The organism is Streptomyces sp. NPDC104761, from assembly GCF_055583445.1.
This window is the reverse complement of sequence record NZ_JBVJNZ010000001.1, coordinates 119,738-174,584: the sequence shown is the minus strand read 5'-3', so window position 1 is coordinate 174,584 and position 54,847 is coordinate 119,738. Positions and strand designations below refer to the sequence as shown.

Annotated in this window: 56 protein-coding genes, 1 pseudogene and 1 riboswitch (2 of these 58 cut by a window edge); of the genes and pseudogenes, 28 read left to right on the top strand and 29 right to left on the bottom strand. The window is 72.7% G+C overall.

Going from position 1 to position 54,847, the window contains the following annotated elements; genetic code table 11:
- On the top strand, window positions 1-925 hold the 3' portion of the coding sequence (locus tag ACZ63F_RS00835; RefSeq protein ID WP_469707442.1) for a cytochrome c oxidase assembly protein. 26 nt of this gene lie to the left of the window's left edge; 925 of the gene's 951 nt are visible here — the last part of the coding sequence; the start codon falls outside the window, past its left edge; its stop codon occupies window positions 923-925.
- Window positions 926-969: 44 nt separating this feature from the next.
- Window positions 970-1,149, top strand: a complete 180-nt coding sequence (locus ACZ63F_RS00830; RefSeq protein ID WP_469707441.1) for a hypothetical protein — start codon at window positions 970-972, stop codon at window positions 1,147-1,149.
- A 128-nt stretch (window positions 1,150-1,277) separates the two neighbouring features.
- Here the strand turns inward: ACZ63F_RS00830 and ACZ63F_RS00825 are convergent, their stop codons facing one another.
- From ACZ63F_RS00825 to ACZ63F_RS00810, 4 genes are read right to left on the bottom strand one after another with little or no spacing between them, the layout of a single operon-like run.
- The gene (locus tag ACZ63F_RS00825) at window positions 1,278-2,459 is read right to left on the bottom strand and encodes a sensor histidine kinase (RefSeq protein ID WP_469707439.1); all 1,182 of its coding nucleotides are present in this window, start codon (window positions 2,457-2,459) and stop codon (window positions 1,278-1,280) included.
- Window positions 2,456-4,168: a sodium/solute symporter gene (locus ACZ63F_RS00820; protein WP_469707437.1), complete on the bottom strand. Its 1,713-nt coding sequence runs from the start codon at window positions 4,166-4,168 to the stop codon at window positions 2,456-2,458. Before ACZ63F_RS00820 ends, ACZ63F_RS00825 begins: the two co-directional genes overlap by 4 nt.
- A 42-nt stretch (window positions 4,169-4,210) precedes the next feature.
- Entirely contained in the window at window positions 4,211-4,579 is a 369-nt protein-coding gene (locus tag ACZ63F_RS00815) for a hypothetical protein (RefSeq protein ID WP_352365481.1), read from the bottom strand.
- 2 nt (window positions 4,580-4,581) lie between these two features.
- The gene (locus tag ACZ63F_RS00810) at window positions 4,582-5,331 is read right to left on the bottom strand and encodes a LytR/AlgR family response regulator transcription factor (RefSeq protein ID WP_469707434.1); all 750 of its coding nucleotides are present in this window, start codon (window positions 5,329-5,331) and stop codon (window positions 4,582-4,584) included.
- 110 nt (window positions 5,332-5,441) lie between these two features.
- Between ACZ63F_RS00810 and ACZ63F_RS00805 the strand changes: the two genes are divergently transcribed.
- The 3 genes from ACZ63F_RS00805 to rocD all read left to right on the top strand — a co-directional run bounded on the left by ACZ63F_RS00805 (window position 5,442) and on the right by rocD (window position 8,122).
- Window positions 5,442-5,927: an Lrp/AsnC family transcriptional regulator gene (locus ACZ63F_RS00805; RefSeq protein ID WP_469707433.1), complete on the top strand. Its 486-nt coding sequence runs from the start codon at window positions 5,442-5,444 to the stop codon at window positions 5,925-5,927.
- A gap of 145 nt (window positions 5,928-6,072) precedes the next feature.
- Window positions 6,073-6,882 carry a dimethylargininase gene (ddaH, locus tag ACZ63F_RS00800; RefSeq protein ID WP_352365485.1) on the top strand — a complete coding sequence of 270 codons (810 nt, stop codon included), beginning with the start codon at window positions 6,073-6,075 and terminating at the stop codon, window positions 6,880-6,882.
- 19 nt (window positions 6,883-6,901) lie between these two features.
- Entirely contained in the window at window positions 6,902-8,122 is a 1,221-nt protein-coding gene (rocD, locus tag ACZ63F_RS00795; protein WP_469707431.1) for an ornithine--oxo-acid transaminase, read from the top strand.
- A gap of 55 nt (window positions 8,123-8,177) precedes the next feature.
- Here the strand turns inward: rocD and ACZ63F_RS00790 are convergent, their stop codons facing one another.
- The 6 genes from ACZ63F_RS00790 to ACZ63F_RS00765 all read right to left on the bottom strand — a co-directional run bounded on the left by ACZ63F_RS00790 (window position 8,178) and on the right by ACZ63F_RS00765 (window position 11,528).
- A complete protein-coding gene (locus ACZ63F_RS00790) occupies window positions 8,178-8,789 on the bottom strand; it encodes a DUF305 domain-containing protein (RefSeq protein ID WP_469707430.1) in 612 nt (203 codons plus the stop codon).
- Between the two features lie 82 nt (window positions 8,790-8,871).
- Window positions 8,872-9,279, bottom strand: coding sequence for a DUF6153 family protein (locus ACZ63F_RS00785; protein ID WP_469707428.1), 408 nt, complete (start codon window positions 9,277-9,279; stop codon window positions 8,872-8,874).
- A 108-nt stretch (window positions 9,280-9,387) separates the two neighbouring features.
- Window positions 9,388-9,576 carry a hypothetical protein gene (locus ACZ63F_RS00780; protein WP_469707426.1) on the bottom strand — a complete coding sequence of 63 codons (189 nt, stop codon included), beginning with the start codon at window positions 9,574-9,576 and terminating at the stop codon, window positions 9,388-9,390.
- 109 nt (window positions 9,577-9,685) lie between these two features.
- Entirely contained in the window at window positions 9,686-10,426 is a 741-nt protein-coding gene (locus ACZ63F_RS00775) for a 2OG-Fe(II) oxygenase (RefSeq protein ID WP_469707423.1), read from the bottom strand.
- A complete protein-coding gene (locus tag ACZ63F_RS00770) occupies window positions 10,423-11,040 on the bottom strand; it encodes a methylated-DNA--[protein]-cysteine S-methyltransferase (protein WP_469707421.1) in 618 nt (205 codons plus the stop codon). Before ACZ63F_RS00770 ends, ACZ63F_RS00775 begins: the two co-directional genes overlap by 4 nt.
- A complete protein-coding gene (locus ACZ63F_RS00765) occupies window positions 11,037-11,528 on the bottom strand; it encodes an RNA polymerase sigma factor (protein WP_469707420.1) in 492 nt (163 codons plus the stop codon). Before ACZ63F_RS00765 ends, ACZ63F_RS00770 begins: the two co-directional genes overlap by 4 nt.
- Before the next feature lie 278 nt (window positions 11,529-11,806).
- Here ACZ63F_RS00765 and ACZ63F_RS00760 point away from each other — a divergent pair, with 278 nt between their 5' ends.
- The gene (locus ACZ63F_RS00760; protein ID WP_469707418.1) at window positions 11,807-13,027 is read left to right on the top strand and encodes a metallophosphoesterase; all 1,221 of its coding nucleotides are present in this window, start codon (window positions 11,807-11,809) and stop codon (window positions 13,025-13,027) included.
- Window positions 13,028-13,112: 85 nt separating this feature from the next.
- On the opposite strand, the gene ACZ63F_RS00755 is transcribed toward ACZ63F_RS00760, so the two are convergent.
- Window positions 13,113-13,802, bottom strand: coding sequence for a response regulator (locus ACZ63F_RS00755; protein ID WP_469707417.1), 690 nt, complete (start codon window positions 13,800-13,802; stop codon window positions 13,113-13,115).
- Window positions 13,799-15,493, bottom strand: coding sequence for an ATP-binding protein (locus ACZ63F_RS00750; protein WP_469707415.1), 1,695 nt, complete (start codon window positions 15,491-15,493; stop codon window positions 13,799-13,801). Before ACZ63F_RS00750 ends, ACZ63F_RS00755 begins: the two co-directional genes overlap by 4 nt.
- Before the next feature lie 258 nt (window positions 15,494-15,751).
- Between ACZ63F_RS00750 and ACZ63F_RS00745 the strand changes: the two genes are divergently transcribed.
- The 3 genes from ACZ63F_RS00745 to ACZ63F_RS00735 all read left to right on the top strand — a co-directional run bounded on the left by ACZ63F_RS00745 (window position 15,752) and on the right by ACZ63F_RS00735 (window position 18,656).
- On the top strand, window positions 15,752-16,612 hold the full coding sequence (locus tag ACZ63F_RS00745) for an ABC transporter ATP-binding protein (RefSeq protein WP_469707413.1): 861 nt from the start codon (window positions 15,752-15,754) through the stop codon (window positions 16,610-16,612).
- Entirely contained in the window at window positions 16,609-17,490 is an 882-nt protein-coding gene (locus ACZ63F_RS00740) for an ABC transporter permease (RefSeq protein WP_469707412.1), read from the top strand. Before ACZ63F_RS00745 ends, ACZ63F_RS00740 begins: the two co-directional genes overlap by 4 nt.
- Window positions 17,491-17,561: 71 nt before the next feature.
- Entirely contained in the window at window positions 17,562-18,656 is a 1,095-nt protein-coding gene (locus ACZ63F_RS00735) for an ABC transporter substrate-binding protein (protein WP_469707411.1), read from the top strand.
- Window positions 18,657-18,712: 56 nt separating this feature from the next.
- Here ACZ63F_RS00735 and ACZ63F_RS00730 read toward each other — a convergent pair whose 3' ends face one another.
- Window positions 18,713-19,264 (bottom strand): sensor histidine kinase, encoded by a 552-nt coding sequence (locus tag ACZ63F_RS00730; protein ID WP_469707409.1) that lies wholly within the window; start codon window positions 19,262-19,264, stop codon window positions 18,713-18,715.
- Window positions 19,265-19,367: 103 nt separating this feature from the next.
- Between ACZ63F_RS00730 and ACZ63F_RS00725 the strand changes: the two genes are divergently transcribed.
- Entirely contained in the window at window positions 19,368-19,928 is a 561-nt protein-coding gene (locus tag ACZ63F_RS00725) for a response regulator transcription factor (RefSeq protein WP_469707408.1), read from the top strand.
- Between the two features lie 301 nt (window positions 19,929-20,229).
- A complete protein-coding gene (locus ACZ63F_RS00720; protein WP_469707407.1) occupies window positions 20,230-20,955 on the top strand; it encodes a lysophospholipid acyltransferase family protein in 726 nt (241 codons plus the stop codon).
- Window positions 20,956-21,028: 73 nt separating this feature from the next.
- Here the strand turns inward: ACZ63F_RS00720 and ACZ63F_RS00715 are convergent, their stop codons facing one another.
- The 8 genes from ACZ63F_RS00715 to ACZ63F_RS00680 form a co-directional block, all read right to left on the bottom strand.
- Window positions 21,029-22,633: an alpha/beta hydrolase gene (locus tag ACZ63F_RS00715; protein WP_469707405.1), complete on the bottom strand. Its 1,605-nt coding sequence runs from the start codon at window positions 22,631-22,633 to the stop codon at window positions 21,029-21,031.
- Window positions 22,634-22,762: 129 nt separating this feature from the next.
- Window positions 22,763-23,524 (bottom strand): urease accessory protein UreD, encoded by a 762-nt coding sequence (locus ACZ63F_RS00710; protein WP_469707404.1) that lies wholly within the window; start codon window positions 23,522-23,524, stop codon window positions 22,763-22,765.
- Window positions 23,521-24,201, bottom strand: a complete 681-nt coding sequence (gene ureG / locus ACZ63F_RS00705) for an urease accessory protein UreG (protein ID WP_469707402.1) — start codon at window positions 24,199-24,201, stop codon at window positions 23,521-23,523. The genes ACZ63F_RS00710 and ureG overlap by 4 nt, the downstream gene beginning before the upstream one ends.
- A gap of 215 nt (window positions 24,202-24,416) precedes the next feature.
- The gene (locus ACZ63F_RS00700) at window positions 24,417-25,094 is read right to left on the bottom strand and encodes an urease accessory protein UreF (RefSeq protein ID WP_469707400.1); all 678 of its coding nucleotides are present in this window, start codon (window positions 25,092-25,094) and stop codon (window positions 24,417-24,419) included.
- 15 nt (window positions 25,095-25,109) lie between these two features.
- Window positions 25,110-26,831 (bottom strand): urease subunit alpha, encoded by a 1,722-nt coding sequence (locus ACZ63F_RS00695; protein WP_469707398.1) that lies wholly within the window; start codon window positions 26,829-26,831, stop codon window positions 25,110-25,112.
- Entirely contained in the window at window positions 26,824-27,135 is a 312-nt protein-coding gene (locus tag ACZ63F_RS00690) for an urease subunit beta (protein WP_469707396.1), read from the bottom strand. Before ACZ63F_RS00690 ends, ACZ63F_RS00695 begins: the two co-directional genes overlap by 8 nt.
- An 11-nt stretch (window positions 27,136-27,146) precedes the next feature.
- Window positions 27,147-27,449, bottom strand: coding sequence for an urease subunit gamma (locus ACZ63F_RS00685; protein ID WP_037672587.1), 303 nt, complete (start codon window positions 27,447-27,449; stop codon window positions 27,147-27,149).
- Between the two features lie 431 nt (window positions 27,450-27,880).
- Complete coding sequence (locus ACZ63F_RS00680; protein WP_293996298.1) at window positions 27,881-28,168, bottom strand: type II toxin-antitoxin system Phd/YefM family antitoxin; 288 nt, start codon at window positions 28,166-28,168, stop codon at window positions 27,881-27,883.
- A gap of 140 nt (window positions 28,169-28,308) precedes the next feature.
- Between ACZ63F_RS00680 and ACZ63F_RS00675 the strand changes: the two genes are divergently transcribed.
- From ACZ63F_RS00675 to ACZ63F_RS00665, 3 genes are all read left to right on the top strand, one after another.
- Entirely contained in the window at window positions 28,309-28,944 is a 636-nt protein-coding gene (locus tag ACZ63F_RS00675) for an ATP-dependent Clp protease proteolytic subunit (RefSeq protein WP_469707393.1), read from the top strand.
- 7 nt (window positions 28,945-28,951) lie between these two features.
- Window positions 28,952-29,260, top strand: coding sequence for a hypothetical protein (locus ACZ63F_RS00670; protein ID WP_469707391.1), 309 nt, complete (start codon window positions 28,952-28,954; stop codon window positions 29,258-29,260).
- Between the two features lie 361 nt (window positions 29,261-29,621).
- A riboswitch (cyclic di-AMP (ydaO/yuaA leader) is annotated at window positions 29,622-29,806 on the top strand.
- Between the two features lie 3 nt (window positions 29,807-29,809).
- The gene (locus ACZ63F_RS00665) at window positions 29,810-30,283 is read left to right on the top strand and encodes a C40 family peptidase (RefSeq protein ID WP_351720133.1); all 474 of its coding nucleotides are present in this window, start codon (window positions 29,810-29,812) and stop codon (window positions 30,281-30,283) included.
- Between the two features lie 37 nt (window positions 30,284-30,320).
- On the opposite strand, the gene ACZ63F_RS00660 is transcribed toward ACZ63F_RS00665, so the two are convergent.
- Entirely contained in the window at window positions 30,321-30,779 is a 459-nt protein-coding gene (locus tag ACZ63F_RS00660; protein ID WP_469709267.1) for an ATP-binding protein, read from the bottom strand.
- Window positions 30,780-30,991: 212 nt separating this feature from the next.
- On the opposite strand from ACZ63F_RS00660, the gene ACZ63F_RS00655 reads away from it, so the two are divergent.
- On the top strand, window positions 30,992-31,852 hold the full coding sequence (locus tag ACZ63F_RS00655; RefSeq protein WP_352367496.1) for a helix-turn-helix domain-containing protein: 861 nt from the start codon (window positions 30,992-30,994) through the stop codon (window positions 31,850-31,852).
- Between the two features lie 9 nt (window positions 31,853-31,861).
- Window positions 31,862-32,089 carry a DUF397 domain-containing protein gene (locus ACZ63F_RS00650; protein ID WP_093505857.1) on the top strand — a complete coding sequence of 76 codons (228 nt, stop codon included), beginning with the start codon at window positions 31,862-31,864 and terminating at the stop codon, window positions 32,087-32,089.
- Window positions 32,090-32,199: 110 nt separating this feature from the next.
- Here ACZ63F_RS00650 and ACZ63F_RS00645 read toward each other — a convergent pair whose 3' ends face one another.
- Entirely contained in the window at window positions 32,200-33,327 is a 1,128-nt protein-coding gene (locus ACZ63F_RS00645) for an 8-amino-7-oxononanoate synthase (RefSeq protein WP_469707388.1), read from the bottom strand.
- 147 nt (window positions 33,328-33,474) lie between these two features.
- Between ACZ63F_RS00645 and bioB the strand changes: the two genes are divergently transcribed.
- Genes bioB through bioD form a run of 3 tightly spaced genes read left to right on the top strand, consistent with a single transcriptional unit; the run spans window position 33,475 to window position 36,693 of the window.
- Entirely contained in the window at window positions 33,475-34,695 is a 1,221-nt protein-coding gene (gene bioB, locus ACZ63F_RS00640) for a biotin synthase BioB (RefSeq protein WP_469707386.1), read from the top strand.
- Complete coding sequence (locus ACZ63F_RS00635; protein WP_469707384.1) at window positions 34,688-35,974, top strand: adenosylmethionine--8-amino-7-oxononanoate transaminase; 1,287 nt, start codon at window positions 34,688-34,690, stop codon at window positions 35,972-35,974. The genes bioB and ACZ63F_RS00635 overlap by 8 nt, the downstream gene beginning before the upstream one ends.
- 2 nt (window positions 35,975-35,976) lie before the next feature.
- Window positions 35,977-36,693 carry a dethiobiotin synthase gene (bioD, locus tag ACZ63F_RS00630; protein WP_469709265.1) on the top strand — a complete coding sequence of 239 codons (717 nt, stop codon included), beginning with the start codon at window positions 35,977-35,979 and terminating at the stop codon, window positions 36,691-36,693.
- A gap of 145 nt (window positions 36,694-36,838) precedes the next feature.
- Here the strand turns inward: bioD and ACZ63F_RS00625 are convergent, their stop codons facing one another.
- Entirely contained in the window at window positions 36,839-39,013 is a 2,175-nt protein-coding gene (locus ACZ63F_RS00625) for a helix-turn-helix transcriptional regulator (protein WP_469707382.1), read from the bottom strand.
- 116 nt (window positions 39,014-39,129) lie between these two features.
- Here ACZ63F_RS00625 and ACZ63F_RS00620 point away from each other — a divergent pair, with 116 nt between their 5' ends.
- Together ACZ63F_RS00620 and ACZ63F_RS00615 are read left to right on the top strand one after the other, a co-directional pair.
- Window positions 39,130-39,816 carry an esterase/lipase family protein gene (locus ACZ63F_RS00620; protein WP_351955706.1) on the top strand — a complete coding sequence of 229 codons (687 nt, stop codon included), beginning with the start codon at window positions 39,130-39,132 and terminating at the stop codon, window positions 39,814-39,816.
- Between the two features lie 79 nt (window positions 39,817-39,895).
- Entirely contained in the window at window positions 39,896-40,579 is a 684-nt protein-coding gene (locus ACZ63F_RS00615; protein WP_469707379.1) for a class I SAM-dependent methyltransferase, read from the top strand.
- Window positions 40,580-40,598: 19 nt separating this feature from the next.
- Here ACZ63F_RS00615 and ACZ63F_RS00610 read toward each other — a convergent pair whose 3' ends face one another.
- Both ACZ63F_RS00610 and ACZ63F_RS00605 read right to left on the bottom strand, forming a co-directional pair.
- Window positions 40,599-40,973 carry a fic family toxin-antitoxin system, toxin component gene (locus ACZ63F_RS00610; protein WP_469707377.1) on the bottom strand — a complete coding sequence of 125 codons (375 nt, stop codon included), beginning with the start codon at window positions 40,971-40,973 and terminating at the stop codon, window positions 40,599-40,601.
- A 4-nt stretch (window positions 40,974-40,977) separates the two neighbouring features.
- Window positions 40,978-41,229 carry a toxin-antitoxin system HicB family antitoxin gene (locus tag ACZ63F_RS00605; protein ID WP_351955708.1) on the bottom strand — a complete coding sequence of 84 codons (252 nt, stop codon included), beginning with the start codon at window positions 41,227-41,229 and terminating at the stop codon, window positions 40,978-40,980.
- Between the two features lie 166 nt (window positions 41,230-41,395).
- Between ACZ63F_RS00605 and ACZ63F_RS00600 the strand changes: the two genes are divergently transcribed.
- Together ACZ63F_RS00600 and ACZ63F_RS00595 are read left to right on the top strand one after the other, a co-directional pair.
- A complete protein-coding gene (locus tag ACZ63F_RS00600) occupies window positions 41,396-42,184 on the top strand; it encodes an ABC transporter ATP-binding protein (RefSeq protein ID WP_469707375.1) in 789 nt (262 codons plus the stop codon).
- Window positions 42,185-42,188: 4 nt separating this feature from the next.
- Window positions 42,189-44,756, top strand: coding sequence for an ABC transporter permease (locus ACZ63F_RS00595; RefSeq protein WP_469707373.1), 2,568 nt, complete (start codon window positions 42,189-42,191; stop codon window positions 44,754-44,756).
- A gap of 72 nt (window positions 44,757-44,828) precedes the next feature.
- Here the strand turns inward: ACZ63F_RS00595 and ACZ63F_RS00590 are convergent, their stop codons facing one another.
- Genes ACZ63F_RS00590 through ACZ63F_RS00580 form a run of 3 tightly spaced genes read right to left on the bottom strand, consistent with a single transcriptional unit; the run spans window position 44,829 to window position 48,444 of the window.
- A complete protein-coding gene (locus ACZ63F_RS00590) occupies window positions 44,829-46,406 on the bottom strand; it encodes an FAD-dependent oxidoreductase (protein ID WP_469707371.1) in 1,578 nt (525 codons plus the stop codon).
- Window positions 46,403-47,131 (bottom strand): class I SAM-dependent methyltransferase, encoded by a 729-nt coding sequence (locus tag ACZ63F_RS00585; RefSeq protein ID WP_469707369.1) that lies wholly within the window; start codon window positions 47,129-47,131, stop codon window positions 46,403-46,405. The genes ACZ63F_RS00590 and ACZ63F_RS00585 overlap by 4 nt, the downstream gene beginning before the upstream one ends.
- Window positions 47,128-48,444, bottom strand: a complete 1,317-nt coding sequence (locus tag ACZ63F_RS00580) for a lycopene cyclase family protein (RefSeq protein ID WP_469707367.1) — start codon at window positions 48,442-48,444, stop codon at window positions 47,128-47,130. The genes ACZ63F_RS00585 and ACZ63F_RS00580 overlap by 4 nt, the downstream gene beginning before the upstream one ends.
- A 345-nt stretch (window positions 48,445-48,789) precedes the next feature.
- Between ACZ63F_RS00580 and ACZ63F_RS00575 the strand changes: the two are divergent.
- The 5 genes and pseudogenes from ACZ63F_RS00575 to ACZ63F_RS00555 form a co-directional block, all read left to right on the top strand.
- Window positions 48,790-50,052, top strand: a pseudogene (locus ACZ63F_RS00575) (polyprenyl synthetase family protein); the annotation flags it as partial.
- A 587-nt stretch (window positions 50,053-50,639) separates the two neighbouring features.
- Window positions 50,640-52,400: a phytoene desaturase gene (locus ACZ63F_RS00570; protein WP_469707365.1), complete on the top strand. Its 1,761-nt coding sequence runs from the start codon at window positions 50,640-50,642 to the stop codon at window positions 52,398-52,400.
- Window positions 52,397-53,425 carry a phytoene/squalene synthase family protein gene (locus ACZ63F_RS00565; RefSeq protein ID WP_469707363.1) on the top strand — a complete coding sequence of 343 codons (1,029 nt, stop codon included), beginning with the start codon at window positions 52,397-52,399 and terminating at the stop codon, window positions 53,423-53,425. The genes ACZ63F_RS00570 and ACZ63F_RS00565 overlap by 4 nt, the downstream gene beginning before the upstream one ends.
- Entirely contained in the window at window positions 53,422-54,429 is a 1,008-nt protein-coding gene (locus ACZ63F_RS00560; protein ID WP_469707361.1) for a DUF5914 domain-containing protein, read from the top strand. Before ACZ63F_RS00565 ends, ACZ63F_RS00560 begins: the two co-directional genes overlap by 4 nt.
- A gap of 323 nt (window positions 54,430-54,752) precedes the next feature.
- Window positions 54,753-54,847 carry the 5' end (the start) of a cryptochrome/photolyase family protein gene (locus tag ACZ63F_RS00555; RefSeq protein ID WP_469707360.1) on the top strand. The gene runs 1,279 nt beyond the window's last position, so 95 of the gene's 1,374 nt are visible here — the first part of the coding sequence; its start codon is at window positions 54,753-54,755; its stop codon lies off the right edge, out of view.

Here is a 54,847-nt window from a genome sequence, read left to right as displayed (position 1 = left end):
GATGGATCTGCCGCCGTTCACGCTGGGCCGCGGGCTGGAGTGGTCGGCGGATCCCTTCTTTCTCGTCGCCTGCGTCGCGGGGCTGGCGCTGTACGGGTGGGGTGTGGTGCGGCTGCGGCGGCGCGGGGACGCGTGGTCCGTGGGGCGGACGGTGTCGTTCGTCGTCGGGGTGCTGACCGTCATGCTCGTGATGTGCACCAGGCTGAACGACTACGGGATGGTCATGTTCAGCGTGCACATGGTGCAGCACATGATCATCAGCATGCTGTCGCCGATCCTGATCCTGCTGGGCGCCCCGATGACCCTGGCGCTGCGTGCGCTGCCCGTCGCCGGGCGGGGCCGGAAGGGGCCGCGTGAGCTGCTCCTGGCCCTGCTGCACAGCCGGTACATGCGGATCATCACCCACCCCGCCTTCACGATCCCGCTGTTCATCGCGAGCCTGTACGCGCTCTACTTCACCCCGCTGTTCGACTTCCTGATGGGCTCCAAGGCCGGGCACATCGCGATGATGGTGCACTTCCTCGCCGTCGGTGTCGTCTTCTTCTGGCCGATCATCGGCGTCGACCCGGGACCGCACCGTCCGGGGTATCTCATGCGGATGCTGGAGCTGTTCGCGGGCATGCCGTTCCACGCGTTCTTCGGCATCGCGTTGATGATGGCGTCGGAGCCGATGGTGGAGACCTTCAAGAACCCGCCCGCCTCGCTCGGCATCGACGCGCTCTCCGACCAGAACGCGGCCGGCGGGATCGCCTGGGCGTTCAGCGAGGTCCCGTCCGTCCTGGTGCTGATCGCCCTGCTGTTCCAGTGGTACGGCTCCGAGCAGCGCCAGGCCCGGCGTACGGACCGGGCCGCCGACCGGGACGGCGACAAGGAGCTCGAGGCGTACAACGCGTATTTGGCCTCCTTGAACGCACGCGAGGGCTGACCGGGGCACCATGGAGGGAGTCGGACCACGAGGAGGGTGTCGCGATGCCCGGTTCTGCGAACGGCTCGAACAGTGCCACCAAGGCGATGGGGGTGCTCACCGTCGGCGGCCTGGTCGTGGTGACGGCCTACACGGTGGCCCTCGGCAGCAACGGCTGGCTCTGGTTCGGCTGGGTGGTCCTGGGCCTGCTGACCCTGGCGATGGTCGTCACCCAGAGCAACTGACACAGCGCCCCTGCCTGCAGCGCCCCGCCCCGTAAGGGGCGCTGGGGGTACCCCCGGCCGAAGGCTGGGGGAGGAACTGCGCGACCAGCCCCCACAGCGCCGCAGACGACGACGGCGCCGCGGCACGCCTAGTGCACCCCGGGCTGGTACTTGGGCAACCGCGCGGTGATCCGCATCCCCGCACCCGGCGCCGTCTCGATCACGAGCCCGTGGTCGTCGCCGTACACCTGGCGGAGCCGGTCGTCCACGTTGGACAGGCCGATCCCCCCGGAGGGACTCGTCTCGCCCGCGAGGATGCTGCGGAGCAGGACCGGGTCCATGCCGGCGCCGTCGTCCTCGATGACGACCAGGGCCTCGGCGCCCTCGTCCTGCGCGGTGATCTGGATGTGGCAGGTGCCGGTCTTGCCCTCAAGGCCGTGCTTGACGGCGTTCTCGACCAGGGGCTGGAGGCAGAGGAAGGGCAGCGTGACCGGCAGGACCTCGGGGGCGATCTGGAGGGTGACCGTGAGGCGGTCGCCGAAGCGGGCCCGGACCAGCGCCAGGTAGTGGTCGATGGCGTGCAGCTCGTCGGCGAGGGTGGTGAAGTCGCCGTGCCGGCGGAACGAGTAGCGGGTGAAGTCGGCGAACTCAAGGAGCAGCTCGCGGGCGCGCTCGGGGTCGGTGCGGACGAACGAGGCGATCACCGCGAGCGAGTTGAAGATGAAGTGCGGGGAGATCTGGGCGCGCAGGGCACGGATCTCGGCCTCGATGAGCCGGGTGCGGGAACGGTCCAGGTCGGCCAGCTCCAGCTGGACGCTCACCCAGCGGGCGACCTCGCCGGCCGCCCGGACCAGGACGGCGGACTCGCGGGGGGCGCAGGCGACCAGGGTGCCGTGCACGCGGTCGTCGACGGTGAGCGGGGTGACCACGGCCCAGCGGACCGGACAGTCGGGGGTCTCGCAGTGCAGCGGGAAGGCCTCGCCGCGGCCGGACTCCAGCGGCCCTGCGAGCCGCTCCATGATCTGGGCCCGGTGGTGGTCGCCGACGCCGTCCCAGACCAGCAGGTTCTCGTGGTCGGTGAGGCAGAGCGCGTCGGTGCCCAGCAGGGTGCGCAGTCGGCGGGCCGAGCGGCGGGCGGTCTCCTCGGTCAGGCCGGCCCGCAGCGGGGGCGCGGCGAGGGAGGCGGTGTGCAGGGTCTCGAAGGTGGCGTGCTCGACGGGAGTGCCGAGCCCGCCGAGGTTCTCCGGGCGGGCGGTGCGGCGGCCGAGCCAGAAGCCGGCCGCGAGGAGCGGGAGGACGGCCACGAGGAGGCCCGCCAGGAACCCGGTCACGCCTTGACCTCCGCGCGCAGCTCTTCCGGCAGGTGGAAGCGAGCCAGGATCGCGGCCGTGCCGGGCGGCACCCGGCCCGAGGTCGCCAGGGAGACCAGGATCATGGTGAGGAACCCGAGCGGGACCGACCAGAGCGCCGGCCAGGCCAGCAGGGCGTGCAGGTCGCCCGCGCCGGGCAGGTCGGCCATCGTCGCGGCCACCGCGCAGAACGCCGAGCCGCCGCCGGTCAGCATCCCGGCTGCCGCGCCGGGCGGGGTGAGCCGGCGCCACCAGATGCCGAGGACCAGCAGCGGGCAGAAGGAGGAGGCGGACACGGCGAAGGCGAGGCCCACGGCGTCGGCGACCGGCAGACCGCCCACCAGCACGCTGGCGGCGAGCGGTACGGCCATGGCGAGGACGGTCCCGAGTCTGAAGTGCCGTACTCCGCGGGACGGCAGGACGTCCTGGGTGAGGACCCCGGCGACCGCCATGGTGAGGCCGGAGGCGGTGGAGAGGAACGCGGCGAAGGCGCCGCCCGCGACCAGTGCGCCGAGCAGGTCGCCGCCGAGGCCGCCGATCACCCGGTCCGGCAGCAGCAGGACGGCGGCGTCCGTCTCGCCGGTGAGGGTGAGTTCGGGGGTGTAGAGGCGGCCGAGGGCACCGTAGACGGGCGGCAGCAGGTAGAAGAGGCCGATCAGGGCCAGGACGGCGACCGTGGTGCGGCGGGCGGCGACCCCGTGCGGGCTGGTGTAGAAGCGGACGACGACGTGCGGCAGGCCCATGGTGCCGAGGAAGGTGGCGAGGATCAGTCCGTACGTGGCGTACAGCGGGCGTTCCTCGCGGCTCTCGGCGAGCGAGGTGGACATGCCGCCGTTGGTGCCCCGGTCGGTGGCCGGCACGCGGGTGCCCTTGGCGAAGGTCAGACGGGTGCCGGCGGTGATGCGGTGGGTGCCCTCGGGGAGGGTGACCCGGGTGTCCCGGAGCGGGCGCCCGTCGACCGTGCCGGAGACGGTGACCTCGAGCGGGCGGTCGAGCCGGAGGGAGAGGGTGTCCTGGACGTCCACGACGCGCTGGGCGCGGAAGGTGGCCGGTTCGTCGAAGGCGTGGACGGGGGCGCCGGCGCGCTGCCAGGCGAGGACGAGGAAGAGGGCGGGGACGAGCAGGGCGGTGAGCTTCAGCCAGTACTGGAAGGCCTGTACGAAGGTGATGCTGCGCATGCCGCCGGCCGCCACCGTGGCGACGACGACCACGGCGACGATGAGTCCGCCGAGTGCGTCGGGGGCGCCGGTGAGGACCGCCAGCGTGAGTCCGGCGCCCTGGAGCTGGGGCAGCAGGTAGAGCCAGCCCACGCCGACGACGAACGCCCCGGCCAGCCGCCGTACGGTCTGCGAGGCGAGCCGGGCCTCCGCGAAGTCGGGGAGGGTGTAGGCGCCCGAGCGGCGCAGCGGGGCGGCGACGAAGAGGAGGAGGACGAGGTAGCCGGCGGTGTAGCCGACCGGGTACCAGAGCATGTCGGGGCCCTGCACGAGGACCAGTCCCGCGATGCCCAGGAAGGAGGCGGCGGAGAGGTACTCGCCGCTGATCGCGGCCGCGTTGAGGCGGGGGCCGACGGTGCGCGAGGCGACGTAGAAGTCGGAGGTGGTCCGGGAGATGCGCAGTCCGAAGGCGCCGACGAGGACGGTCGCGACGACCACGAGGGCGACCGCCGGGACGGCGTAACTGGAGTTCATCTGGCCTCGTCGCAGTTCATCTCGGGTCGTCGCGGCTGGAGTTCATCGGTCCCACCGGTCCTCGACGAGGCGGACGAAGTCCTCCTCGTTGCGTTCGGCGCGGCGCACGTACCAGCGGGCGAGCAGGATCAGCGGGGCGTAGAGGCAGAAGCCGAGCACCAGCCACTCCAGGCGGCGGGCCTCGGGAGCGGCGGCGAAGACCAGCGGGAGCGGGCCGACGAGCAGGACGAGGACGGCGAACACGACGAGGGCGACGCGCAGTTGGCTGCGCATGAGGGAGCGGACGTAGGTGTGGCCGAGGGTGGTCTGCTCGTCGATCTCGGTGCGCGGTCGGTAGTAGCCGGAGGTGCGGCGGCTGCGGCGGGGCGGGCCGGTGACGGTGACCCGGCGCTCGGCGGGGTCGGCGGGCACCGTCAGGCCCTCCTCATCAGCAGGTCCCGCAGTTCGCGGGCGTGGCGCCGGCTGACCTGGAGCTCCTCGCCGCCGACCAGGACGCTCACCGTGCCCGCGTCCAGGCGCAGTTCGCCGACGTGGCGGAGGGCGACGAGGTGGCGGCGGTGGATGCGGACGAAGCCGCGGGAGCGCCAGCGGTCCTCCAGGGTGGACAGCGGGATGCGGACCAGGTGGCTGCCGCGCTCGGTGTGCAGGCGGGCGTAGTCGCCCTGCGCCTCGACGTGCGTGATGTCGTCCACCGCCACGAACCGTGTCACGCCGCCGAGTTCGACGGGTATGTGGTCGGGGTCGGGTTCGTGCACGGGTATCCGGGGTGCGGTGCCGCGCAGTTCGGCGGCCCGGCGCACGGCCTCCGCGAGGCGTTCCTTACGGACCGGCTTCAGGACGTAGTCGACCGCCTTGAGGTCGAAGGCCCTGACCGCGAAGTCCTCGTGGGCGGTGACGAAGACGACCAGCGGGGGGCGGGCGAAACCGGTGAGCAGCCGGGCCAGGTCCAGGCCGTCGAGGCCGGGCATCTGGACGTCGAGGAAGACGACGTCGATGGCCTCGGGGCCCTGCGGTCCGGACTCCAGGGCCCGGGTGATGCGGCGCAGCGCCTCGGTGGCGTCCCCGGCGCCCTCGACGCTGCCGATGCGCGGATCGGCGTTCAGCAGATACAGCAACTCCTCCAGCGAGGGGCGTTCGTCGTCGACGGCGAGGGCGCGCAGCATGAACGGAGTGTAGGCGGCACGACGCGGCGCTGGACATGTACCGGACGTGGACGTTCACGCCGGACGACGTGGTGCTCCCGAACCGTCCTGCCCCTGGTTACAGTGCGGGCATGAACAGCGGCACCGCCCCCTTCGACGACCTCGACCGGAAGATCACCACAGCGTTGATGGCGAACGCGCGGACCAGTTTCGCCGAGATCGGCGCGACGGTCGGGCTCTCCGCGACGGCCGTGAAGCGGCGGGTCGACCGGCTGCGCGAGACCGGTGTGATCACCGGGTTCACGGCCACGGTGACACCGTCGGCGCTCGGCTGGCGCACGGAGGCGTACGTCGAGGTGTACTGCGAGGGCGCGGCCCCGCCCCGGCGGCTGGCGGAGGTGGTCCGCAACCATCCGGAGATCACCGCGGCCATGACGGTGACCGGCGGCGCGGACGCGCTGCTGCACGTGCGGGCCCGGGACGTGGACCACTTCGAGGAGGTGCTGGAGCGGATCCGGGTGGAGCCGTTCATCCGGAAGACGATCAGCGTGATGGTGCTGTCGCATCTGCTGCCGGAGAGCCCGGAGGCCGGGGCCACGCACCCGGTACCGGAGTAAACGCACCGATGCTGCGTTTGTATGACCGGAGACGCAGTGTTCCTGCGCAGACACGCAACATTTATTTCTTGTCGCCCGTATCCGGCGCTTTCTACCTTGGTGTCAACCCTCAGTCGACACCGCGGGAAAGCGGAGGAACCCCTCTGTGTCCGAAAGCCGTGTGCCGCGCCTCAGGCGCTTTCTTGTCTGCGAACCCAGACATTTCGCCGTGCAGTACGCGATCAATCCCTGGATGAACCCCGACACCAGGGTCGACGTCGACCTGGCCCAGGAGCAGTGGACCGCGCTGATCAGCGCCTACCGCAGCCATGGCCACAGCATCGACCGGCTGGAGCCGGTCCCCGGCCTGCCCGACATGGTGTTCGCCGCGAACTCGGCGGTCGTCGTCGGCGGCCGCGTCTTCGGCTCGCTCTTCCACGCGCCCGAGCGGCGCCCGGAGTCCTCCCACTACGACCTCTGGTTCAAGACCGCGGGCTACGACGTGTACCGTCCCGGTTCGGTGGTGGAGGGCGAGGGCGACCTGGTCTGGACGGGCCGCTACCTGCTCGCCGGCACCGGTTTCCGCACCACCCGCGAGGCGCACCGGGAGGCCCAGGAGTTCTTCGGGCATCCGGTGATCAGCCTGACCCTGGTGGACCCGTACTTCTACCACCTGGACACCGCGCTGTTCGTTCTCGACGACGAGAACATCGTGTACTACCCGGAGGCCTTCTCCCCCGGCAGCTGCGAGGTGCTCCGCCGGCTGTTCCCCCAGGCGGTGCTCGCCACCCGCGACGACGCGCTGGCATGGGGCCTGAACTCGGTCTCCGACGGCCGCCACGTCTTCATCGCGCCGCAGGCCGAGGCGCTCGCCGCCCGGCTCGCCGACCAGGGCTACGAGCCCGTCCCCGTCGACCTGTCGGAGTTCCACAAGGCAGGCGGCGGCATCAAGTGCTGCACCCAGGAAATCCGCTGAGGACCAGGAGATCCCCCTGATGACCGCACCCGCACGCGCCCGCACCTCCGCCGAGCTGATCGAGGCGGAGGGCCCGGTCCTCGCGCACAACTACCACCCGCTGCCCGTCGTCGTCGCCCGCGCCGAGGGCGCCTGGGTGGAGGACGTCGAGGGGCGCCGCTACCTCGACATGCTGGCCGGTTACTCGGCCCTCAACTTCGGCCACCGCCACCCGGCGCTGATCGAGGCCGCGCACCGCCAGCTGGACCGCCTCACCCTCACCTCGCGCGCCTTCCACAACGACCGGCTGGCCGAATTCGCCGAACGGCTCGCCGAGTTGACCGGTCTGGACATGGTGCTGCCGATGAACACCGGGGCCGAAGCGGTCGAGTCCGGCATCAAGGTGGCCCGCAAGTGGGCCTACGACGTGAAGGGCGTCCCGGCCGACCGGGCCACGATCGTCGTCGCCGCCGACAACTTCCACGGCCGTACGACCACGATCGTCAGCTTCTCCACCGACGAGACGGCCCGCGCGGGCTTCGGCCCGTTCACTCCGGGCTTCCGGATCGTGCCGTACAACGACCTGGCCGCGCTGGAGGCGGCGGTCGACGAGACCACGGCCGCGGTGCTGATCGAGCCGATCCAGGGCGAGGCCGGGGTGCTCATCCCCGAGGACGGCTATCTGACCGGGGTACGCGAGCTGACCCGCCGCAAGGGCTGCCTGTTCGTCGCCGACGAGATCCAGTCCGGCCTCGGCCGCACCGGCCGTACCCTCGCCGTCGACCACGAGGACGTGGTGCCGGACGTGCTGCTGCTGGGCAAGGCGCTGGGGGGCGGGATCGTGCCGGTGTCCGCGGTGGTGGCCCGCCGGGAGGTGCTCGGGGTCCTGCACCCGGGCGAGCACGGCTCGACGTTCGGCGGCAACCCGCTCGCGGCGGCGGTCGGGACGGCGGTCGTCGAGCTGCTGGAGAGCGGCGAGTTCCAGCGCCGGGCCGCCGAGCTGGGCGTGGTCCTGCGGGACGGCCTGACGGAGCTGGTCGGCAACGGCGTGGTCGGCTTCCGCTCGCGCGGTCTGTGGGCGGGCGTCGACGTGGACCCGGCGATCGGCACCGGGCGGGAGATCGGCGAGCGCCTGATGCGGGAGGGCGTCCTGGTCAAGGACACCCATGGCTCCACGATCCGGCTGGCCCCGCCGCTGACCGTCACGGCGCAGGAACTGCGGTCGGCGCTGGGGGCGTTGGAGAAGGTGCTGGGGGCCTGAGCCCGGGGTGGCCGCGCCCGTGGCCATGCTGTGTGCGCGGCCACCCCGGTCCCGGTCAGCCCTTGCCGAGGAGCTTGTTCATCTCCTTGATCTCGGCGTTCTGCGCGGTGACGATGGCGTCGGCCATGGTCGTGGCGGGGCCGTAGGCGCCCTTGGCCTTCTCGGTGCCGGCCATCTCGACGGCGCCCCGGTGGTGCTCGACCATCATGGTCAGGAACATCGTGTCGAAGTCCGTCCCCTTGGCCTGCTTCAGCGTGGCCATGTCCTTGTCGGACATCATCCCGGCCATGCCGGCGTGGCCGCTGTGGTCCATGCCCGCCATGGGCACGTCCTCGCCCCAGGCCTTCAGCCAGCCGGTCATGGTCCTGATCTCCGGGTCCTGGGCCTTCTCGATCCGGGCGGCGAGGCTGCGCACCTGGGCGGAGGAGCCGCGGTCGACGGCGAGTCCGGCCATCTCCAGGGCCTGCTGGTGGTGCGGGATCATGCTCTGCGCGAAGGACACGTCCTGCGCGTTGTGGGCGTCGGTGGAGTTGGTGGCGCCGGCCGCCGCCGAGTGGGACGCGGGCGCGGTGCCGGCGCCGTCGTCGCCGCTGCCGCACGCGGTGAGCGCGAGGGCGGCGGTCGCGGTGAGCGCGACGAGGACGGCACGGGTACGTGTGCTGGTCATGCTGGATCTCCTGCGGTGGGTGTGAGTGGGCACGCGGGAGCACGACCGCTGCGCTGTGTGCGTACGGCCGGCTCGGGTGCCTCTAGATCCGCAGGAGCTGGAGTTCGGCCAGGTCGGGGGGTGCTCGGGCGCCGTCCGGCGGCGCGACCGGGCGGGCGGTGGCCAGGCAGGCGGCCGTGGGGAGGGGGACCGGGTCCGGGACCGGCGCGGGCAGCGCCGGTCCCCCGCTCACCGCGCCGGAGGCGCAGGTCGCGTCGGCATGGTGCGCGCGGTCGCCGCCGCAGTGACCGTCACCGCCGGAGCAGCCGTCGTACGCGGTGACCACGACCGCGGGACGGGGAACCGTCCGCTCGTGGCCGCCTCCCATGCCCATGAGGCCGCCGGGCGCCAGCGCGTGCATGCCGAACAGTCCGGCCAGCAGCGCCAGCACGAGCAGGGCACGCCGACGCCGGTGCGGCGGTCGGGGGGCGGGCTGCTCGGTGGGGCGCATCGGGCCCATCCTATGCACACCCTGAGAACCGGCCGCCCCGGGCACGCCCCGGACGACCCCGTCGACGCCCTTCGAAAGGGCCGGTCGTGACGATGCCCGGAAAAGGGTTCACACGGCGAGGACGCCCCCGACGAAGGTCCGGTCCGGCGGCGACGCCACGAGTTCGACCATGGTGCCGGCCCGGAGGTCGTTGCCGGCGACGCGCACGACCGCGTCCGTGAGGGCGGCGCCGAGGCGCGCGGTGATCCGGGCGGCGTCGGGGCGGTCGAAGACGCCGGCGCGGACACCCAGGACCACCGAGGCATGGGTGTGGTGGCCGCCCCACCGCCCCTCGACCGTGGACCGGTAGGGACGGCCGTCGGCCTCCGGCAGGAGGTACGTCCCCGTCGCCTCGCTCGTACGCCGCTCACGCGGCGTCGTGGAAGACGAGGGCGAGGGTGTGGCGTTCGCCGGACCGGATGGCGGACACGCCGTGCCGGACCGGCGCGGCGGACCATCCGCGGGCTGACGCGACGGGCCGGTCACGGGTGGTGAACACGTATCCGTGGCCGTGCGGCAGCAGCGTGGCGGTGCCCCGGGACTGGGCGCGCGGGCGCTGTTCCAGCAGCAGGAACTCGCCGCCCGTGTGATCCACCCCGGGCTCGTTCAGGTTGATCACGACCTGCAGCGGGAACACGAGGTCGCCGTACAGGTCGCGGTGCAGGGCGTTCCAGTCCTTCTCGCCGTAGCGGAGCAGGATCGCCGTGGACTTCGTCTGGCCGGCGTCGTGGCACATCCGGAGCCACTCGTCGAGCGAGTCCGGCCATGGTGCGGGACGGCCGAGCCTGGTCCACCAGTCGCGGGCGATGGGCAGCAGCCGCGGGTACAGCGCCTGCTTGAGCCGCTCGACCGGTTCCGGGTACGGCGTTTCGAAGTACCGGTACCGGCCCTCGCCGAAGCGGTGCCGGCCCATGTCGACGGTGCTGCGGAACAGGGCGTCCTGTCCGTACAGCTCCCTGATCCCGACGGTCTCCTCGGGGGTCAGCAGCTGCGGCAGCAGCGCACCGCCGTACTCGTCGACCTCGGCGGTGATCGCGTCCCAGTCGCCGGACTCGACACGGCCGGCCCACGGGTCCGTCTCCGCCCCGGGCGTCTTCGCGGTGGTCATGCCGCGGCCTCCAGGTTCAGCAACGTGGTCTTGGCCTCGAGTCCGCCGACGTATCCGCCGGGCGTGCCGTCGGTACGCAGCACACGGTGGCACGGGACGACGATCGGCAGCGGGTTGGTGGCACAGGCGGTGCCCACCGCCCGGACGGCCCTGGGGTTGCCGACCAGCTCGGCCATCTCCCGATAGCTGCGGGTCTGGCCGTAGCCGATCTCGGGCAGACGTGTCTGCACCAGGCGCCGGAACCCGCGGGACAGGGACAGGTCCAGCGTCAGGTCGAAGACCTGGCGGCGCCGGGCGAAGTACTCGTCGATCTCGCGGGCCGCCGCGTCCAGCCGGTGCGGGGCACGCAGGATGCGCGGGCTGAGCTTCTGCCCGAGGACCTCCAGCACCCGGTCGTGGTCCTCGCCGGCGTACGCCACGCGGACCAGCCCCTGGGGGGTGGCGGCGAGCAGCAGCCTGCCGACGGGTGAGTCGACGGTGGTGTAGGCGACGTCCACGAGACCGGCTCGCTCGGCCGCCTCCTCAAGCCGGCCGTGGAGCCGGGCGAGCGTGTCGGCGTCCACGGGCGTCGACAGCAGGGCGGTCATGTCGTCGTCGTGGCGAATGCCGTTCATGATGATGCTCCTTTCGTGATCGCGCCCGGATATGTCTTCCTGAGGTTCCTGAGCCCGTCCGCGGCGGCCCGGCGGGCCGCGTCGGCGGAGCCGCCGAGGATCTCCGCGATCTCGGCGTACGCCAGGCCCGCCACGTAGCGGTAGGCGACGGCCTGGCGTTGTTTGTGCGGGAGATCCTTCACCGCGGCCCACAGGTCGCTGTCCCCGGCGTCCGGGACGCCCCGCCCGGTCGGCCTCTCCGGCACCTCGTCGACGGGCAGGGGGTTCCGTTGCGCGGCCCGCAGCACGTCGATCGCCTTGCGGTGCGCGATCGTCACGAGCCAGGCCTCCACATTCGCCGTCCCGGGCAGGTCGGGATAGGCGCGCATGGCGGAGAGGAAGGTCTCCGACCAGGCGTCGTCCGCGTCGTGCGGGCCGAGGACGACCCGGCAGACGCGCAGCACGGTCGTACCGTGCCGCGCGACCACATTCTCGAACGGTTGTTTCATGTCCATCCCAGTGAAGACGTGCCCATGGTGCCCAAACGCTTGTTTCCCAGTTGCTTTCCCGTCAGGACGACCGTTTGCTGTCCAGTCGTCGCGCGCTCATCCGCGTCTCCCTTCTCCTGACGGGTAGACGTGCGCCGCCCGCAGAACGTGAGATGTGCGTCGGTGCCGTCGCGGATCGCGGCGGCGCCTCCGCAGCGGACCGCGATCACGGGGCGGAGACGCCCCACGGACGACCGGATACAGTGCGCGGGACGGCAGCCTGGGCAGAGAGGGCAAGCGTGACCGACACCAGCAGCACCCGACCCGCCGACAGCGAAGCGCCGGCCCCACGGCAGAGCAGGCTGCTCCGCCTGACGCGCTTCCTCCCCCTGATCGCCCCCGTCCTGCTGTGGGCCGTGCCCTGCTGGCTGCTCCTGTACACCGGCCAGCACTGGCCGCTGACCGTCACGTCGGCCGGCACCGCGCTGTTCGCCCTCGGCCTCGTCGGCATGCCGCTCGCGATGGTGCGCGGCCACGGCCGGCGCCAGCAGGACCGGGCGGCGATAGCCGGCGACACCCTGCTGGGCACCAGCTGGGTCCTGTTCACCTGGTCCCTCGTGCTCGGCGTCCCCTTGCGGCTCGCCCTGACGGTGGCCGGCGTCGACGGGAGCCAGGACCGGGCCCGCATCGTCACCTGGGCCGTCCTCGGCACGACCGCCGTACTCCTCGCCTGGGGACACGCCGAAGCCCGCCGCGTGCCGCGCGTGCGCCGCCTCGACGTGCAACTCCCCCGCCTGGGTGCCGGGCTGGACGGCCTGCGCGTCGCCCTCATCACCGACACGCACTACGGCCCGCACGACAGCGCGCGCTGGTCGGCACGGGTGTGCGAGACGGTGAACACCCTGGAGGCCGACGTGGTCTGCCACACCGGCGACATCGCGGACGGCACGGCCGAACGCCGCCGCGCCCAGGCCACCCCCCTCGGTACCGTGCGGGCCACCACGGCCCGGGTCTACGTCACCGGCAACCACGAGTACTACAGCGAGGCCCAGGGCTGGGTCGACCTGATGGACGAGCTGGGCTGGGAGCCGCTGCGCAACCGCCACCTGCTGCTCGAACGCGGCGGCGACACCCTCGTGGTCGCCGGCGTGGACGACGTCACCGCCGAGTCCTCCGGCCTGGCCGGCCACCGCGCCCACCTCGCCGGAGCCCTGGACGGCGCCGACCCCGACCTGCCTGTCCTCCTCCTGGCGCACCAGCCCAAGTTCGTCGGCCGGGCGGCAGCCGCCGGCGTCGACCTCCAGCTCTCCGGCCACACCCACGGCGGCCAGATCTGGCCCTTCCACCACCTGGTCCGCCTCGACCAGCCCGCCCTCGCCGGCCTGAGCCGGCACGGCACCCGCACTCTTCTGTACACCAGCCGCGGCACCGGCTTCTGGGGGCCGCCGTTCCGCGTCTTCGCGCCCAGCGAGATCACCCTGCTCGTCCTCCGCTCCCCGCAGCCGCCCACGTCGGCTTAGCCGGGCGGCCTGCGTCTCGACTCGTCGCCCGCGCACCGGCCAGGACACCCCGGCGCTCGTTCCCGCCGCCCTGCCCGGATCCTGCTCAGTGCGCGGCGCGGTAACGGTGCTCGGGGCGTCCGGTGGCTCCGTAGCGCAGTTCGAGCCGGACCATGCCTTCCTTGACCAGGTAGGAGAGATAGCGCTGGGCCGTGGCACGGGAGACGCCGGTGCGTTCGGCTGCCTCCGCGGCCGACAGGGCGTCGTGGGTGGTGCGCAGGGTCTGGTGCAACAGGGCGAGGGTCGGTGCGGAGTGGCCCTTGGCGGGGACGCGGGGCACGGCAGGCGGACGGGCGGCGCTGAACAGGGCGTCCACGTCGGCCTGGTCGGTCTCCGGGACGGTGCCGAGGGCGTCCATCCGGTGCTGGAGCTCGCGGTAGGCGGTGAGCCGTTCGGCGAGGTCGGGCGCGCCGAAGGGTTTGACCAGGTAGCCGACGGCGCCCAGTTTCATCGCGGTCCGCACCGAGGTGATGTCCCGGTCGGCGGTGATCATGATGGCGTCGGGCCGGTCGCCGCCCTCGTCTCCGCTCAGGCGGCGCAGGACGTCGAGTCCGCTGCCGTCGGGCAGGAAGATGTCGAGCAGCAGCAGGTCGGGGTGGAGGTCGTTAACCGCGTCCAGCGCCGCGTCCACGGTCGCCGCCTGGCCGACCACCTCGAAGCCCTTGACGCGGGACGCGTAGTCGCAGTGGATGCGGCTGACCCGGAAGTCGTCGTCCACCACCAGGGTCCGGATCACCAGCGGTCACCTCCCGCGATGCCTTCCGCCGCGCCGACCGGTACCGGCAGAGCCGTGGTGAACAGAGCGCCCTGCGGGGCGGGGGCGGTGTCGGTCACGGGCAGCGTCACGGTGAAGACCGCGCCCGGCCCCTCGCTGACCGTGATCGTGCCGTCGTGCCGCTGCACCAGCCGGTGGACGAGGGCGAGTCCCAGGCCGCGCCGGGCGGTGCCCCGGTCCGGACGGGTCGACCAGCCGTCCTCGAAGATCGACTCGGTGGCGCCCGGCGGAATGCCCGGCCCGGTGTCGGCCACCTCCACCCGCACCACGTCGACGGCCTCGATCAGCGACAACCGCACCTCACAGCCGCCCGGCCGCGCCGGTCCGTTCGTCGACGCGTCGATCGCGTTGTCCAGCAGGTTGCCGACGATGGTCAGCAGCCGGTGCAGATGCGGCGGGTCCTCGCCCAGGGCGGAGTCGTCGCTGAGGACGATCCGCACTCCGCGTTCCGCGGCCACCGTGGTCTTGGCGACGATCAGTCCCACGAGCAGCGGGTTGCCGATCCGTTCCCGTACGGACTCGGTCAGCGCCTGCTCGGCGCCGGCCGTCTCGACGGCGAACTCGTAGGCGGCGTCGTGGTCGCCGATGTCGAGCAGGCCGGCCACCGTGTGCATCCGGTTGGTGAACTCGTGCTGCTGGGCGCGCAACGCGTCGGTGAGCCCGCGCACCGAGTCCAGCTCGCGCAGCAGCCCGATGAGCTCGGTGCGGTCGCGCACGGTGACCACGGCGCCCAGCTCACGGCCGTGCAGGGCCACCGGCATCCGGTTGACGACCAGGCAGTGGTCGTCGGTGAGCACGCTGATGTCGCTGCCGGTCAAAGTGCCGTCCAGAGCGCGGCGCAGCCGCCCGTCCGGCAGCACCTCCGCCAGCGTGCTGCCGAGCGCGGTGCCGAGGCCGAGCAGGTCGCGGGCCTCGTCGTTGACGACCGTGATCCTGCCGTCCGGATCGAAGGCGACGACTCCCTCCCGGATGCCGTGCAGCATCGCTTCGCGGTCCTGCAGCAACCCGGCGATCTCCTCCAGCTCCAGTCCGAACGTCGTCCGCTTGAGCCGCCCGGCCAGCAGGAACGCGGCCGCCGAGCCGAGCGCCACCGCGGTGGCACTGTACAGGCCGAAGGTCGGCAGCTCGCGCCACAGCTCGCCCAGCACGTACCGCTCGGGAATGCCGGCGGACACCTCGCCGACCAGCTTGCCGGAGGGCCCGTACAGCGGAGCCTTGCCGTTGGCGGACCGCCCGGTCGCGCCCTGGTCGGTGCCGACGTGCGGCCTGCCGTCCAGCACCACGATGGGATCACCCGTAGGCTCGCCGACCAGTGCCGGGTCGCGATGGGAGTGGCGGATGCCGTGCAGGTCGAGCACGACCACGTACGACGCGCCCGACGCCCTGCGGATCCGCTGGGCCACGGTCTGCACCACGTCGCCGCCGCCCCCGTACTCCATGGCCTGCCGGATCTGCGGTTCGGCGGCCGTGGTCTGTGCGATGTCCAGCGCCCGCTGCTCGTAGGCGCGGTCGATCTCACCCCGCTGTGCGAAGGCGAACAGCACGAAACCGATCAGCCCGGTCAGCGCCAGTATGGCCAGCTGGTTGGCCAGAATCCGCGCGGAGAGCCGCCCCTTCCCGCCACGTCCGACCGGGATACGGATCGGTTTCACCAGTGTCCCTCGTGTTTCTCGCCTGTCGTACGGCTGCCGGGCGCGGCCTCTTCGCCGTACCCGTGGTGGCGTGATTGTGCCCCCCGCCTCGGCCTGCTGCCCACCCCCGGATCGCTGAGCAGAACGAGCAGAAGTCCGGCTAACACGGCTTACGCGGGATACGGAGGAAACAGCGACGTAACACCGGGCGGCCTCTAGCGTCTGCCTTCCTCGACCCCCGAGGTTCGACCCCCGAGGTCAGGAAGGAGACAAACTCAGATGGCTTCGCGACACGACGCCGCGGTGAGTCCGGTGGCCGGGAAGGCCGGCCCGGACAGCGCGCGAGTCGAGATCTCCGGGCTCACCAAACGATTTCTGACTCCCGCCGGTGAGGTGTTCACGGCGCTGCAGGACGTCTCGTTCACCGTGGAGCCCGGCCAGTTCTGCGCGGTGGTGGGCCCGACCGGCTGTGGGAAGTCCACGACGCTGGGCATGGTCTCCGGGCTCGACCGGCCCAGCGAGGGCTCGGTCAAAGTCGGCGGCCGTGAGGTGGACGGCGTCACCGACGGCGTCAGCTTCATGTTCCAGGCCGACGCGCTGCTGCCCTGGAAGACCGTGCTCGGCAATGTCCTGATGGGCCCCGTCTTCCGCAAAGTACCCAAGCAGCAGGCCCAGGCCTCGGCACGCGACTGGCTGCGGCGGGTGGGCCTCGCGGGGTTCGAGGACCGCTATCCGCACCAGCTCTCCGGCGGCATGCGCAAGCGCGTGGCGATGGCCGCGGCGCTGATCAACGAACCCCGGATCCTGATCATGGACGAGCCGTTCGGCGCCCTGGACGTGCAGACCAAGGCGATCATGTCCACGGAACTGCTCGGCCTGTGGGAGCAGATCCGCCCGTCGGTCATCTTCATCACCCACGACCTCGACGAGGCCGTGGCGCTCGCCGACCGGGTCGTCGTCATGACGTCCAGCCCCGGGTCGGTCAAGGCGGTCTTCGACATCGACCTGCCGCGCCCGCGCGGCTCGGTCCAGGAGATCCGCTTCCAGCCCCGCTTCATCGAACTTCAGCACCAGATCTGGGACTCGCTGCGCGAGGAGGTGGAGCGCGCCTACGCACGCACCGCAGGAGGTACGGCATGAGCACGACGTCCGCGGTTTCCCCCGCTCCCCTCAGGGACGGCGCACAGCTCTCGGCCGCGACTGCCGCCAGACGCGCCCGTCGGCGCCGCGTCGCCCTGGTGTGGGCGGGCCGCATCGGCCTCGCCGTCCTCGTCGTCGGCGGCTGGCAGGCGTTCACCACCTGGGGGATCGTCGACCCGTTCTTCTTCGGGCAGCCCTCCGGCATCGCCAGTCGATTGGTCGACCTCTTTCGGCACGGCACCGAGTTCGGGTCCTTCTACGCGAACATCTGGACGACGATCCAGGAGGCACTCGTCGGCTTCGCCGTCGGGGCCGTCGCCGGTGTGGTGTTCGGCGTCGCGCTCGGCCAGAGCCGCTTCCTCGCCGACGTCCTCGGCCCCTACATCAAGATGGTCAACGCGATCCCGCGGATCGTCCTCGGCTCGATCTTCATCGTCGCGTTCGGCATCGGCGTACTGCCCAAGATCCTGCTCGCCGCGGTGCTGGTGTTCTTCATCGTGTTCTTCAACGCCTTCCAGGGCGTGCGCGAGGTCGACCGCAACATCCTCGCCAACGCCAGGGTGCTCGGCGCCTCCCAGCTGCAGATCATCCGGCATGTCACCGTGCCCTCCGCGCTCACGTGGATCATCGCCAGCCTGCACAGCGCCTTCGGTTTCGCCATCGTCGGCGCGCTGGTCGGGGAGGTGCTCGGCGCGCAGAGCGGCCTGGGCCTGGTCATCAAAACAGCGCAGAACAACTTCGATCCCAACGGGGTGTTCGCGACGATGCTCGTCATCTCGGTCATCGTGCTCGGCGCCGAGTGGGTGATCGGCAAGCTCGAACGCCGGCTGCTGTCCTGGCGTCCGCCGGCCCCCTCCGAGGCGTCGAACGCCCTCTGACTCCTCCCTTCCCCTGCTCCGCTCTTCCCTGTTCGACCTCAGAAGATCTCAGAAAAGGAATGTGGCCAGCCATGTCCAGACGACCCGCCACCGTTGCCGCGTCTCTCCTCGCCGTTCTCACTCTCGGCGCTGTCAGCGCCTGTTCGAGCAACTCCGGCAGCACCACCGCGACGAGCGGCTCCGGCGGCACACCGACCGTCAAGCTCATGGTCGGCGGCATAGACAAGCAGATCTACCTGCCCTACCAGCTCGCCCAGAACCTCGGCTTCTACAAGAAGTACGGCGTCGACGTCCAGCTCAGCACCGAGCAGGACGGCGGTGTCGGCGCCGAGGAGGCCATGGCCTCGGGGCAGGTCGACATGGCGGGTGCCTGGTACAACCACACGATCGAGTTCCAGGCGAAGGGCAAGGCGGTCGAGGACGTCGTCCAGCTGTCCGGCGCGCCGGGCGAGCGGGAGATGTGCACCAAGAAGTCGGGCGTCAGCTCGGGCGCCGACTTCAAGGGCAAGACCCTCGGCGTCACCGACCTGGGCTCGGGCACCGACACGCTCACCCAGTTCCTGGCCGCCAAGAAGGGCGTCAAGACGAGTCAGTTCCACCGCATCGGCGTCGGTGCGGGCTCAACCGCCATCGCCGCGCTGCAGAACGGCAAGGTCGACTGTGTGATGACGACGCAGCCGACGGTCGCCGCGATCCAGAAGAAGGGGGCCGGCACCTCCGCGATCGACCTGGCCACCACGCAGGGCGCCACGGCGGCGATGGGCGGCGCCTACCCGGCGGCCAGCGTGCTCGCCCGCACCGACTGGGTGAACGCGCACAAGGACACGGTGCAGAAGGTCGTCGACGCGCTGGTCGCCACCATGCACTGGATCAACGCGCACAGCGCGGCCGACATCGCGAACAAGCTGCCGGCGTCGTTCGTGTCGAACCAGCTGGTGACCAAGGCCGACTACATCACCGCCCTGACCGAGGACAAGGGCCAGTTCCTCCCGGACGGCATCATGCCGGCCGGCGGTCCGAAGACCTCCCTGGCCACGGAGCAGCTCGTCGGCAACGTGAAGGGCTCGGTGGACCTCAGCAAGACGTTCACCAACGACTTCGCCGTCCAGGCCAACAAGACGGAGGGCTTCAAGACCACCACGACGCCGGCAGGACCGACCGGCTGATCCCCACCGGACGGGGCCGCCCAGGTGACATCCACCAGGGCGGCCCCGCGGCATGCTCACCCGCTTGTCGCCGCCCCGTGTGTCTCGTCCTGTCCGACAGGAAGGAGCAGGGTGAACGTGGCCGGGTGTCTGCTGGACAGGGAGAGCCTGCCTCCGAGCGAGACGGCCAGGTCACGCGCGAGGGCCAGGCCGATGCCCGTTCCGTGCCCGTCCCCGGTGCGGCCGCGGTCGAAGAGCCGGGACGGCTCGCCCGTCACGGCGCCCTCGCCGCTCACGTCGAAGGCGAGGGCGTGGTGCAGGTCCCGCACCGCCACGCGGACCGTGCCGCGCCCGTGCGCCCGGGAGTTGTCCAGCAGGATCCCGAGCACTTCCGACACGGGCCCGCCGGGAACGCGGACGCCGGCCGGTGCGTCCTGGCCGGTGCACTCCAGGCGTCTGCCGTCCTGGGCGAAGAGGCCGTGCCACCGTTCCTCCGTCTCCCGCAGCACATGCCGCACGGCGATCGTCCCGGCAGTGGGGCGGGCCGTCTCCCGGGAGCGGGACAGGCGCAGCGCCTCCTCCACCGTGTGGCGCAGGCGCTCGGTGGTGGCCAGCGCCTCGGTCAGCACGGGCCGCAGCCGGGCGTCGTCGTCCTGGGCGAGCCCCGTCGATCTCGGCGACGCTGCTCGGGGCGGCCCGTGCCGTCAGGTCGCCCTCGGTCACGGCCCGGCAGTGGCGGGAGAAGTCCTGGAGACCGGCCTGCGTGGCCACGACTACGCCCCGACGTGGTGCCGTACCGGAGCGGGCGCACTGGCGGAGGCCGGGCGGGCACCGTACGAGGTACTGCTCCTGGACCTGGGGCTGCCCGACATGGACGGCCTGGACGTCGCTCGGCAGCTGCGCGCCCGCCTCCCGGACCTGCTGATCGTCGTGCTGACCGCACGGACCGACGACATCGACATCATCGCCGGGCTGGACGCGGGGGCCGACGACTACCTGGTCAAGCCGTTCAGCCTGACCGTGCTGCTGGCCCGGCTGCGGGCGCACCTCAGACGGCAGGTGGTAGCCGCGCCAGCCCGGGAGCCGGTACGGCTGGGCGATCTGGTCGTCGACGTGACGGCCCGTCGCTGCGCACTGCTCGGCGCCGACGTCCCGCTGCGGGCCAAGGAGTGTGACGCTGGCCAGCCTGCGCCGCAGACTCACCGAGGCGGCGCGGACGGGCGGGCGGCCGGTCCGTCTTCCCCGGATCACCACGTTGCGGGGGCACGGATACCGGCTGGAACAGCAACCTGATCCGCCGGACTGAGAACGCGCCCATGGCGCCCCGGTACGGCGAAGATCACCCACAGACGAGGAGTGCGTCAGGGTATCCGCGTATCCGCTTGTAGTGACCCGGCCTCGTATCGCTGGGACACTGAATCAAAGATCCAGAAAATCTCAACAGCATCCGCCCCGGTCGGCCAAGGGTCAGCTCAGGGACGGCGAAACACGGCGACGGACGACCACGGGCGCACATGAGCCGAACGCTGTGAAAGCACTGATGAACTGGGACAACACCGGCTCACAGGGGAGCCGGCGAACTGAGGGGCGAGCCGTGTTCTACTACCTGCTCAAGTACGTACTGCTGGGGCCGCTGTTGAGAGTGGTGTTCCGGCCGCGGATCGAGGGCCTGGAACATGTGCCGGCGACCGGACCGGCGATCATCGCCGGCAACCACCTCTCCTTCTCCGACCACTTCCTGATGCCGGCCGTCCTCAAGCGGCGCATCACCTTCCTCGCCAAGGCCGAGTACTTCACGGGGCCGGGGGTGCGGGGCCGGCTGACCGCCTTCTTCTTCCGCAGCGCCGGGCAGATCCCGGTGGACCGCTCCGGCAAGGAGGCCGGCCAGGCCGCGATCCGGGAGGGGCTGGGGGTGCTGGGCAAGGGCGAGTTGCTCGGCATCTACCCGGAGGGCACGCGCTCGCACGACGGGCGCCTGTACAAGGGCAAGGTCGGGGTGGCCGTGATGGCGCTGCGGGCCGGTGTCCCGGTGATCCCCTGCGCGATGATCGGCACCTTCGAGGCGCAGCCGCCCGGCAAGGTCGTCCCGAACGTCCACCCCGTCGTGATCCGCTTCGGCAAGCCCATGGAGTTCTCCCGGTACGCCGGGATGGAGCACGAGAAGGCCGTCCTGCGGGCCATCACCGACGAGATCATGTACGCCATCCTGTCCCTGTCCGAGCAGGAGTACGTCGACGAGTACGCGGCCGTCGTCAAGGCCGGCCAGGCGGCGGCGAAGGGCGAGAAGGAGCGCAGGTTCCCGCGGGCGCCGCTGAGTTGAGGCGGTGGACGCAGCGGTGAGGGGCGGCCGGAGGTGTTCCGGCCGCCCCTCGTCGTCGTGCGGGGAGCGGTGGTTACGGCTGCGGGGTGGCGTGCGGGGTGCAGGTGACGTCCGCGCCGTCCAGCGTGCCGGTGAGCAGGTAGGTGTCGACGCGGCTGTTGATGCACGGGTTGACCAGGCCGGTCACGCCGTGCGAGCCGGCGCCCTGCTCGGTGATGAGACGGGAGCCCTGGAAGCGCTTGTGCAGTTCGACGGCGCCGGCGTACGGGGTGGCGGCGTCACGCGTGGACTGCACGATCAGCACCGGCGGCAGGCCCTTGTGGGTCCTGACCTCCACCGGCGTCTGCTGCTTGACCGGCCAGGTGGCACACGGCAGGTTGAGCCATGCGTTGGCCCAGGTCATGAACGGGTACTGCTGGTTGAGCTCGGTGTTGTCGCGGTCCCACTTGTGCCAGCCGGTGGGCCACTTGGCGTCGGTGCACTCGACGGCGGTGTAGACGGCGTTGCCGTTCTCCGACGTGATGTTGCCTGCCGTGTCGGTCAGGTCCGGGCCGGCCGCGTCGACCAGGGCCTGGGTGTCGCCGGCGAAGTACTTGCTGAACACCGTGGCGACCGGGACCCACGAGGAGTCGTAGTACGGCGCGCTCTGGAAGAAGCCGATCAGCTCGGCCGGTCCGACGACCCCGCCGATCGGGTTCGCCTTGGCGGTGGCGCGCAGCTGGAGCCACTTGGCCTGCACGGCGTCCCGCGTGGTCCCCAGGTGGAAGGCGGAGTCGTGCGCGGCGACCCAGTCCTCCCAGTCCTTCCAGCGGCCCTCGAAGGCGACGTCCTGGTCCAGGTTGGCCTGGTACCAGATGTTCTTCCGCGACGGGTTGACGACGCTGTCGACGATCATCCGGCGCACGTGGCCCGGGAACAGCGTCCCGTACACCGCGCCGAGGTAGGTGCCGTAGGAGACACCGAGGTAGTTGAGCTTCTTCTCGCCGAGCGCGGCCCTGATGACGTCGAGGTCGCGGGCGGTGTTCGCGGTGGTCATCTGCTGGAGCATCGCGCGGCCGGTGCGCTCGGCGCAGCCGTCCGCGTACTGCTCGGCGAGCCTCCGCTGCGCGGTCTTGTCGGCCTCGGTGTCCGGCACCGGGTCGGCCTTGGGGGCCTTCACGAACTCCTGCGGGTCCTGGCAGGAGATGGGCGCCGAGTGGCCGACGCCGCGCGGGTCGAAGCCCACGAAGTCGTACGCCTTCGAGGCGTTGACCCACAGGGGGTTCTTGCTGGTGACCCGGAGCGGGAAGCGCATGCCCGAGCCGCCGGGGCCGCCGGGGTTGTAGACGAGCGCGCCCTGGCGCTCCGCCGTCGTTCCCGTGCTGCCTATTCGGTCGACGGCGAGCCTGATCTGCTTGCCGTAGGGCTTGGTGTAGTCGAGCGGCACGCTGACCCAGCCGCACTGGACGGGCTTGGTCAGGGCCCAGTCGGCCGGGCAGTCGGCCCAGGCGATCTCGGCCTTGTTGGCCCGTGCGGCGGCGATCGCCGCGCCCTGCTGCGCGCGGTCCTGGCCGCCGTGCCGGGCCTCGGCGCCGGCGGCGGGTGCCGCGAGGGCACCGGCGATCAGGCCGGCCGTGACGAGCGCTCCGGCCGAACCGAGCGCCAGCGTCCGGCTCCTCGATCTGAAGTTGTCCCTCAAGTGGGCCCCTCCCCGTACCTCATGGCGAATGGTCAGGGGAGATCCTTCCGGCTGTGAGGTCCCTGAGAACAGGGCCCAACAGCCGTCTTTACCAATCCGATAACCGGACTCCGAGGTCCCGCTGAGCGATCAACCGCCCAACTCGGCCAACGCCGCGTCCAGGACCCGGCGCAGCCGCAGCGCATCGGCGGCCACCGCACTCACCAACACCGCGGGCCCGGCGAGCGGAGTGAGCGCGGCATCCTCCCCCAGCATCCGCGCCGCCACCGGGTGCTCCGCGAACTCCGGTCGTACGACGACGAGTTGCCCGACCGCGCGCTGTCCCGCCAGCACGGCGGGCCCGTCCCAGCCGCCCGGCGCCCCGGGCCCGCAGGCCAGCTCCTGATCCAGCACGGCCCTCCCGGCCACCCGCACGGTGAGCCGGCTGCCGAGCCGACCCGGCTCCTCCCCCACCCGCCCGAGGACCTGCTCCTCACGCAGCACGAGCCGCCCGCGCGCGCCGACCTCGACGCGGGTCGTCACGCACAGCTCGCTCCCCCTGGCCGAGATCAACTGCTCGGGCAGCCAGCGCAGTTCACCGCCGTCGGCGACATCGAGGCGCACGTCGTACCGCGCCTCCTCCTTCCCCTGCCCCGGCAGGGCGATGGTCGCGGCGGCCGACCCGACGGACAGCCGGGCCCCTTCCTCGACCCGGGCCTCGATCCCGAACCGGTCCCCGCCGAGCGGCCCGCTCATCGCCCCGACGACCATCACCCGGGCCTCGGCCCCGCTTCCCCGGGTACGGCGCAGCGCGAGCGGCCCCTCGCCCTCCAGCACCGGGAGCGAGGTACCGCCCCGCCCGTCGTCCCGTGCGACGATCCGAGCGACGGCGCGTACGCCCGTCGCCGTCATACGGCCCACGCCACGAGCCGCTCCCGCACCCACGCGGCCACCTCCGCGACGCCGGCCTCGCTGCGCAACGACTGGAAGACGACGGGCAGTTCGGCGCGCTGCGCCTTGGCGTCGGCGGCCATCCGCGCCAGGTCCGACCCGACGTAGGGCGCCAGGTCCGTCTTGTTGACGACGAGCAGATCGGCGGTGGTCACACCCGGCCCGCCCTTCCGCGGGATGTCGTCCCCGCCCGCCACGTCGATCACGAAGATCTGCGCGTCCACGAGCCCCTTGGAGAAGGTGGCGGTGAGATTGTCCCCGCCCGACTCGACGAGGATGAGGTCCAGCGGCCCGACCTCGTCCTCCAGGTCCTCCACGGCTTCCAGATTGGCCGAGATGTCGTCCCGGATCGCGGTGTGCGGGCACGCCCCCGTCTCGACGGCGGCGATCCGCTCCGGCGGCAGCACCGCCTCCCGGAGCAGGAACTCGGCGTCCTCGCGGGTGTAGATGTCATTGGTGACGACGGCGAGCGACAACTCGTCCCGCAGCGCCCGGCACAGCGCGGCCACGGTGGCGGTCTTCCCGGACCCGACGGGCCCACCGAGCCCGATACGGAGGGCACGGCGGGACCCGTCGAGCCGCCGGGCGTCGGCACTGATCGCAGCCGGGCCGTGCTGGTGATCGTGGTCGAGATGCATGTTCGGCTCCTTTTCAACAAGCTTTGCGTTTCAGCCCGCCCACCCCTCGCGGACAACTACAGGCCCGCCCCCTCCTCCAGCCCGTCCGGCGTTTGAGGACGAGGCCGGAGGCCGATGCGGGGGTCCGGGGGCGGCAGCCCCCGAACCGGGCGGTCGAAGGGGGCCCACCCCCTGGAGGACGGGACGGGTAGGGGCGGCGGGGGCGAGAAAACCCCCTACGACGCGAACAACCGCACCGCCCACCCCGCATGCCACTCCGCCCCGATCTCCATCAACGGCGCCGAAGCCGCAGGCAACGCCTCGACCCCAGCCCCGCCGACCACCCCCCGCGCCGCCTCCACCCCCCGGTCGACCACCCGGTCCACCTCCCCCGCCAGCCGCGCCAGCACCCCCGTCGCCTCGAACGGATCCAGCCCCAGCAACCGCACCACCGCCGTCGCCGGCCCGCTCACACACTCGTACGCCGCGCAGTACGCCGCGTCCTGAGCCGAGAGCCCGGCCGCCCTGGCCACCACCCCCAACACCACCGGCTGATGCGCCCCCTTGGGGAACTCCCGGCCCAGGGCGTCGAGTTCGGCGCACGGCCAGGCCACCCGCGCGGCCCGCAGCAGCTGCCGCCCGAGCCTGCGCGCAGCGCCCCGCAGCGCGGCCGACGGCGTCCGCGCGTCGGCCGCGGCGTCCAGCTCCCGTACGTCCGCGCCCAGTACCGCAGCCGCGGCGACCGCACCCGCCACCAGCCCCGCCGTGTGCAGCCGCCCCCGGCAGTACTCCTCCAGGCTCGCGGCCCCGGTGATCCGGCCTGCCTTGACGGCCGCCTCCGCCCCGCCGGAGTGCGCATGCCCTCCGGCGGGGAAACGGCCGTCGGCCAGCACCAGCAACGCTGCACGGGACACCGCACCCACCCGCTCTCAGAAGAGGAAGTAACGCTGGGCCATGGGCAGTTCGGCGGCCGGTGTCGCCTCGACCAGCTCCCCGTCGATGTGCACGGCGAAGCTGTCGGGGTCGACCCGGACGTGCGGGCGCGCGTCGTTCTCCCGCATGTCCGCCTTGGTCACCCCGCGGGTCGACTCGATGGCGACGAACCGCTTCCCGAGCTGCAGCCGTTCCGGCAGGCCGTCCTCGATCGCCAACGGGGCGACGAAGTTGAAGGAGTTGGCGGCCGGCGCCCGCCCGATCGCCCCGTACATCGGGCGCGGCAGGATCGGCTGGGGCGTCGGGATCGACGCGTTGGCGTCGCCCATCTGCGCGTAGGCGATCTGGCCGCCCTTGAGGACGACCTGCGGCTTGACCCCGAAGAACGCGGGCTCCCAGAGCACGAGGTCGGCGAGCTTCCCGGTCTCGACCGAGCCGATCTCGCGAGCCAGCCCCTGCGCGAGCGCGGGGTTGATCGTGTACTTGGCGACGTAGCGCCGTACGCGGTGGTTGTCGGCCCGCCCGTCCCCCGGCAGCGCGCCCCGCCGCCGCTTCATCACGTGCGCGGTCTGCCAGGTCCGCAGGATCACCTCGCCGACCCGCCCCATGGCCTGTGCGTCGGAGGAGATGATCGAGATCGCGCCGAGGTCGTGGAGTATGTCCTCGGCGCCGATGGTCGACGGCCGGATCCGCGACTCGGCGAAGGCCAGGTCCTCCGGCACCGCCGGGTTGAGGTGGTGGCACACCATCAGCATGTCGAGGTGTTCCTCGGCGGTGTTCACCGTGTACGGCCGGGTCGGGTTCGTCGAACTCGGCAGCACGTGCGGTTCGGAGACGACGGTCATGATGTCCGGGGCGTGCCCGCCACCCGCGCCCTCGGTGTGGTACGCGTGGATGCCCCGCCCGCCGATCGCGGCGAGGGTGTCCGCCACGAAGCCCGCCTCGTTCAGGGTGTCGGTGTGGATGGCGACCTGGATGCCGGTCCGGTCGGCGACGCTGAGGGCCGCGTCGATGACGGCCGGGGTCGACCCCCAGTCCTCGTGCAGCTTCAGCCCGAGTGCCCCGCCGCGGATCTGGGAGAGCATCGCCTCGTGCGAGACGGTGTTGCCCTTGCCGAGGAAGCCGATGTTGAGCGGGTACTGCTCCATCGCCTCCAGCATCCGGGCGAGGTGCCACGGGCCGGGGGTGACGGTGGTCGCCTTCGAGCCCTCGGCGGGCCCGGTGCCGCCGCCCACCAGCGTCGTGATCCCGGCCGCCAGCGCCTCGTCGGCGATCTGCGGGCAGATGAAGTGGACGTGCGCGTCGACACCGCCCGCGGTGAGGATGCGCCCGTTGCCGGCGATGACCTCGGTCTCGGGGCCGATCACCAGGTCGGGGTGGACGCCGTCCATGGTGTCGGGGTTGCCGGCCTTGCCGATGCCGGTGATCCGGCCGTCGCGGATGCCGATGTCGGCCTTGACGATGCCCCAGTGGTCGATGATCACGGCACCGGTGATGATCGTGTCGGGGGTGCCGTCTGCGCGCGTAGCACGCGACTGGCCCATGGATTCGCGGATGACCTTGCCGCCGCCGAAGACCGCCTCGTCCCCGGCGAGTCCGGGGCCGCCGGAACGGTCCTCCTCGATCTCGACGATCAGGTCGGTGTCGGCGAGCCGGATCCGGTCACCGGTGGTCGGTCCGAACAGGTCGGCGTAGGCGGCGCGGGAGATCTCAGGCATCGAGGGCACCTCCGGTCTCGCCGCGCAGCCCGGGGACCACCCGGGCGCCGGTGAGCGGGACGAGTTCGACGCCGACCGGGATGCCGGGCTCGAAGCGGACGGCGGTGCCGGCGGGGACGTTCAGCCGCTTGCCGCGGGCCGCCTCGCGGTCGAACTCCAGTCCGGGGTTGGCCTCGGCGAAGTGGTAGTGGGAGCCGACCTGGACGGGCCGGTCGGCGGCGTTGAGGACGGTCAGCCGGGTGACCTCACGGCCCGCATTGAATACGACGGGCCCGTCGGCGAAGAGCACCTCTCCGGGAATCATCGACGGCCTCCTCAGACGATCGGGTCGTGGACGGTGACGAGCTTGGTGCCGTCCGGGAAGGTCGCCTCGACCTGGACGTCGTGGATCATCTCGGGGATGCCCTCCATGACGTCGTCCCTGGTGAGCAGCTTGCGCCCGGAGGCCATGAGTTCGGCGACGGTTCGGCCGTCCCGCGCGCCTTCGAGGATGTGCGACGTGATGAGGGCGATCGCCTCGGGGTGGTTCAGCCGGAGCCCGCGGGCCCGGCGCTTCTCGGCCACGTCGGCCGCCACGTGGATCAGCAGCCTCTCTTGCTCGTGCGGGGTCAGTTGCACGTCCCACCTCACAGTCCTCGCTCCGGACCGTGCGGGGCCCGGTTGCCGCGGCCACCGCGACGAATTGGGCTCACGGACCCAATCCGGCTAGGAAAACCCCAGGTGGCGTGGATCGGCAGGCTAGTTTGCCGGAGTTTCGGCGACGTTAACCGGACCTTGATCACTTCATGACCGGCACACGAGCCGCACGACCGGTGCGCGGGAGGGGGCGCCACCCGAACGGCCCTCACCCGGATGCTCGGGGGGTACCGGCGGGCACAAGCCTTTGGAGCGCCTCGACGAGACGGTTCTCACCGAAAGGGCGCTGGGGGTGCCCCCGGCTTGGAAGGCTGGGGGAGGAACTGCGCGATCAGCCACGATGGCGCCGCGGGCGAATGACCGCGCATTGCGGCACGTTCGGCTGAGCGCCCGGCCCGTGTGGCGCCGCCTGTTCAGGAGCCTGCGGCTCCCCTGTGCTCCGCCGCGATGCCGAAGCGGCCGCGTTCGGGGCGGACCGCGGCGGTCTCCCGGACCGTGGAGACCGAGCTGACGACGTGGTCCACGTGCTCCTCGGCCGGTTCCGGGAGCTCTTCGAGGCGTTCGAGGTCGGCGGCGGAGACGAGGGCGACCAGCGGCTTGCCGTGGCGCGTCACGACGACGCGCTCACCGCCGTACACCACCCTGTTGATCAGTTCGGCGAGCTCAGCCCTGGCTTGGGTCACCGGAATCTCGTAGGCCATGAACCCAGCTTACGGGGCACCCCGGACATCACATCTTGTTCGGTGACAGCGGAATCCCCTCTTGATGATCTGTACGTCCTGTACATTTTCAGCAGAGAGCCCGGCCCCCGGGCTGCCTCAGTCGCGAGGAGGGGTACGCCATGACCCGACCGTCCGCCCGCTACGTCCTGCCCGAGTTCACGGAACGCACGACCGCGGGGCAGCGCACCCTGGATCCGTACGCGAAGCTGCTTGAGGAGCGGATCGTCTTCCTCGGCACGCCCGTCGACGAGGTCTCGGCCAACGACGTGATGGCCCAGTTCATGTATCTGGAGTACGCGGCTCCGGAGCGGGACATCTCGCTGTACATCAACTCCCCGGGCGGGTCCTACACCGCGATGGCCGCGGTCTACGACACGGTCCAGTACGTGAGCTGCGACGTGGAGACGGTCTGCCTCGGGCAGGCCGGGGCGTCGGCCGCGGTGCTGCTGGCGGCCGGCACACCGGGCAAGCGGTCCGTGCTGCCCGGCGCGCGCATCGTGCTGCAGCAGCCGTCGCTGCCGGAACCGGTACAGGGCCAGCCGAGTGATCTGGCCATCCAGGCGGCGGAGTTGGACCGGGTCCGGGCGATGGTCGAGGGGATGCTCGTCCGGCACACCGGGCGTACGGCCGAACAGGTGCACCAGGACCTGGAGCGGGACCTGGTCCTGGACGCCCCGCAGGCGCTGGCCTACGGCCTGGTGGACCGGGTCATGCCCACCCGCCGGGCGCTGCCCGGCCTGCCGGACGCGGGGTGAGCGGCCGATGCTGCCGCCGGAGCTGCCGCCGCTGCCCGCGCTGACCCGCGCCGAGGGCGAGCTGATCGACCGTTACCTGGACGTGGTGGATTTACTGGGCCGGATCAATCCGGCGCGCAACGAGGACACCTACCGTGGGCTGCGCGCCGCGCAGGCGCTGGTGCGCGCGGCGTCCGAGCTGCGTGACGCCCTGGCCCTGATGCATCTGCGGGGCGAGACGGAGCTGCACGGGGACACGCTGGCACGCGCGTTGCGGGTGCTCGACGGTGAGCGCCGGACCGCTCGCGTCGTACTCCCGCCCGACTGCGTACCGTGACACCCGCCGGACTCCGGTCCGTGCCGTCGACGGGACGCGCGGGCCGGAGTCGAAACGACCCAAAGGGGTTACCGCCGTTCGGCGGAGCGTGGCGTGGTTTTACCCGGCCGGGGAAGCCGCTCGGGTTGCCTGCGCGGGGGTACCCACGGACGGCTTCCGCGCAGGTCCGGGGCTACGCAGGGCAGTTGACGGAGAATCGAACACAGGGCTGTCCACCCGAACGGGTGGGTGGTGAGTAACCCCACAAATCCACGGTTCCGTTGGGATTTTCGGACACACGTGAGTGAAGATCCCTGTCTGACGACAAGCCCCCGCCACAGCGGCGGGGCGGTCCGGGCGGACGCCGAGTCCTGCCGCCGCCTGGATTGACCCGTCGACAGAAGTGCATCGGCAGGAGTGGAGGACCCAAGCACGACGGGTCGCCGGCACGGTCGCGCCATGACCGGGCCGAGCAGCCCTTGGGGTGAAGCCGTGGCGACACGGCCGGGCAACTTCGCCAGCCCGAATCCGACAGGTCATCCTTCACAGGCGGCTGACGAAGGGTTGCGCATGACTGCGCTCAATCGTGTTCCGTCGCTGATGGCCCGGGCCGGTACGGCCTCGGCACTGACCATCGCCGCCGTGGGCGGTTCGATCGTGATACCGGGTGTCGCCTCCGACGCCTCGGCCGCCACGATGGCGACGAAGGCACTTCAGGTCGCCGCGTCGAAGAAGGGTTCGCCCTACAGGTGGGGCGCCACCGGACCGAACAGGTTCGACTGCTCCGGGCTGACGCTGTACTCGTTCAAGAAGGCGGGCAAGACCCTGCCGCGTACGGCGGCCCAGCAGTACAACAAGACCCGTCACATCTCGGCCGGCAACCGCAAGGCCGGGGACCTGGTCTTCTTCCACTCGGGGTCCAGCGTCTACCACGTCGGCATCTACGCCGGGAAGGGAAAGATCTGGCACGCCCCGAAGACCGGGGACGTGGTCAAGCTCCAGAAGATCTGGACACGCAGCGTCTGGTACGGCCGGGTCAGCTGACCCGTTCCCGCGTCGGCCGGCCGGCAGGAACTCAGGGCTACGGTTCCTGCTGGCCGGCCGCCGTGACCGTGCCCGCCGGGACCGTCCAGGGCAGTTCGATGGAGACGGTCTTGCCGCCCTCCCGGGTGGGCCGCACCCGGAGTTTTCCGCCGCACTCCGCGGTCAGCCAGCGGATGATGACCATGCCGCGCCCGTTGTCCTGCTGGACCGCGGCGGGGAGTCTCTTGGGAAAGCGCGGATGGCTGTCCGTGACGCCGATGCGCAGGTGTTCGTCACGGTCGAGCACGAGGTCCACGGTGAAGGTGGGTGACTGCCCGAAGGTGTGCTGCACGGCGTTGGTGGCGAGTTCGGAGACGATGAGGCGGACGGAGTCCGCGGTCTCCGTCTCCGGTGGCAGCCCCCACTCCGCGAGGGTGTCCAGCACGTAGGAGCGGGCGGCGGAGACCGAGGCGGGATCGCTCGGCAGAGTGACGGATGCTTCCAGGTGGTCTGCCATGGCGACGTCGTCCCTTTCCTCGGGACCGGAGTCCGACACGGAGCGGATGGTTCGAGTACGGTCCCGGACTGGTGCTTCTTCGCCAGACTGCCATTACCGGGCCGGTCACGGGGAGCGATCCACCAAGATATGCATATATCTGTCGCTCGAAGCGGTGAACTCTGCGACCTCAGACCGTATTTGGGCGGCTCGGAAGGAGTAAGGAGTAGCCCATGCAGAACGGTCCCGCGGTACGCCGCCGGAAACTGGGCGCCGAACTGCGCACACTGCGCACCGGCGCCGGCCTCACGAGCGGTGAGGCCGCCCGTCTGGTGGGCTGGCATCAGTCGAAAGTGAGCCGGATCGAGACCGGCGCCAGCGGTGTGAAACCGGCCGATGTGCGGTTACTTCTGGACGCCTACGGCGTGGTGGAGGGGCAACTGCGCGAGTTGCTGCTGGTGTTGGCGGGGTCGGAGGACACGGCGGGCCGGCACCACTGGTGGCACGCCTACCGTGGGGTCCTGCCGCCCGCCTACCGCGATTTCATCAGCCTGGAGTCACAGGCCGGCACGATGCGCACGCTGGAGACCCTGGTCGTACCGGGGCTGCTGCAGACCCCCGAGTACGCGCGCGCGGTGACCCGGGCGGCCATGGACGGGCGCGCCGACGACTCCCTGGACACGCTGGTGGAAGTGCGCCTGGCCAGGCAGGACGTGCTGCGAAACGATCCGCCGCTGGAGCTGAGCGCGGTGCTGGACGAGGCGGTGCTGCGCCGGGAGGTGGGCGGTCCCGGTGTGATGGCACGGCAGCTGGAGCGGCTGATGGAGGCGGCCCGGCTGCCCCAAGTACGGCTCCAGGTGCTGCCGTTCGCGGCCGGTGCCCATATCGGCATCACCGGACCTTTCGTAATCTTCTCATTTCCGAGCACTTCTGATCTGGACGTGGTTGTTATCGACCAGTTGACGAGTAGCCTCTACCTGGAGCGGAAAGAAGACCTCCAGGCCTACACGGAGGCCTTCGACACGCTCCGGATCCACGCCCTTTCCCCCGAGGACTCGTTGGATTACATCGCCGCAATAGCTGACGGCGCGTAAGGAGGCACCATGACTGCACTGCCTCGGAACGTACCTTCAAGTGCTGATCTGCACGGACTGCGGTGGCTGCGCAGCAGCTACAGCACCGGAGCGAACAACTGCGTGGAGACGGCACGGCCGCGCTCCGGCCCGTCGGCCGGACTGCTCGCCGTGCGCGACTCCAAGGCTCCGGCCGGACCCGTACTGCTCTTCTCCCCCGAGAGCTGGGCGGGTTTCACGGCGGCACTCGCCGACTGATCAGCCCCAGAAGAGTCTGACCACACGCGAACGAGATCGGTCAGACCCACACCCATCCGTTCCCGACTCCCCATCCGCTCGCGAGCCAGGCCCGGCCGTGTCACGCCGACTCATGGTCGTGTCTCGCCGATCACACGTACAGCGCGTTCGATCTCGGTCCCGGAGAGGTCCGCACGGGCGGTCAGCCTGAGCCGTGAGATGCCGTCCGGCACCGACGGCGGACGGAAACAGCCCACGGCCAGGCCTGCCGTACGGCAGTCGGCCGCCCACCGCACGGCCTGCTCCGGGGACGGGGCCCGCACGGAGACCACCGCGGCGTCCGGACGTACCGCTTCCAGACCCGCGGCGGTCAGCCGTGCGTGCAGTTCCGCGGCCACCTCCCGGGAGCGCGCCGCACGCCCCGGCTCGCGGCGCAGCAGCCGCAGGGCCGCCAGCGCCGCCCCCGCCGCGGCGGGGGCGAGACCGGTGTCGAAGATGAAGGTCCGGGCCGCGTTGACCAGGTGGTCGATCACCCTGGCCGGCCCCAGCACCACCCCGCCCTGGCTGCCCAGCGACTTCGACAGGGTCGCCGTGACCACCACGTCGTCGGCCCCGGAGAGCCCGGCCGCGTACGGCGCGCCCCGCCCGCCGTCCCCGAGCACCCCGAGCCCGTGGGCGTCGTCGACGAGCAGCCCGGCGCCGTGCTCCCGGCACGCCTCGGCGAGCGCCGCCAGCGGTGCCGCGTCCCCGTCGACCGAGAACACCGTGTCGGAGACGGCCACAGCAGGCCCCTCGTGCGTCCCGAGGGCCTTGCGCACGGCGTCCGGGTCGGCGTGTCCGACGACCTGGGTGGCGCCCCGGGCCAGCCGGCAGCCGTCGATCAGGGAGGCGTGGTTGAGGGCGTCGGAGACGATCAGGGAGCCGTGCGGGCCGAGCGTGGTGACGGCGGCGAGATTGGCCGCGTAACCGGAGGAGAAGACCAGGGCGGCCTCGAACCCGCAGAATCCGGCCAGCTCCCGCTCCAGCTCGGTGTGGAGTTCGGTCGTGCCGGTGACCAGCCGGGAGCCGGTGGAGCCGCCGCCCCAGGTCCGGGCCGCCCCGGCGGCGCCCTCGGCGACCTCCGGGTGGTGGGCGAGGCCCAGGTAGTCGTTGCTCGCCAGGTCCAGCAGCGGCGAGTCGGCGGGGCGGGGGCGCAGGGTCCGTACGAGTCCGGCGCGGCGGCGCTGTTCCGCCTGTTCGTCGATCCAGCCGAACGCCATGGCCCCTCCGGTGAATTTGTAGGCAGTGGACAGACCCTAGCGGGATCATCAGGCGCCCACTGTGTGGCAATACCCACACGTCGAACTGACAGGGTTGTGCAAACTCTCCTTGGCCCGGAGCAGCCTCGTAGTACAGGATCGGCTCTCATGGACCTGCTGAACACGCTGGTGGACAAGGGGCTTCGGCGCGAGCTGCCGACCCGCGAGGAAGCGCTCGCCGTACTGGCAACCTCCGACGACGACGTGCTCGACGTGGTGGCCGCGGCCGGCAAGGTGCGCCGGCAGTGGTTCGGCCGGCGCGTGAAACTCAACTACCTGGTCAACCTCAAGTCGGGCCTGTGCCCCGAGGACTGCTCCTACTGCTCGCAGCGGCTGGGCTCCTCCACCGGGATCCTGAAGTACAGCTGGCTGAAACCCGACGAGGCCTCCAAGGCGGCTGCCGCGGGCCTGGCCGGGGGCGCCAAGCGGGTCTGCCTGGTGGCCAGCGGGCGGGGTCCGACCGACCGGGACGTGGACCGGGTCGCGGGCACCATCAAGGCCATCAAGGAGCAGAACGAGGGCGTCGAGGTGTGCGCCTGCCTCGGCCTGCTCTCCGACGGCCAGGCGGAGCGGCTGCGCGAGGCGGGCGCGGACGCCTACAACCACAACCTCAACACGTCCGAGGGGACGTACGGGGACATCACGACCACCCACACGTACGCCGACCGGGTGGACACGGTCAACAAGGCGCACGCGGCGGGTCTGTCGGCCTGCTCCGGCCTGATCGCCGGCATGGGCGAGAGCGACGAGGACCTGGTCGACGTGGTCTTCTCGCTGCGCGAGCTGGACCCGGACTCCGTTCCGGTGAACTTCCTGATCCCGGTCGAGGGCACCCCGCTGGCCAAGGAGTGGAACCTCACCCCGCAGCGCTGCCTGCGCATCCTGGCGATGGTGCGGTTCGTCTGCCCCGACGTGGAGGTCCGCATCGCGGGCGGCCGCGAGGTCCATCTGCGCACCATGCAGCCGCTCGCGCTGCACCTGGCCAACTCGATCTTCCTCGGCGACTACCTGACCACCGAGGGCCAGGCGGGCCAGGCCGACCTGGAGATGATCGCGGACGCCGGGTTCACGGTGGAGGGCGCCGACGAGGTGACGCTGCCCCAGCACCGGGCCGAGGTCCGGGCCGGCGGCTGCGGGTCGCACGGGGCCGAGGGCGCCGGGTGCGGATCCCACGGCGAGGACGGCTGCGGCTCGGTGTGCGGCTCCCATGAAGGTGCCGCCGAGGGTGCGGCCGGGGGTGCGGCCTTCCCCGCCGTCAACGAACCGCGCACCGACCTCGTCGCGGTCCGCCGCCGGGGAGCCGGAACGGATCTCGCGCCCAATGCCTGAGCCCGGCCTCGGCGTCCCCGAACTGCTGGAGCTCGACCGCCGGCACGTCTGGCATCCGTACGGCCCGATGCCCGGCCGGGCCGAACCGCTCGTCGTGGAGTCGGCGAGCGGGGTCCGGCTGCGGCTCGCGGACGGCTCCGGCGAGGTGGTCGACGGGATGTCGTCCTGGTGGTCGGCGATCCACGGCTACAACCACCCGGTGCTCAACGAGGCCGCGCACGACCAGCTCGGCAGGATGAGCCATGTGATGTTCGGCGGGCTCACCCACGAGCCCGCCGTCCGGCTGGCGAAGCTCCTCGTCGACATCACGCCGGCCGGCCTGGAGCACGTCTTCCTCGCCGACTCGGGATCGGTGTCGGTCGAGGTCGCGGTGAAGATGTGCCTGCAGTACTGGCGCTCCCTCGGCCGCCCCGCGAAGCAGCGCCTGCTGACCTGGCGCGGCGGCTACCACGGCGACACCTGGCAGCCGATGTCGGTGTGCGACCCCGAGGGCGGGATGCACGAGCTCTGGTCCGGGGTGCTGCCCCGCCAGGTGTTCGCGGACGCCCCGCCGGCGGAGTACGACGAGCCGTACGCCGAGCACCTGCGGTCCGTGATCGAGCGGCACGCGCACGAGCTGGCCGCGGTGATCGTGGAGCCGGTGGTGCAGGGCGCCGGCGGGATGCGCTTCCACTCCCCCGCCTACCTGCGGGTGCTGCGCGAGGCGTGCGACGCGCACGACGTGCTGCTCGTGTTCGACGAGATCGCGACCGGCTTCGGGCGCACCGGCGCGCTGTTCGCGGCGGACCACGCGGCCGTCACCCCGGACGTGATGTGCGTCGGCAAGGCGCTGACCGGCGGCTACCTGACGATGGCCGCGACGCTGTGCACCGCCCGGGTGGCCGACGGGATCTCGCGGGGTGAGGTGCCGGTGCTGGCGCACGGGCCGACGTTCATGGGCAACCCGCTCGCGGCCTCGGTCGCGTGTGCGTCGCTGGGGCTGCTGCTCGGCCAGGACTGGCTCGCGGAGGTCAAGCGGATCGAGGCGGGGCTGCGGGAGGGTCTGGCGCCTGCCCGGGAGTTCGCCGGGGTGCGGGACGTCCGGGTCCTCGGCGCCATCGGGGTGGTCCAGCTGGACCACGAGGTCGACATGAAGGCCGCCACGGCCGCCGCCGTGCGCGAGGGCGTGTGGCTGCGGCCGTTCCGCGACCTCGTGTACACGATGCCGCCGTACGTCACGGGTGACGCGGACGTGGCACGGATCGCGCGCGCGGTGTGCGCCGCCGCGCGGGAGGGATGAGCATGCCGATCCTGGTGATCACGGGGACGGGCACGGAGGTCGGCAAGACGGTCACCACGGCCGCCGTCGCCGCCGCCGCGCTCAGGGCGGGCCGCTCGGTGGCGGTCCTGAAGGCCGCGCAGACGGGGGTAGGCCCCGACGAGCGCGGGGACGCCGACGAGGTCGCGCGGCTCGCGGGTGCCGTGACGGCGGCCGAAGTCGCCCGTTTCCCCGAGCCGTTGGCACCGGGCACGGCGGCCCGCAGGGCGGGGCTGGCCCCCGTGCGGCCGCAGGACGTGGCCGAGGCCGCCGCCAAGCTGGCCACCGAGCACGAACTGGTGCTGGTCGAGGGCGCGGGCGGGCTGCTCGTCCGGTTCGACGCGGTGGGCGGCACGCTGGCGGACGCGGCCCGGCTGCTGAACGCGCCGGTGCTGGTGGTGGCGTCGGCCGGGCTGGGCACGTTGAACACCACGGAGCTGACGGCCCGTGAGCTGCGTGCCCGGGGGCTGGAGTTGCCGGGAGTGGTGATCGGGAGCTGGCCGGACGCCCCCGACCTGGCCTCGCGGTGCAATGTGGCCGACCTGCCGGAGGTGGCCGGGGCGCCGCTGCTGGGCGCGCTGCCCGCTGGGGCGGGGGCGTTGGCGCCCGCCGACTTTCGTGCGGTGGCGCCCAGTTGGCTGTCGGCGCGGCTGGACGGGAGCTGGGACGCGGAGGCGTTCCGGATGCGGGAAGCGCCGTAGGGGCAGGCCGCGCCGGTTCGGGTGCGGCGCCATCGTGGCTGGTCGCGCAGTTCCCCGCGCCCCCAAAGGGGCGCTTCATCGGCGCCCCCGAAGGGGCGCGGGGAACTGCGCGACCAGCCCCCACGCAGCCGCACCCGGCCGACGGCTAGGGCGACTCCCCGAGCAGCCGTACCAGTTCGATCCGGGATCGGATTCCCAGCCGGGCGAAGACGCCCCGCAAATGGTGGTCGATCGTGCGGGGGCTGAGGTTGAGACGGTCCGCGATCTCGCGGTTCGTGGCGCCCTCGGCGGCCATCCGGGCCACCACCAGCTGCTGGGCGGTGAGTACGGCGGCCGGGTCGGAGTCGGAGTGCGCCGTCAACGGGGTTCCCAGGGCGCGGAGTTCCGCGCGCGCCTGGGCGGCACAGTGCGGGGCGCCGAAGGACTCGAAGGCCTCCAGGGCACTGTGCAGCCGGTCGCGGGCCTCGGTGCGCTGCCGCAGTCGGCGCAGCGCACCGCCGAACAGCAGCTCGGTGCGGGCCCGTTCGAAGTCCCGGGTGCCCCGCGCGTGCAGGTCCAGTGCGGAGCGGTAGTGCTGGACCGCCTCGGCACCGGGGGCGAGCAGGGCCCGGCAGCGGGCGCTGAGCGCGAGGTCGTCGGGGCTGCGCACGGCCGTCGCCCAGCGGTCGTAGTCGGCGTGCGCGGCGCGGGCGACCCGGGTGTCCCCGGTGCGGACGGCGGCCTCCACGTAGTGCGGGGTGGCCAGGTGCCGTATGGCCCGGTGGCCGTGTCCTGGGCCGAACCCGGCGAGGGCGCGCAGCCGGGCGGCGGCCGCCGGGAACCGGCCGCCCGCCAGGTCGAGGAAGGCGAGCGCCCACTGGGCGAGGGCGGCGGGCAGGCCCAGTCCGTGCGCCAGGGCGTGCGAGCGGGCCGCGGCCGCGCGCTCCCGGCAGGCCTCCTCGTCCCCGGTGACGGCGGCGAACATGGCGAGCGCGGCCTGGAGATGGCAGGCCCCGTTGTCCTGTCCGGTGGCGTACGCCTGGCGCAGGGCCTCCCGGGCGGCGGCCTCGGCGGCCCGGGGGCGGCCGGTCCAGAAGTCGGCGTAGGCGCGGAACTCCATGGCCTGGGCGACGGTGCCGGGGATGCCGCGCGAGCGGGCGGAGGCGGCGGCCCGGAGGGTGGCGGTGACGGCCCGGGTGTGGTCGCCGAGCAGCAGCGCGGCGATGCCGGAGTGGATCAGCAGGCCGGGGTCGGCGCCGGGCCCGCAGCGGCCCGCGGTGCCCTTGAGGAGGAGCCGGGCGTCGGCGTAGCGGCCTTCGACGGCGCGGGCGAGGGCGGCGAGGATGCCGGACGGCGGGAGGTCGAGCCACTGGGCGAGGACATGGGCCTCGCGGCAGCGTCTGAGGTCGCCGGTGTAGAGGGCGGCCTCGGTGGCGAGGGCGAGGAGTTCCACAGCGTCGGCGGAACGTTCCTGCCTGACGGCGGCGCTGAGCAGGGCGTCGAAGGCCTCGGCGGCATCGCCCGCCCTGAGGGCGAGGACGCCGTTGAGGGCCGTGTTGTCCGTGCGGGCGGCGAGCCGTCGCGCCCGGTCGGGTTCTCCGGAGCGCCAGGCGTCGGCGGCGGCCAGGGCGAGGAGGCGGGCCTCCTCGGCCGGGTCGGGGCAGAGGTCGGCGGCCCGTTCGGCGAGGGCGCGGGCCAGGGCGGGGCGCCCTTCGGAGCGGGCCCGGTCGGCGGCGGTGCGCAGTTCCGCCGCGAGCCGGGCGCTGGGGCCGAGGGCGGCGGCGCCCCGGTGCCAGGAGCGGCGGGCCGTCTCGCCCTTGCCGCCGAGGACCCGGGCGAGCAGCAGGTGCGCCGCGCGCCGGTCGGCCGGTGAGCCCGTCTCGTAGGCGGCGATCCGGGTCCAGGGGTCGCGGAAGAACACCCCGCCGGCGCCGACGTGGGCGACCCCGGCCGCCTCGGCGGTCTCCAGCGGGCGGGTGTCGAGCCGGCCGGCGGTGACCGCGCGCAGGAAGGCGTGGGTGGCGACCGGGTACTGGTCGGCGGCGGCCAGCAGCAACAGCAGCCGGGCCTCGTCGGGCAGGGCGCGGATCTCCCGGCGCAGGGCGTGGAGCAACGCCGGTGCCAGTTCGTCCGGTTCGACCGGCAGCGGGTCGGCTCCCGCGGCCTGCCGTTCGGTGAGGCGCGGCACGAGTTCGGCCACGGCGCGCCGGTCCTCGTATACGACTCGTGTCACCCGGACGCGGACGCCCTCGGGGAGCGCCGAAGCCGGGCACGGCCCCGCGGAGGTCGGTTGCGGTGGCGAAGTGCGGTCAAGGTGTGGGGGGTTCACCGGTATCACCACACGAATGACGTTACTGGCGAGTTAGTTGATTCGTAAAGACTGGCGACTTCGCCGATGCGGCGCGCGTAGACCCGTCCTGACACTCCTGAACAACCCCACCCGTTTCAGGAGGCATCATGCAACGCGCCAAGCGTCGCATCGCAACCGCTCTGTCGGCGATAGCCGGTTCGCTCCTTCTGTCCCTCCCCCTGAGTGCCGGCACCGCGCAGGCGGCGAGCCACGAGCCGATCGTGTTCGTGCACGGTCTGAGCAGTGACTCCAGCAGCTGGAACACCTGGATCGCGGACTTCGAGGCGGACGGCTACTCGTCCTCCGAGCTGTACGCCATCTCCTACGACTGGACGAAGTCGAACGTCACCACCGCCTCGACGCTGTCCACCTACATCCAGTCCGTCCTCTCCAGGACCGGCGCCTCGAAGGTCGACCTGGTGGTGCACTCCATGGGTGCGCTCAACAGCCGCTACTACCTCAAGAACCTCGGCGGGACCTCGTACGTGGACCACTTCGTGTCGGTCGCCGGGGTGAACCACGGGACCAGTGTCGCCTCGCTGTGCGGCTGGCTGTACACCTCCTGCAAGGAGATGACGACCGGCAGCTCGTTCCTGACCGCCCTGAACTCCGGTGACGAGACGCCCGGCAGCGTCTCGTACGCGGCGTACTGGTCGGACTGCGACGCGGCCATCGACCCGGACACCTCGGCGGAGCTGAGCGGCGCGACCAACGTCGACGTCGGCTGCATCTCGCACACCGACATGAACGACGACCACGGCGTCTACGAGCAGGTGCGCGACTTCATCGGCTGAGCCGTCCGCGGCAGCGGGGGTGCGACGGGCCGCAACGGGGGACAATCACCGTAGACCTGCTTCCGTCGGGAGGTCCGTCATGCGGCTGATGTCCGCCGGCGCCGGGACACCGGTGCGGGATCCCGTCCACCACCCGCTGTTCGCGCGTTTCTACGCCCGCTACAGCGTCACCGCCGAGACGAGTCTCGGCATGGCGGCGATCCGGGAGCGGCTGCTCTCGGGGCTGTCCGGGCGGGTGATCGAGATCGGCGCGGGCAACGGGCTGAACTTCGACCGTTACCCCGGCTCGGTCGCGGAGGTCGTCGCGATCGAACCGGAGCGCACCCTGCGGCAGTTGGCGGCGGAGGCCGCCGTGCGCGCCGACGTCCCGGTGGACGTGGTGCCGGGCGCGGCGGAGGCGCTGCCGGTGAAGAGCGAGGCCTTCGACGCGGCGGTGTTCTCGCTGGTGCTGTGCAGCGTCCGGGATGTGCGGCGGGCGCTCGCGGAGGTACGGCGGGCGCTGCGGCCCGGCGGTGAGCTGCGGTTCTTCGAGCACGGCGCGGGCGGTGGCCCGGCGATGCGGTTCACCCAGCGGGCCCTGGACCGGACGGTGTGGCCGCTGCTCGGCGGCGGCTGCCATCTGTCCCGGGAGCCGGTCGCCGAACTGCGCGCGGCCGGGTTCGAACTCGGCCCGTACCGCCGGGTGTTCCTGCCGGAGCACGGCCCGCGGCTGCCCTCCTCGTACTGTGCGCTGGGCGTCGCGCGCAAGCCTTCGGGGGCTTGATCACGGACGTGCGGGCCGGTCACAGGCTCCAGCGGCGCAGTTCCTCGGCGATGTCCGCGACGCTCGCCTCGCCGTTCTTCACCAGCCGGGCCAGGTCGCGGACCTGCTCGGGCGAGGTGACGACCTTGAGGCCGCTGGCGACCAGGTAGGCGTAGGCGACCGAGGACGCGAACAGGGCGTTCGAGCGCTCCAGGGCCGGGACGTGGATCAGCAGCTGGAGCAGGGCGGCGGCGCGGGCCTGCGGGGTGTCGTAGACGGGGACGTCGAATATCTCCGCTTGGTGCCTGGCGACGGCGGCGATCAGCGCACCCCAGTCGGTGACCTGCGGGTCTCCGGGGGTCTTCTGTTCGGCGAGCATGAGGAGCCAGGCGAGGTCGATCGTCAGGTCGCTCAAGGGATCAGTGACGGCCTTCGGTCTTGTCCGACGTGTCGGTAGCCTGCGTCTCGCCGAACTCCTCGGCGAAGACGGACTCGTACTGCTTCATGAAATCGGCGGCGGCCTCGACGAACGTACGGCCGGCCTCACCCGTGTCCTGCATGACCAGTTCCTCTATGTAGCGGTTGACGCTCACACCGCGCGCGAGAGCGCGTTCGCGGGCCGCCCTGGCGGTGCCCTCGTCCACGCGCACGTTCAGCTGGGTCTTCGCCATACCTCGAAGCTAGCGCGGACGCGCTAGCAATGCCAGCGCGCATCGGAATCGAAAAGTGATACCGGCTGTGGGACGGGTCACACTACGCTCGACCCGGACAAAGAGGCCGGACAGAGAAGTCGGACAGATAAGTCGGACGATCGTCGCGCGACACGGGGAGGCAGTCTTGTCCACAGCAGCTGCGGAGGCGCCCGCCGCCGACGGGATCGCGGCCCGGGCCCGCGGACTGACCAAGGCGTACGGCGCGGGTGAGACGGCGGTGCTCGCCCTGGACTCGGTGGACGTCGACATCGCACGCGGCCGCTTCACCGCGGTGATGGGGCCCTCGGGTTCCGGCAAGTCCACGTTGATGCACTGCCTGGCGGGGCTGGACACCGTGTCGGCCGGTCAGGTCTGGCTCGGCGGCACCGAGACCACGGGCCTCAGGGAGCGCGAACTGACCCGGCTGCGCCGGGACCGGATCGGGTTCATGTTCCAGTCGTTCAACCTGATCCCGACCCTCAACGCCGCCGAGAACATCACCCTGCCCATGGACATCGCGGGCAAGAAGCCGGACGAGAAGTGGCTGGACCAGGTCATCGACACGCTCGGGCTGCGGGACCGGCTCAAGCACCGGCCCGCGCAGCTCTCCGGCGGCCAGCAGCAGCGCGTGGCCTGCGCGCGGGCGCTGGCCTCCCGCCCGGAGCTGATCTTCGCCGACGAGCCGACCGGGAACCTGGACTCGCGGGCGGGTCTGGAGGTGCTGGGCTTTCTGCGGCAGGCGGTCGACCAGCTCGGCCAGACGGTCGTCATGGTCACCCACGACCCGGGCGCCGCCGCCCACTCCGACCTGGTCCTCTTCCTCGCGGACGGCCGGATCGTGGACCGGATGGAGGGGCCGACGGCGGACGCCGTACTCGAGCGGATGAAGAGGTTCGACGTGGGACGCGGGTCCGCCGGGCCCGAGGAGGACTGACCCGGTGCTGAAAGCGACCCTGCGCAGCTTCCTGGCGCACAAGGGACGGCTGCTGCTGTCCGCGCTGGCCATCGTCCTGTCCGTGGCGTTCGTCGCGGGCAGCCTGATCTTCTCCGACACCGTCACCCGCACCTTCGACCGGCTGTTCGCCTCCACCTCCGCCGACGTGACCGTCGAACCGAAGGCGGACCTGAAGTCGCCCGTGCCGACCGGTGCCGTCCAGACCGTGCCGGCCTCGCTGGCGGGCGAGATCGCCAAGGTCGACGGAGTTGCGGCGACCCATGCGGACGTGTCCGTGCAGAACGTCGTGGTGGTCGACAGCCACCACAAGTCGGTCGGCCCGACCACCGGCGCCCCGACCATCGCCACGGACTGGTACCTCACCCACCGCAGCCCCCTGAAACTGACCTCGGGGCACGCCCCGCGGGGCGCCGGCCAGGCCCTGCTCGACGCGGACACCGCCGCCGGGAAGCACGTGCGCATCGGCGACACGCTCACCGTTCAGGCCCAGCCGGGCACGTTCGAGGTCGAGGTCGTCGGCATCGCCACCTTCACCACCACCAACCCGGGCGCGGCCCTGGTCTTCCTCGATCCGTCCGTCGCCGCCAGGGAACTGCTGGGCGCCCCCGGCCGGGCCACCAGCATCTCGGTGGACGCGGCGCAGGGGGTGACGGACGCCCGGGTCAAGAGCCGTGTCGGCGCGGTGATCGGGACCGGCAGGTACGACCTGAAGACCGCCGACGAGCAGGCCAAGTCCTCTGCCGCCGACCTCGGCGGCTTCCTCGACGTCATCAAGTACGTGATGCTGGGGTTCGCGGGCATCGCGACCCTGGTCGGCATCTTCCTGATCGTCAACACCTTCTCCATGCTCGTCGCCCAGCGCACCCGCGAACTGGGCCTGCTGCGCGCGCTGGGCGCCGACCGGCGGCAGATACGGCGGTCCGTGCTCACCGAGGCGGTGCTGCTCGGGCTGGTCGGCTCCACGCTGGGTCTGGCCGCCGGGATCGGGCTGGCGTTCGGGCTGATCGGGCTGATGAGCGCGTTCGGCATGCACCTCAGGGCCGCCGAGATGGTCATCGGCTGGGAAACGCCGGTCGCCGCGTACCTCGTGGGTGTCGGCGTCACGTTCATCGCCGCGTACCTGCCCGCCCGGCGCGCGGCCGCCGTGTCGCCGATCGCGGCGCTGGCCGACGCCGACATCGCCGGTGTGGGCAAGCCGCTCAGGGTGCGGGCGATCACCGGCTCGGCCGTCGGGGCGCTCGGGGTCGCGGCCCTGGTGGGGTGCGCGACCGCGGCCCGAACAGCGTCGGCGGCCTCGCTGCTGGGTCTCGGGGTGATCCTGACCCTGATCGCGACCGTCATCGCGGGCCCGCTGCTCGTCCGGCCCGTCATCCGGGTCCTCGGCGCGGCGTTTCCGGCCCTGTTCGGCTCGGTCGGCCGGATGAGCCAGCGCAACGCCCTGCGCAACCCGCGCCGTACCGGCGCCACGGCCGCCGCGCTCATGGTGGGGCTCGCCCTCGTCGGCGGGATGTCGGTGGCCAGCGCCTCCATGTCCAAGTCCTTCGACCAGCAGATCGACAAGACGCTCGGCGCCGACTTCGTCGTCCAGAACGGCAACTTCCTGCCGTTCACCCAGGAGATCACCGACAAGGTCCGCGGCACCGAGGGCGTCGGGCTGGTCGTGCGACAGCGGTTCGCGCCGGTGGCGGTACGGCTGCCGGACGGGAAACGGGTCACCACGACCGCCGCCGGGTACGACCCGCAGGTCGACGAGGTCGCCCACGTCGTCTACCGGGGCGGCGACACCGCGGCCGCGCTGGCCGACGGCAGCCTCGGCATGGACGTCGGCTTCGCGAAGGACCACAAGGTCCGCCTCGGCACCGTGCTGCCGGTCGAGTTCCAGGGCGGCAGGATGGCCGAGATGAAGGTGGGCGCCCTCAGCGACCAGGGCAGCGGTGGCGGATTCGGCACACAGGGCGGGTTGTTCTTCGGCATCGCCACCGTGGAGAAGTACGTCCCCGGCGGCCAGGACTCGGCGTTGTACGTCAACCGGGCCCCGGGTACCGGCGCCGATCAACTGCGCTCCCGGCTGGAGCGGACGCTGGCGCCGTATCCGCAGGTACAGGTGCGTGACCAGGCCGACTACAAGAAGCTGGTCCACGACCAGATCGCGGTCCTGCTCTACCTGGTGTACGCGCTGCTCGGGCTGGCGATCGTCATCGCGGTGCTCGGCGTGGTCAACACCCTCGCCCTCTCGGTCGTGGAACGCACCCGGGAGATCGGGCTGCTGCGCGCGATCGGGCTGGCCCGGCGGCAGTTGCGCCGGATGATCCGGCTGGAGTCGGTGGTGATCGCGGTGTTCGGTGCGGTGCTGGGCCTTGCGCTCGGACTCGTGTGGGGCGTGTGCACACAGCGGGTGCTGGCGCTTCAGGGCATGAAGGCACTGGCCATCCCGTGGGGCACGATCGTCGCGGTGGTGATCGGCTCGGCGGTCGTCGGTGTCGTGGCCGCGCTGCTGCCGGCGTTGCGCGCCTCGCGCATGAACGTGCTGGCCGCCATCGCGCACGAGTGAGAGGCGTGCCACCGTCCGTTCCGCTGCGGGGCCGGCCTGCTCCGGCCGACGGGTCCGGCCCCGCGGTGCCGTTCAGTGCGGCCGTCCGCGGACGGCGGGTGTCCGCCCCCGTGCGGCCAGGGCCCTCAGGAGTGCGCTCCGCCCGCGGTCGGGCACCGTCCACAGCGTCTGGCCCCGCACCCCCCACTGCTCCAGCAGGGCGTTGGCCGCCAGGAAGCCGCTCGTGGCCGCCCGTTCCATGAGGGCCACGGGCAGGCCGGTGCGGACCAGGTCGCCGACCACGACCAGCCGGGGGTGCGGGGTGCGGACGGTGGGGCGGTCGCCGTAGCCGCCCACCGGGAACAGGGGGCAGTCGTCGCGCCACTCGTGGCGGGCGTCGACCACCGTGGCCGTGGCGGTCTCCGGGTAGACGCGGTGCAGTTGACCGAGGAGGCGCTTCTGTTCGACGTCCCGGGCGACTCCGGGCGGTACGGCGTAGGCGTGCAGTTCGACGACGGAACCTCCGGTGCGCGCGCTCCAGCGAGCCGCCTCGTCCTCGTAGCGTTCCAGCACGCTGATGTTGTCGAGGGTGCCGAAGCCGCTGGTGCCGAGGAAGCCAGGCCGGTCGGGTGCGACGGACCGGTCCAGCCACACTCGGCTCACCAGGAAGGACGGGGCGGTACGCAGTCGTCCGATCCGCTCGCGCCAGGGCGCGTCGCCCAGCTGCCGGCAGCGCTCGACCAGCGAGCGCAACCCGGCGCCGTCCAGGGCGAGGACGACCCCGTCGTGGCGGCGCTCGTCCCCTTCGGAGGAGACCGCGAAACCGCCGTCGGGGGTGGGCGCGATGTGCTCGACGGCCGTGCCGGTGTGCACCTGCGCGCGGTGCCGGGCCAGATAGCCGGCGAGCGGGTCCCACAGGGCGGCCGGGAAGGGGGTGCGGGGCACGTCGAACAGCAGCCCCTCGGCGGAGCCGAGGAAGTAGATGTGGAACATCAGAGCCATCTCGGCGGCCGACAGCTCACGCGGGTCGGCGAAGAAACTCCGGGAGAACACCTCGAAGGCCAGGTGCCGGGCGTCTTCGGGGAAGCCCACGACGTCCAGAAAGTCGTGGGCGCTGGTGCCGTCCAGCTGGTCGTACACCTGCGGCACGCGCACGTCGAGCAGGGGCATGGCCGCACGCGGGTCCATGGCGCGCAGGTCCGCGAGCCGGAAGGAGGGGCTGAGTGCCGCGAAGCCGAGCGCGCTGAGCGGCGGGGTGCGCGGGACGTGCCGGAAACTGTCGCGCAGGCCGCCGGCGTGCAGCAGCGGGTAGTCCGGAAGGCCGGTGAGGCGCTCCAGGCCGGGGTCGGTCCGGCGCAGCAGTCCGCGCAGGTTGTAGTACTGGCGGAAGAACGCGTGGAAGCCGCGGCTCATGGTCACCGTGGTGCCGTCGCGCAGCTCGGTCGGCCAGCCTCCGACCCGCCCGCCGAGGTACGGCAGCTTCTCGTACACGGTGACGGCCACCCCGCGCTCGGCGAGCGCCGTGGCGGCGGCCAGGCCGGCGATGCCGGCGCCGACCACCGCCACCGACGGCGGGCTGCCCTGCACCCGGGAGGCGCCGGGCCGGGCCGGCAGGACCCGGGCCCGGCGGTCACGTCCGCGGCGCGCGGCGCCCTGGTGTGCGGTCCTCATGCGCCCTCCCGGTGGCCGGGCGCCCGGCGCGCGACGAAGGTGTGGGTGATGCCGGTCTGCCAGCCCGGCAACGGCAGGGCGCGCACCTGGTCGAAGCCGGCCCCGCCGAGCCGCTGCGCGAAGCTCCCGGCGGTGTCGAACTCCACCACACTGCGCCACAGGTGCCGGTAGAGCGGTCCGTCCCCCAGCAGGGTCGCCAAGGGCTGCACGACACCCCGGCACACCAGCGTCCACACGGCGCGGTCGGTGCGCCGCCCGCGGAGGGTGTACTCGTGCACGGCGAGCCGGCCGCCCGGCCGCAGCAGCCCGTGGACGGCGGCGAGGACGGCGTCGGGATCGGTGACGTTGCGCAGGAGATAGGCCGCGAACACCGCGTCGAAGGGACCGCGTACCCCGGCCTCGGACAGCCGCTCGGCGGGGGCGTGCACGAAGGTCACCCCGTCGGCCCACGGTTTGGCCGCGGCCCGGCGGAGCATTCCGGCCGAGGCGTCCACGGCCGTGACGTCGGCGGCGGGCAGGACGCGGCGCAGCGCGGCGGTGGAAGCGCCGGTACCGCAGCCGAGGTCGAGCAGGCGCAGCCCACGCCCCCGTCCGGGCAGGCCGAGCCGGCGCGCCGAGCGGCGCAGGTGGGCGTGGTAGCCGGGGTTGACGGCCACGAGCGTGTCGTAGCTGCGGGAGGCGTGGTCGAAGGCGGCGGCGAGGTGTTCGTCGCGCAGCAGCGTCATGCGGTCTCCGTCGGGGGGAGGTGCGGGGCAGGTGGGTCCGGCGTGGGGAGCGGCGGATGCGGCTGGGCGGGTGGTGGCGGACGTGGCTCGGTGCAGGAAGGCTCCGGCGGATGCGGCGGCACGGGTGGGTCGAAGGGGCGGCGGGGCAGGCGGGGCAGCTCCAGGGCCGAGCGCAGCATCGGGCCGACGGGCGCGTGCAGGCCGATGCACAGGTCCTCGTGCAGGCGCGTGCCTCCGTCGAGGAAGCGCAGCAGCCGTGCCATGGGTACGCGGGCGAACAGCCGGCCGAACAGCTCCGGGCCGTCGGCCCGGCCGCTGTCCAGGGCACGCAGCAGGACGGCGTCCATGGCGCGGGAGCGCGCCGAGTGGGCGGCGGGCGGCACCGGGCGGCGCCCGCGGCGCAGGGCCTCGGCGACGGCGCTCGTCTGGCGCTGCAGTCCGGCGAAGGTGTAGCCGGTGGCGGGGCGGGTGGCTCCGCCGGCGGCGCCGATGCGGAAGACCGAGGCTCCGCTCTGCCGCGGGATCGGCGCGTCGGTCATCGGGATGACGCCGGTCTCGGTGGCCAGGACCTGCAGTTCACCGAGCCGCAGCACCTCGTCGGCATAGTGCCGTACGGCGGCCTCGTAGTGCTCAGGCGTGAGGACGTGCCGGGAGAACTCGGTGTACTCCACCAGCGCCTCGCACGGCCCGGTCGGCAGGACGTAGCCGAAGGACAGGCCGTGGTCGGGTTGCGGGGTGCGGAAGTCCATCAGCTCCACGACGGCCGGGTCGAAGGCGGGCCGGGCGGTGCGCACGAACCAGCCGTGGAAGTGCTGCAGCAACGTGGTGCGCGCGGCCGGCAGGCTGCCCGGCGGGCGGGAGTCGAGGACCCAGCGGGCAGTGAGCAGCCGCGCACGGCCGTCGGCGTCCCTCAGGTGGAGGTGCGCGCCGCCGGGCACGTCCTCCACCGCCTCGACGGCCGCTTCCAGGCGCCGGACGTTGGGGCTGCGGGCCAGGTCCCGGGAGACGAAGCGCTCGAAGTCGCCGGAGCGGATCATGCGGTACCGCAGGGGGGCGATCCCCCCTTCGACCGGGGCGCCGGCGCGCGGGCGCACCCGCAGCCGCTGCCACTCGGCCCGCACCGCCGCGTCGAACCGCCCGGGTCCCGCCGCCCAGTAGCACCAGGTCCGTGGCGGCGGCCGCAGCGGTCCCAGCGGCGCGTCGACCAGCACCACGGACGGTGTCCGCAGGCCCGGCACGCTCCCGGCGAGCCGGTGGGCCAGCGACAGCCCGGCGGCGCCCGCACCCACGACGGCCACGTCAGCCTCCGGCACGGCCTCTCCCTTCCTCGGCTTCCTCGGCTTCCTCGGTGTTCCGGTCCGGTCCGCGTGCGACTCGCGGCGGCGGGTCCTGCGGCGGTGCCGCGCTCCGGACGGGCGATGGGAGGACACGGCGCCCGCCCTCGGCTGCCTCGGGCTGGTCTTCCGGATTCTGTACCCCGGCGGATGCAGGCACCTCCCTGACGGCGAGCGGCCGGACGCCGGAGACGGCACGGTGGAGGGGGCCGCCCCGGTGGCCGCCGCGATCGCGTGACACGTGCGCGCATCCGTCCGGGCCGCCCGCGCCGAAGCAGACGGGTGACGGGAACGACGGACACAGACACGACGGAGGGAACCGGGATGCGTCCCACGCACGCGAAGGACCACCCTGCGGGCGCACCGCCGCGGCCGGTCGCGGCCGCGGCGGTGGCGTCACGCCCGCGCAGGCCGGTGGCCGACGGCACGGAAGGGACCGAGGCGTGCCCGGAGGCGAGCGGACTGCTTCCCACCGCGTCCGCCGAGGTACGCGGAATCGACGCCGACGTGACCGGCGCTGTCGGCCGGATGCTCGACCATGTGCTGGCGGAGCGCCTGCGCCGCGCCCGGCTGGCGGATTCCCTGTTCGCCGGGGAACTGGCCGAACGAGTGGCGCGCTTCACTCTGCGGGGAGGCAAGCGCACGCGCGCGCAGTTGGTGTGGTGGGCCGCTCGGGCCTGCGCCGGCCGGGACCCGGCGGCCGCGGCGGCGGCCCTGCACATCGCAGCCGCCCTGGAACTGCTCCAGACGTGCGCGCTCGTCCACGACGACGTGATGGACCGGGCCGCACTGCGGCGTGGCCGTCCCGCGCTGCACACGGACCTGACCGCCAGGTATGCCGACCGGGTCGGGCCCGAACGGGCCGGGCGGTTCGGGCAGTCGGCGGCGGTGCTCGCCGGGGACCTGGCGCTGGCCTGGGCCGACGACCTCGTGGCGGAGACGCCGCTGGCGCCCTGGACCGGGTTGGTGGTGCGGCGGCTGTGGAGCGACATGCGCACGGAGATGGTGGCGGGCCAGTACCTGGACGTACAGGGCCAGATCAGCGCGTCGCGGTCGATGCCCCGCGCGCTGCAGGCTGCCCGTCTGAAGAGCGCTCTGTACTCGGTGGAGCGGCCCCTCGCCCTGGGAGCGACCGCGGCGGGCGCGGACGACCTGACGCTGCGTCGGCTGTGCGACGCCGGACGCTGTGTGGGCATGGCGTTCCAGCTGCGCGACGACCTGGACGACGTCTTCGGCGACCCGCTGGAGACCGGCAAGGCGTGCGGCGGCGACATCCGGGAGGGCAAACCCACCTATCTGGTCGCGGTCGCCCGCGCGCGGGCCGAGGCGGCCGGCGACGTCGCCGCACTCCACGTCCTGGACCGATGGCTCGGTGACGTGGGACTCACCGGGCGAGGTCTGGACGAGGTGCGGGACGTGCTGGTCTCGACAGGGGCGCGCGCCACCGTGGAAAGCAAGATCGACCGGCTCACCGCCCAGGGGTTGCGGCACTTCGACAGCGCCCTGCTCGACCCGGAGGGCGCCGAGCCGCTGCGCGGCCTGCTGGTCGCGGCGGCGGAGGCACGACCGGGAGGAGCCGAACCGGGCGGGGCCCGGCCGAGAGAGGCCGCAGCCGGAGAAGCCGGACCGGGAGGAGCCGGACCGGGAGAAGCCCCGCCGAGAGAAGCCGGAGCCGGAGAAGGCGGGCCGGGAGAGGCCCCACCGGGAGAAGCCCGACCGGGAGGAGCCTCACCGGGAGAAACCCGACCGGGAGAAGCCCCACCGGGAGAAACCCGACCGGGAGAAGCCCCACCGGGAGAAACCCGACCGGGAGAAGCCCCACCGAGAGAAACCCGACCGGGAGAAGCCCCACCGAGAGAAACCCGACCGGGAGAAGCCCCACCGAGAGAAACCCGACCGGGAGAAGCCCCACCGGGAGAAACCCGACCGGGAGAAGCCCCACCGGGAGAAACCCGACCGGGAGAAGCCCCACCGAGAGAAGCCGGAGCCAGAGAAGGCGGCATGAGAGGAGCCGGAGCCGGAGAAGGCGGAGCCGGAGAAGGCGGAGCCGGAGAAGGCGGGGCCGGAGAAGGCGGGTCGGGAGGAGCGCGGCACGGTGGGGATGCCGTCGTACGTCTGCGGTCCGCGCACGGTCCGTGCGCGTCCGGTTCTCGTGGCGGCGCGGTGAGTGGCCGGTGACCCGCATCCTGCCCGGGCCCACGGACCACGTGGTGGTCGTCGGCGCCGGACTCGCCGGGCTGTCGGCGGCGTTGCACCTGCTGGGTGCCGGACGCCGGGTCACCGTGGTCGAGCGTGAGGAGTTGCCCGGCGGCCGGGCCGGACGCCTCGACCTGGCCGGCTACCGGATCGACACCGGGCCCACCGTGCTCACCATGCCGGAGCTGGCCGACGAGGCGTTCGCCGCCGTCGGCGACAGCCTGTACGAGCGGGTCGAGCTGATCCCCCTGCACCCGGCCTACCGGGCCTGCTTCGCGGACGGCAGCAGCCTCGACGTGCACACCGGCGCGGACGCGATGGCCGCGGAGGTGGAGCGGTTCGCCGGAGCGGCGGAGGCGGCGGGCTACCGGCGGCTGCGCGACTGGCTTCAGCGGCTGTACCAGGCCCAGATGCGCCGGTTCATCGACGCCAACTTCGACTCACCGCTCGGCCTGCTCAACGGCGACCTCGCCCGGCTGGCGGCACTGGGCGGCTTCGGCCGCCTGGACGCCCGGATCGGCCGTTTCCTGAGCGACGAGCGGCTGCGCCGGGTGTTCTCCTTCCAGGCCCTGTACGCGGGCGTGCCTCCGGAACGGGCGCTGGCCGCCTACGCGGTCATCGCCTACATGGACACCGTCGCCGGCGTGTACTTCCCCCGGGGCGGCGTGCACGCCCTGCCGCGGGCGATGGCGGAGGCGGCCACCGCGGCAGGCGCCGAACTGCGGTTCGGGCAGCGAGTGACCCGCCTGGAGCGGTCGGGCGAGCGCATCACGGCCGTCGTCACCGACACCGGCCGCATCCCGTGCGACGCGGTCGTCCTCACTCCGGACCTGCCGGTCACCTACCGGCTCCTCGGCCGCCGGCCACGCAGACCGCTCGCGCTGCGCCACTCCCCCTCCGCGGTCGTGCTGCACGCCGGCACGGACCGCACCTGGCAGCAACTCGCCCACCACACGATCTCGTTCGGCGCGGCGTGGCACACCACGTTCGACGAACTCACCCGCGCAGGACGGCTGATGAGCGATCCGTCGCTGCTCGTCACCCGCCCCACCACCACCGATCCCGGCCTCGCGCCACCGGGCCACCACCTGCACTACATCCTCGCCCCCTGCCCCAACACCGACATCGGCCCGGACCCGGCGGCCTGGTCCGACCTCGGCCCGCGCTACCGGGACGCGCTGCTGCGCGAGCTGGAGCGGCGCGGGCTGGACGGCTTCGAAGCCGCCATCGAGGAGGAGAGCCTGATCACCCCGGCCGACTGGCACGCCCAGGGGCACGCCGCCGGTACCCCCTTCTCGGCCGCCCACACCTTCGCGCAGACCGGACCGTTCAGGCCGCGCAACCTGGTGCGCGGCACCGAGAACGCGGTCCTGGCCGGCTGCGGGACCACGCCCGGCGTGGGGGTGCCGACCGTGTTGCTGTCGGGGAAGCTGGCCGCGGCCCGGGTCACGGGCGTACCCGGCCGCCGAAGCAGTCGCACGCGCCCCGCCGCGCCCGCCGCCACCGGCCGGGCCGGCGCCCCGGCGCCCACGGACTCCCCGGTCCCCTCCGTGTTCCGGGCCGCCGGGCGGCGGTCCGCGGCCGTCCGCCCAGCGCCCGAGGCCCCTCGCGACCGCCTCGCCGCACCGCTGGAGTCGCCGGCCTCCCCACCGGAGTTCCCCGCCGCACAGCAGCCTCCGCTGCCGGGGAGCCCACCGGCCGACCCGACGGCTCCCGCGACCGAAGGCAGGACACGATGACCGACCGAGAGCTGGACGCGGCGGGGATCAGCGATGCGGCGCTGCGCGCGGCCTACCGCCACTGCCGCGCCCTCAACGCCCGGCACGGCAGGACCTACTTCCTCGCCACCCGGCTGCTGCCCGTCGAGCGGCGGCCCGCCGTGCACGCCCTGTACGGCTTCGCCCGCTGGGCCGACGACATCGTCGACTCCCTCGACCCCGGCGCCGGACCCGAGGTACGGGTGCGGGCGCTGGCCCGGCTCCAGGAGGAACTGGAGGAGGGGCTGCGGCAGGGCGGCGGACAGCCGGTGGTGCGCGCGCTCGCCGACACCGCCCGCCGCTACGCCATCGACCGCACGCACTTCCGGGACTTCATGGCCGCGATGCGCTCCGACCTGGTCGTGACGGCGTACCCCACCTACGCCGACCTGCGCGCGTACATGCACGGCTCGGCCGCGGTGATCGGGCTCGAGATGCTGCCCGTACTGGGCACGGTGGTGCCGCGGGAGGAGGCCGCACCGTACGCCGCGGCGCTCGGCGTCGCCTTCCAGCTGAGCAACTTCCTGCGGGACGTCGGCGAGGATCTGGACCGCGGGCGCGTCTACCTGCCCGCCGATCTGCTCGCCGGTCACAACGTGGACCGGGAGCTGCTGGTCTGGAGCCGCACGACAGGCCGCCCGGACGGCAGGATCACCGCCGCGCTCAGGGAGTTCGAGGCGCTGACCCGCGGCGTGTACCGGGGGGCGATGCCCGGTGTCGACCTGCTCGACCCGGTGGCGCGGCCCTGCATCCGCACCGCGGCCGTCCTGTACGGCGGCATCCTCGACGCCGTCGCCCGCGACGGCTACGCCGTGCTGCACCGGCGGTCGATGGTGCCGCGACGGCGCAGGGCGGTGGTCGCCGCCGACGGGCTGGTCCGGGTGACGGCGGCCCGGCTGCGCGCGCGAACCGCCACCGGACACCGCCCGTCCCCTGCCGCCCGAGCCCTGCCCTCGGCCACGTCCTCGCCGACGCCGGCCGTCCGCTCCACCGAGGAGGTCGCGTGAACCGCCGCCGCCTGCCGCTGGCGCTGCGCCGGCACGCCGTCTCCTGGGAGCGTCAGCGGCCCACCTGGCAGGAGGCGCGGCCCGGGCTGATCGCCGGGGCGCTGAAACGGGCGCAGGCCCGCCCGTCCGGGAACTGGTACGTCGTCGGGGCCTCCCGCGCCCTGCGGGGCGACGGCAAGCTGGCGCGGACCGTGGCGGGGCAGGAGGTCGTGGTGTGGCGGGGGCCCGACGGGCGCCTCGTGGGCGGACCGGGGATCTGCCCGCACCTGGGAGCACCGCTCCGGGACAGTCCGGTGCGCTGCGGCACGCTGGTGTGCCACTGGCACGGACTCGCCCTGGACGGCGGCCCGTACGCGGGCTGGTCGCCGCTGCCGGTGCACGACGACGGGGTACTGGTGTGGACCCGGCTGGACGCGGTGGGCGGCGAGGAGCCGCTGGACGCACCGGTCCTGCCGCGGCGCCCCGAATCCGCGCGCACCCTGACGGCCGTGTACACCGCAGTGGGTGTCTGCGAGCCCGAGGACGTGGTGGCCAACCGGCTCGATCCGTGGCACGGGGCGTGGTTCCACCCCTACTCGTTCGTCGACCTGACCGTGGTGGACGCACCCGGCGGCCAGGGCGGTGCGGTGGACGACGGCCCGGACGCGCTGACCGTCGACGTGTCCTTCAAGGTGGCGGGCCGGCTGGTGGTGCCGGTTCGCGCCGTCTTCACCGCGCCCGAACCCCGCACGGTCGTCATGCGCATCACCGAGGGCGAGGGCGCGGGCTCCGTCGTGGAGACGCATGCCACGCCGCTCGGCGCGGACGGGACGGGCCGGCCGCGCACCGCCGTCGTCGAGGCGGTGCTCGCCGCCTCGCACCGTCCGGGCTTCGCGGCCGCCCGCCGGGCCGCACCGCTGCTGCGTCCCCTGGTTCGCGCCGCGGCCGGGCGGCTGTGGCGGGACGACCTGGCCTACGCCGAGCGCCGCTGGCAGCTGCGGTCGACGGGCCGCTTCCCGGGCTGAGCGGCCACGGAACCCGCACGAGGAGGGTGCGCATGCGTGAGTCCGGTCCCGCGCAACGGACACCTCAGCGGCGGCCCCGTGCCCGGTCCAGGGGTCGGTCGGCCCGGCCGGAGGACGGACCGGATTCCGCAGGGCCCGTCCTCCGGGTGACGACGCCACCTCCTCGCCGGGTGCCTGACGTCTTCCGCTACATGGCCTCGCCGGCCGCCGCGGGGGCGTCGGCACCCGGACGGGGGACTTCCGGCGGCTCGCCGCATCCGGCAGCGGCCGACGGGGCGAAGCCATCCCCGAGTGTCCTTACAGGAAGCGGAAGCGAGCCCCCCATGCAGACCTCGGTCGTCGTGTTCACATGTGATCTGCGGCTGTCGGACCACCCGCCGCTGCGCGCGGCCCTGCACGGCGGAGGCCGGGTGGTACC

What these genes read in the sequence shown, in the direction of transcription:
- ACZ63F_RS00830 (WP_469707441.1), top strand. Translation starts at nt 970, where the DNA reads ATGCCCGGTTCTGCGAACGGCTCGAACAGTGCCACCAAGGCGATGGGG.
- ACZ63F_RS00820 (WP_469707437.1), bottom strand. Translation starts at nt 4,168, where the DNA reads ATGAACTCCAGTTACGCCGTCCCGGCGGTCGCCCTCGTGGTCGTCGCG.
- ACZ63F_RS00810 (WP_469707434.1), bottom strand. Translation starts at nt 5,331, where the DNA reads ATGCTGCGCGCCCTCGCCGTCGACGACGAACGCCCCTCGCTGGAGGAG.
- ACZ63F_RS00805 (WP_469707433.1), top strand. Translation starts at nt 5,442, where the DNA reads ATGAACAGCGGCACCGCCCCCTTCGACGACCTCGACCGGAAGATCACC.
- rocD (WP_469707431.1), top strand. Translation starts at nt 6,902, where the DNA reads ATGACCGCACCCGCACGCGCCCGCACCTCCGCCGAGCTGATCGAGGCG.
- ACZ63F_RS00790 (WP_469707430.1), bottom strand. Translation starts at nt 8,789, where the DNA reads ATGACCAGCACACGTACCCGTGCCGTCCTCGTCGCGCTCACCGCGACC.
- ACZ63F_RS00785 (WP_469707428.1), bottom strand. Translation starts at nt 9,279, where the DNA reads ATGCGCCCCACCGAGCAGCCCGCCCCCCGACCGCCGCACCGGCGTCGG.
- ACZ63F_RS00775 (WP_469707423.1), bottom strand. Translation starts at nt 10,426, where the DNA reads ATGACCACCGCGAAGACGCCCGGGGCGGAGACGGACCCGTGGGCCGGC.
- ACZ63F_RS00770 (WP_469707421.1), bottom strand. Translation starts at nt 11,040, where the DNA reads ATGAACGGCATTCGCCACGACGACGACATGACCGCCCTGCTGTCGACG.
- ACZ63F_RS00765 (WP_469707420.1), bottom strand. Translation starts at nt 11,528, where the DNA reads ATGAAACAACCGTTCGAGAATGTGGTCGCGCGGCACGGTACGACCGTG.
- ACZ63F_RS00745 (WP_469707413.1), top strand. Translation starts at nt 15,752, where the DNA reads ATGGCTTCGCGACACGACGCCGCGGTGAGTCCGGTGGCCGGGAAGGCC.
- ACZ63F_RS00740 (WP_469707412.1), top strand. Translation starts at nt 16,609, where the DNA reads ATGAGCACGACGTCCGCGGTTTCCCCCGCTCCCCTCAGGGACGGCGCA.
- ACZ63F_RS00735 (WP_469707411.1), top strand. Translation starts at nt 17,562, where the DNA reads ATGTCCAGACGACCCGCCACCGTTGCCGCGTCTCTCCTCGCCGTTCTC.
- ACZ63F_RS00710 (WP_469707404.1), bottom strand. Translation starts at nt 23,524, where the DNA reads ATGACGGCGACGGGCGTACGCGCCGTCGCTCGGATCGTCGCACGGGAC.
- ureG (WP_469707402.1), bottom strand. Translation starts at nt 24,201, where the DNA reads ATGCATCTCGACCACGATCACCAGCACGGCCCGGCTGCGATCAGTGCC.
- ACZ63F_RS00695 (WP_469707398.1), bottom strand. Translation starts at nt 26,831, where the DNA reads ATGCCTGAGATCTCCCGCGCCGCCTACGCCGACCTGTTCGGACCGACC.
- ACZ63F_RS00690 (WP_469707396.1), bottom strand. Translation starts at nt 27,135, where the DNA reads ATGATTCCCGGAGAGGTGCTCTTCGCCGACGGGCCCGTCGTATTCAAT.
- ACZ63F_RS00680 (WP_293996298.1), bottom strand. Translation starts at nt 28,168, where the DNA reads ATGGCCTACGAGATTCCGGTGACCCAAGCCAGGGCTGAGCTCGCCGAA.
- ACZ63F_RS00675 (WP_469707393.1), top strand. Translation starts at nt 28,309, where the DNA reads ATGACCCGACCGTCCGCCCGCTACGTCCTGCCCGAGTTCACGGAACGC.
- ACZ63F_RS00670 (WP_469707391.1), top strand. Translation starts at nt 28,952, where the DNA reads ATGCTGCCGCCGGAGCTGCCGCCGCTGCCCGCGCTGACCCGCGCCGAG.
- ACZ63F_RS00665 (WP_351720133.1), top strand. Translation starts at nt 29,810, where the DNA reads ATGACTGCGCTCAATCGTGTTCCGTCGCTGATGGCCCGGGCCGGTACG.
- ACZ63F_RS00660 (WP_469709267.1), bottom strand. Translation starts at nt 30,779, where the DNA reads ATGGCAGACCACCTGGAAGCATCCGTCACTCTGCCGAGCGATCCCGCC.
- ACZ63F_RS00655 (WP_352367496.1), top strand. Translation starts at nt 30,992, where the DNA reads ATGCAGAACGGTCCCGCGGTACGCCGCCGGAAACTGGGCGCCGAACTG.
- ACZ63F_RS00650 (WP_093505857.1), top strand. Translation starts at nt 31,862, where the DNA reads ATGACTGCACTGCCTCGGAACGTACCTTCAAGTGCTGATCTGCACGGA.
- ACZ63F_RS00645 (WP_469707388.1), bottom strand. Translation starts at nt 33,327, where the DNA reads ATGGCGTTCGGCTGGATCGACGAACAGGCGGAACAGCGCCGCCGCGCC.
- bioB (WP_469707386.1), top strand. Translation starts at nt 33,475, where the DNA reads ATGGACCTGCTGAACACGCTGGTGGACAAGGGGCTTCGGCGCGAGCTG.
- ACZ63F_RS00635 (WP_469707384.1), top strand. Translation starts at nt 34,688, where the DNA reads ATGCCTGAGCCCGGCCTCGGCGTCCCCGAACTGCTGGAGCTCGACCGC.
- bioD (WP_469709265.1), top strand. Translation starts at nt 35,977, where the DNA reads ATGCCGATCCTGGTGATCACGGGGACGGGCACGGAGGTCGGCAAGACG.
- ACZ63F_RS00620 (WP_351955706.1), top strand. Translation starts at nt 39,130, where the DNA reads ATGCAACGCGCCAAGCGTCGCATCGCAACCGCTCTGTCGGCGATAGCC.
- ACZ63F_RS00615 (WP_469707379.1), top strand. Translation starts at nt 39,896, where the DNA reads ATGCGGCTGATGTCCGCCGGCGCCGGGACACCGGTGCGGGATCCCGTC.
- ACZ63F_RS00605 (WP_351955708.1), bottom strand. Translation starts at nt 41,229, where the DNA reads ATGGCGAAGACCCAGCTGAACGTGCGCGTGGACGAGGGCACCGCCAGG.
- ACZ63F_RS00590 (WP_469707371.1), bottom strand. Translation starts at nt 46,406, where the DNA reads ATGAGGACCGCACACCAGGGCGCCGCGCGCCGCGGACGTGACCGCCGG.
- ACZ63F_RS00585 (WP_469707369.1), bottom strand. Translation starts at nt 47,131, where the DNA reads ATGACGCTGCTGCGCGACGAACACCTCGCCGCCGCCTTCGACCACGCC.
- ACZ63F_RS00565 (WP_469707363.1), top strand. Translation starts at nt 52,397, where the DNA reads ATGACCGACCGAGAGCTGGACGCGGCGGGGATCAGCGATGCGGCGCTG.